Origin of the sequence: Marinomonas foliarum (genome assembly GCF_016906065.1) — a bacterium.
Lineage (GTDB): Bacteria > Pseudomonadota > Gammaproteobacteria > Pseudomonadales > Marinomonadaceae > Marinomonas > Marinomonas foliarum.
Window position 1 is genome coordinate 3,946,382 of record NZ_CP070273.1, and the last position, 48,408, is coordinate 3,994,789.

General features: G+C 41.7%; 48 protein-coding genes (1 of these 48 running past the window's edge). 27 read left to right on the forward strand and 21 right to left on the reverse strand.

The annotated features are described in order from the left end of the window. On the reverse strand, positions 1-1,640 hold the 5' portion of the coding sequence (locus JSY38_RS18240; protein ID WP_205114605.1) for a methyl-accepting chemotaxis protein. The gene continues 265 nt to the left of window position 1, outside the view; the window shows 1,640 of its 1,905 coding nt (coding positions 1-1,640); its start codon is at positions 1,638-1,640; its stop codon lies beyond the left edge, outside the window. A gap of 408 nt (positions 1,641-2,048) precedes the next feature. On the opposite strand from JSY38_RS18240, the gene JSY38_RS18245 reads away from it, so the two are divergent. Then, entirely contained in the window at positions 2,049-2,660 is a 612-nt protein-coding gene (locus JSY38_RS18245; protein WP_114412173.1) for a MarC family protein, read from the forward strand. 30 nt (positions 2,661-2,690) lie between these two features. Here JSY38_RS18245 and JSY38_RS18250 read toward each other — a convergent pair whose 3' ends face one another. Beyond that, on the reverse strand, positions 2,691-3,176 hold the full coding sequence (locus JSY38_RS18250; RefSeq protein ID WP_114412174.1) for a putative 4-hydroxy-4-methyl-2-oxoglutarate aldolase: 486 nt from the start codon (positions 3,174-3,176) through the stop codon (positions 2,691-2,693). A 101-nt stretch (positions 3,177-3,277) separates the two neighbouring features. Then, on the reverse strand, positions 3,278-3,793 hold the full coding sequence (locus JSY38_RS18255; RefSeq protein WP_205114606.1) for a hypothetical protein: 516 nt from the start codon (positions 3,791-3,793) through the stop codon (positions 3,278-3,280). Positions 3,794-3,830: 37 nt separating this feature from the next. Here JSY38_RS18255 and JSY38_RS18260 point away from each other — a divergent pair, with 37 nt between their 5' ends. Both JSY38_RS18260 and efpL read left to right on the forward strand, forming a co-directional pair. After that, complete coding sequence (locus JSY38_RS18260) at positions 3,831-4,985, forward strand: M14 family metallopeptidase (protein WP_114412176.1); 1,155 nt, start codon at positions 3,831-3,833, stop codon at positions 4,983-4,985. A gap of 150 nt (positions 4,986-5,135) precedes the next feature. Next, positions 5,136-5,708: an elongation factor P-like protein EfpL gene (gene efpL / locus JSY38_RS18265; RefSeq protein ID WP_114412177.1), complete on the forward strand. Its 573-nt coding sequence runs from the start codon at positions 5,136-5,138 to the stop codon at positions 5,706-5,708. An 88-nt stretch (positions 5,709-5,796) separates the two neighbouring features. On the opposite strand, the gene trmJ is transcribed toward efpL, so the two are convergent. The 3 genes from trmJ to JSY38_RS18280 are packed head-to-tail and all read right to left on the reverse strand — an operon-like array spanning position 5,797 to position 10,495. Then, positions 5,797-6,579: a tRNA (cytosine(32)/uridine(32)-2'-O)-methyltransferase TrmJ gene (trmJ, locus tag JSY38_RS18270; protein WP_114412178.1), complete on the reverse strand. Its 783-nt coding sequence runs from the start codon at positions 6,577-6,579 to the stop codon at positions 5,797-5,799. Positions 6,580-6,631: 52 nt separating this feature from the next. Continuing rightward, complete coding sequence (locus tag JSY38_RS18275; RefSeq protein WP_114412179.1) at positions 6,632-7,933, reverse strand: J domain-containing protein; 1,302 nt, start codon at positions 7,931-7,933, stop codon at positions 6,632-6,634. A gap of 54 nt (positions 7,934-7,987) precedes the next feature. Continuing rightward, a complete protein-coding gene (locus tag JSY38_RS18280) occupies positions 7,988-10,495 on the reverse strand; it encodes an EAL domain-containing protein (protein ID WP_205114607.1) in 2,508 nt (835 codons plus the stop codon). 153 nt (positions 10,496-10,648) lie between these two features. On the opposite strand from JSY38_RS18280, the gene moaC reads away from it, so the two are divergent. Genes moaC through JSY38_RS18295 form a run of 3 tightly spaced genes read left to right on the forward strand, consistent with a single transcriptional unit; the run spans position 10,649 to position 11,828 of the window. Continuing rightward, the gene (moaC, locus tag JSY38_RS18285; protein ID WP_114412181.1) at positions 10,649-11,131 is read left to right on the forward strand and encodes a cyclic pyranopterin monophosphate synthase MoaC; all 483 of its coding nucleotides are present in this window, start codon (positions 10,649-10,651) and stop codon (positions 11,129-11,131) included. Next, positions 11,124-11,378: a MoaD/ThiS family protein gene (locus tag JSY38_RS18290; RefSeq protein ID WP_114412182.1), complete on the forward strand. Its 255-nt coding sequence runs from the start codon at positions 11,124-11,126 to the stop codon at positions 11,376-11,378. The genes moaC and JSY38_RS18290 overlap by 8 nt, the downstream gene beginning before the upstream one ends. Then, positions 11,379-11,828, forward strand: a complete 450-nt coding sequence (locus tag JSY38_RS18295) for a molybdenum cofactor biosynthesis protein MoaE (protein ID WP_205114608.1) — start codon at positions 11,379-11,381, stop codon at positions 11,826-11,828. It begins immediately after the preceding gene. Between the two features lie 68 nt (positions 11,829-11,896). On the opposite strand, the gene JSY38_RS18300 is transcribed toward JSY38_RS18295, so the two are convergent. Continuing rightward, complete coding sequence (locus tag JSY38_RS18300; RefSeq protein WP_114412188.1) at positions 11,897-13,144, reverse strand: tyrosine-type recombinase/integrase; 1,248 nt, start codon at positions 13,142-13,144, stop codon at positions 11,897-11,899. A gap of 332 nt (positions 13,145-13,476) precedes the next feature. Between JSY38_RS18300 and JSY38_RS18305 the strand changes: the two genes are divergently transcribed. Both JSY38_RS18305 and JSY38_RS18310 read left to right on the forward strand, forming a co-directional pair. After that, positions 13,477-13,743 (forward strand): hypothetical protein, encoded by a 267-nt coding sequence (locus JSY38_RS18305; RefSeq protein ID WP_114412184.1) that lies wholly within the window; start codon positions 13,477-13,479, stop codon positions 13,741-13,743. A gap of 50 nt (positions 13,744-13,793) precedes the next feature. After that, positions 13,794-14,072, forward strand: coding sequence for a hypothetical protein (locus JSY38_RS18310; protein ID WP_114412185.1), 279 nt, complete (start codon positions 13,794-13,796; stop codon positions 14,070-14,072). Positions 14,073-14,132: 60 nt separating this feature from the next. Here JSY38_RS18310 and JSY38_RS18315 read toward each other — a convergent pair whose 3' ends face one another. Next, a complete protein-coding gene (locus tag JSY38_RS18315) occupies positions 14,133-15,551 on the reverse strand; it encodes a M48 family metallopeptidase (protein ID WP_205114609.1) in 1,419 nt (472 codons plus the stop codon). Between the two features lie 34 nt (positions 15,552-15,585). On the opposite strand from JSY38_RS18315, the gene JSY38_RS18320 reads away from it, so the two are divergent. Together JSY38_RS18320 and JSY38_RS18325 are read left to right on the forward strand one after the other, a co-directional pair. Continuing rightward, positions 15,586-15,831, forward strand: coding sequence for a sulfurtransferase TusA family protein (locus tag JSY38_RS18320; protein ID WP_205114610.1), 246 nt, complete (start codon positions 15,586-15,588; stop codon positions 15,829-15,831). A 12-nt stretch (positions 15,832-15,843) separates the two neighbouring features. Continuing rightward, a complete protein-coding gene (locus JSY38_RS18325; protein ID WP_205114611.1) occupies positions 15,844-16,905 on the forward strand; it encodes an AI-2E family transporter in 1,062 nt (353 codons plus the stop codon). Between the two features lie 86 nt (positions 16,906-16,991). Here JSY38_RS18325 and JSY38_RS18330 read toward each other — a convergent pair whose 3' ends face one another. After that, positions 16,992-18,617: an alpha-glucosidase gene (locus JSY38_RS18330; RefSeq protein WP_205114612.1), complete on the reverse strand. Its 1,626-nt coding sequence runs from the start codon at positions 18,615-18,617 to the stop codon at positions 16,992-16,994. Positions 18,618-18,809: 192 nt separating this feature from the next. Here JSY38_RS18330 and JSY38_RS18335 point away from each other — a divergent pair, with 192 nt between their 5' ends. Then, positions 18,810-19,961: an MFS transporter gene (locus JSY38_RS18335; protein WP_114413623.1), complete on the forward strand. Its 1,152-nt coding sequence runs from the start codon at positions 18,810-18,812 to the stop codon at positions 19,959-19,961. A gap of 5 nt (positions 19,962-19,966) precedes the next feature. On the opposite strand, the gene JSY38_RS18340 is transcribed toward JSY38_RS18335, so the two are convergent. Further along, positions 19,967-20,848, reverse strand: coding sequence for a LysR family transcriptional regulator (locus JSY38_RS18340; RefSeq protein WP_205114613.1), 882 nt, complete (start codon positions 20,846-20,848; stop codon positions 19,967-19,969). Between the two features lie 93 nt (positions 20,849-20,941). Between JSY38_RS18340 and leuC the strand changes: the two genes are divergently transcribed. The 4 genes from leuC to asd all read left to right on the forward strand — a co-directional run bounded on the left by leuC (position 20,942) and on the right by asd (position 25,351). Then, entirely contained in the window at positions 20,942-22,369 is a 1,428-nt protein-coding gene (leuC, locus tag JSY38_RS18345) for a 3-isopropylmalate dehydratase large subunit (RefSeq protein WP_114413625.1), read from the forward strand. 9 nt (positions 22,370-22,378) lie between these two features. Beyond that, entirely contained in the window at positions 22,379-23,029 is a 651-nt protein-coding gene (leuD, locus tag JSY38_RS18350) for a 3-isopropylmalate dehydratase small subunit (RefSeq protein ID WP_114413626.1), read from the forward strand. A gap of 45 nt (positions 23,030-23,074) precedes the next feature. After that, entirely contained in the window at positions 23,075-24,154 is a 1,080-nt protein-coding gene (gene leuB, locus JSY38_RS18355) for a 3-isopropylmalate dehydrogenase (RefSeq protein ID WP_114413627.1), read from the forward strand. Positions 24,155-24,232: 78 nt separating this feature from the next. Beyond that, entirely contained in the window at positions 24,233-25,351 is a 1,119-nt protein-coding gene (asd, locus tag JSY38_RS18360) for an aspartate-semialdehyde dehydrogenase (protein ID WP_205114615.1), read from the forward strand. A gap of 76 nt (positions 25,352-25,427) precedes the next feature. On the opposite strand, the gene JSY38_RS18365 is transcribed toward asd, so the two are convergent. Continuing rightward, entirely contained in the window at positions 25,428-26,183 is a 756-nt protein-coding gene (locus JSY38_RS18365; protein WP_205114617.1) for a DUF3307 domain-containing protein, read from the reverse strand. Next, positions 26,176-26,826 carry a hypothetical protein gene (locus tag JSY38_RS18370; RefSeq protein ID WP_114413630.1) on the reverse strand — a complete coding sequence of 217 codons (651 nt, stop codon included), beginning with the start codon at positions 26,824-26,826 and terminating at the stop codon, positions 26,176-26,178. Before JSY38_RS18370 ends, JSY38_RS18365 begins: the two co-directional genes overlap by 8 nt. 553 nt (positions 26,827-27,379) lie before the next feature. Between JSY38_RS18370 and hpf the strand changes: the two genes are divergently transcribed. After that, positions 27,380-27,772: a ribosome hibernation-promoting factor, HPF/YfiA family gene (gene hpf, locus JSY38_RS18375; RefSeq protein ID WP_110572353.1), complete on the forward strand. Its 393-nt coding sequence runs from the start codon at positions 27,380-27,382 to the stop codon at positions 27,770-27,772. A 155-nt stretch (positions 27,773-27,927) separates the two neighbouring features. On the opposite strand, the gene JSY38_RS18380 is transcribed toward hpf, so the two are convergent. Beyond that, on the reverse strand, positions 27,928-30,729 hold the full coding sequence (locus tag JSY38_RS18380) for a bifunctional aconitate hydratase 2/2-methylisocitrate dehydratase (RefSeq protein WP_205114619.1): 2,802 nt from the start codon (positions 30,727-30,729) through the stop codon (positions 27,928-27,930). A gap of 244 nt (positions 30,730-30,973) precedes the next feature. Continuing rightward, complete coding sequence (locus JSY38_RS18385) at positions 30,974-32,740, reverse strand: formylglycine-generating enzyme family protein (RefSeq protein WP_205114621.1); 1,767 nt, start codon at positions 32,738-32,740, stop codon at positions 30,974-30,976. Positions 32,741-32,828: 88 nt separating this feature from the next. Between JSY38_RS18385 and JSY38_RS18390 the strand changes: the two genes are divergently transcribed. Continuing rightward, the gene (locus JSY38_RS18390; protein ID WP_205114624.1) at positions 32,829-33,440 is read left to right on the forward strand and encodes a MiaE family protein; all 612 of its coding nucleotides are present in this window, start codon (positions 32,829-32,831) and stop codon (positions 33,438-33,440) included. A 136-nt stretch (positions 33,441-33,576) separates the two neighbouring features. Continuing rightward, a complete protein-coding gene (locus JSY38_RS18395; RefSeq protein WP_114413634.1) occupies positions 33,577-33,888 on the forward strand; it encodes a hypothetical protein in 312 nt (103 codons plus the stop codon). A 93-nt stretch (positions 33,889-33,981) separates the two neighbouring features. Here the strand turns inward: JSY38_RS18395 and JSY38_RS18400 are convergent, their stop codons facing one another. The 4 genes from JSY38_RS18400 to queC form a co-directional block, all read right to left on the reverse strand. Further along, complete coding sequence (locus JSY38_RS18400) at positions 33,982-34,758, reverse strand: UDP-2,3-diacylglucosamine diphosphatase (protein ID WP_205114625.1); 777 nt, start codon at positions 34,756-34,758, stop codon at positions 33,982-33,984. After that, positions 34,758-35,252 (reverse strand): peptidylprolyl isomerase, encoded by a 495-nt coding sequence (locus JSY38_RS18405; protein ID WP_114413636.1) that lies wholly within the window; start codon positions 35,250-35,252, stop codon positions 34,758-34,760. The genes JSY38_RS18400 and JSY38_RS18405 overlap by 1 nt, the downstream gene beginning before the upstream one ends. A gap of 49 nt (positions 35,253-35,301) precedes the next feature. Then, a complete protein-coding gene (gene queE, locus JSY38_RS18410; RefSeq protein ID WP_114413637.1) occupies positions 35,302-35,952 on the reverse strand; it encodes a 7-carboxy-7-deazaguanine synthase in 651 nt (216 codons plus the stop codon). Positions 35,953-36,109: 157 nt separating this feature from the next. After that, entirely contained in the window at positions 36,110-36,769 is a 660-nt protein-coding gene (queC, locus tag JSY38_RS18415) for a 7-cyano-7-deazaguanine synthase QueC (protein ID WP_114413643.1), read from the reverse strand. A gap of 224 nt (positions 36,770-36,993) precedes the next feature. On the opposite strand from queC, the gene JSY38_RS18420 reads away from it, so the two are divergent. The 5 genes from JSY38_RS18420 to cysS all read left to right on the forward strand — a co-directional run bounded on the left by JSY38_RS18420 (position 36,994) and on the right by cysS (position 42,206). Then, the gene (locus JSY38_RS18420; RefSeq protein WP_205114626.1) at positions 36,994-37,977 is read left to right on the forward strand and encodes a bifunctional helix-turn-helix transcriptional regulator/GNAT family N-acetyltransferase; all 984 of its coding nucleotides are present in this window, start codon (positions 36,994-36,996) and stop codon (positions 37,975-37,977) included. Beyond that, the gene (locus tag JSY38_RS18425) at positions 37,974-38,708 is read left to right on the forward strand and encodes an AzlC family ABC transporter permease (RefSeq protein WP_205114627.1); all 735 of its coding nucleotides are present in this window, start codon (positions 37,974-37,976) and stop codon (positions 38,706-38,708) included. The genes JSY38_RS18420 and JSY38_RS18425 overlap by 4 nt, the downstream gene beginning before the upstream one ends. Continuing rightward, a complete protein-coding gene (locus tag JSY38_RS18430; protein ID WP_114413640.1) occupies positions 38,705-39,034 on the forward strand; it encodes an AzlD domain-containing protein in 330 nt (109 codons plus the stop codon). The genes JSY38_RS18425 and JSY38_RS18430 overlap by 4 nt, the downstream gene beginning before the upstream one ends. Positions 39,035-39,145: 111 nt before the next feature. Continuing rightward, a complete protein-coding gene (locus tag JSY38_RS18435; protein WP_205114628.1) occupies positions 39,146-40,819 on the forward strand; it encodes a glutamine--tRNA ligase/YqeY domain fusion protein in 1,674 nt (557 codons plus the stop codon). A 4-nt stretch (positions 40,820-40,823) separates the two neighbouring features. Further along, on the forward strand, positions 40,824-42,206 hold the full coding sequence (gene cysS / locus JSY38_RS18440) for a cysteine--tRNA ligase (protein ID WP_205114629.1): 1,383 nt from the start codon (positions 40,824-40,826) through the stop codon (positions 42,204-42,206). Positions 42,207-42,286: 80 nt separating this feature from the next. Here the strand turns inward: cysS and JSY38_RS18445 are convergent, their stop codons facing one another. Continuing rightward, positions 42,287-42,721: a universal stress protein gene (locus JSY38_RS18445; RefSeq protein ID WP_114411952.1), complete on the reverse strand. Its 435-nt coding sequence runs from the start codon at positions 42,719-42,721 to the stop codon at positions 42,287-42,289. Between the two features lie 66 nt (positions 42,722-42,787). Between JSY38_RS18445 and JSY38_RS18450 the strand changes: the two genes are divergently transcribed. Further along, on the forward strand, positions 42,788-43,282 hold the full coding sequence (locus JSY38_RS18450; RefSeq protein WP_205114630.1) for a hypothetical protein: 495 nt from the start codon (positions 42,788-42,790) through the stop codon (positions 43,280-43,282). Positions 43,283-43,300: 18 nt separating this feature from the next. Here the strand turns inward: JSY38_RS18450 and JSY38_RS18455 are convergent, their stop codons facing one another. Then, the gene (locus tag JSY38_RS18455; RefSeq protein WP_114411954.1) at positions 43,301-44,059 is read right to left on the reverse strand and encodes a DNA topoisomerase I; all 759 of its coding nucleotides are present in this window, start codon (positions 44,057-44,059) and stop codon (positions 43,301-43,303) included. A gap of 189 nt (positions 44,060-44,248) precedes the next feature. On the opposite strand from JSY38_RS18455, the gene topA reads away from it, so the two are divergent. Genes topA through JSY38_RS18470 form a run of 3 tightly spaced genes read left to right on the forward strand, consistent with a single transcriptional unit; the run spans position 44,249 to position 47,615 of the window. Next, the gene (topA, locus tag JSY38_RS18460) at positions 44,249-46,879 is read left to right on the forward strand and encodes a type I DNA topoisomerase (RefSeq protein WP_205114632.1); all 2,631 of its coding nucleotides are present in this window, start codon (positions 44,249-44,251) and stop codon (positions 46,877-46,879) included. After that, the gene (locus tag JSY38_RS18465) at positions 46,876-47,346 is read left to right on the forward strand and encodes a DUF6586 family protein (RefSeq protein WP_114411956.1); all 471 of its coding nucleotides are present in this window, start codon (positions 46,876-46,878) and stop codon (positions 47,344-47,346) included. The genes topA and JSY38_RS18465 overlap by 4 nt, the downstream gene beginning before the upstream one ends. Positions 47,347-47,348: 2 nt before the next feature. Beyond that, a complete protein-coding gene (locus tag JSY38_RS18470) occupies positions 47,349-47,615 on the forward strand; it encodes a hypothetical protein (RefSeq protein WP_114411957.1) in 267 nt (88 codons plus the stop codon). A 100-nt stretch (positions 47,616-47,715) separates the two neighbouring features. On the opposite strand, the gene lexA is transcribed toward JSY38_RS18470, so the two are convergent. Continuing rightward, positions 47,716-48,339 (reverse strand): transcriptional repressor LexA, encoded by a 624-nt coding sequence (gene lexA, locus JSY38_RS18475; protein WP_114411958.1) that lies wholly within the window; start codon positions 48,337-48,339, stop codon positions 47,716-47,718. Between the last annotated feature and the right edge of the window lie 69 nt (positions 48,340-48,408).

A 48,408-nucleotide genomic window follows, 5' to 3' on the forward strand; every position in this document is an offset into this window, starting at 1 on the left:
GCATTGTTAATGGATAGGTTACGGCTGGTTTGAATTTTATCCAAGGACTCTTGTGCACCACTCTGTAGTAAGTGAATTAAGTCTTCAATTTCTTTGGCCGAGTCTTGAGTTCGACTTGCTAAACCACGTACTTCATCTGCTACCACGGCAAAGCCACGACCCGCCTCACCAGCACGAGCTGCTTCAATGGCAGCATTAAGTGCCAGAAGGTTTGTCTGCTCAGCCACGGCCTTTATTACTTCTAGTACGTTTCCTACATTATCAGAGCGCTCTTTCAGTGTTTCCATGGTCTGACTGGTATTGTTAAGCTCTGTTGCTAGGTTGCTGATCTGAGTGGCGGTTTCATTCACCATAGCACTCCCTTGGTTGACGATTTTGTCAGTGGTCGTCGTGGCAGAAGCTGCTGTTTCAGCATTGCGAGCGACTTCAGCAACCGTTGCAGACATTTCATTTATGGCTGTCGCTACTTGGTCTGTTTCATCTCGTTGGGACTGCATTCTACTTTGACTATTCTTGGTGATAATTTCCAGCTGCTCGCTTGTTGAGCTTAGGTTTAGCACACCGCCAACGACTTCTGAGATCAATTTGTTTAACGTAATACTCATCTTGCCAATGTCATTATATAGCTTGCCAAGTTCATCACGACGTTCAGTTGAGTAAGTGCGAGTCAAATCGCCTGAAGAAATAGCTTCTACCGCTAAGGTAACCTCATTCATTGGCGTGACAATCATGCGGCGGATGAACCACGCGAAAAATAATCCCATTACAATAGCAGCGATGGTGATCGATATAAGTAATATACGAACATGAGCTCCATCTTCAGCACTTTTAACTTGTTGTAACTCTTCTAAATCTTCAAGCTTATTGGTGATAGTTGCTGCTAGTGCGGCTAGTTCTTCAGAACCCTTATCTAGCTTCAAAGTCAGGGGAGGGTTCAGAGCAAGTAATGCTTGATATGTTTTAAACAGTTCAGCAATTTTTTGTTGGATAGCTTGCGACTGTCCTGTAAGTGAAAGTTGCTCCATTTCTGTGGCAATTTTTGGGATACGAACATTGATTATATCCTGTGGGATAGGTTGGCCTTGGCCGACACTTCTTGTAATGATTAACATAGTATCAGCGAGTTCATTTGACATACGTAAGGTGGTTGTAACTGCATTAGTATCGCTGGAATTGCTGAGGCTATCTATGAGCTGGTCGGCTTGGCTCTTAATTTCATTGCGAATACCAGCAGCTGTTTTACCCGTGTTGCCCCAGTCTTGGCGAAATGTGTGAACCTCTTCAAATGTGAGTGTATATTGATCTAAGGCACTAGAAGCCTGTTTGACAAGGGCTAAACTTCCCTCACCAGTATAAAGGTTAAAAGAATCTTGAAACTGCTTCGAGAGCTTTGTTTTAATTTTAATAACGTCTTGGTAAGCATCTTCGCTACCTTTATCAAGATATAATTTTCGCTGATCTCTAAGGTCTAGAACAATGCTATTGAGCTGGTTGGATAATTGCACCTTACGGGCTCGTTCTAGCAATGCGTCTACACCTACAAAGCCAGCTATTGCGACAATGAGTGTTAATAACAGAACTAGGCCAAAGCCACATACAAGTTTGAATCCGATAGAGATATTTTCGAAGGGGTTTTTCATGATATTTCCTTTCACATGATGCAAGTTTTTGAAGTGTCTATCCTGTTAGGGCTTCAGGGGGATATTTGCGCCGCAATAGTAATTTTTTTGGCGAGCTTTTGCGATTCAAATTAGTAGATATTTATGAAAAAAAAGTTACAAAAACACGTTGTTTTACTTTTGTTTTTTTATTTTTGAATAAACATAGGAAAATATAAACTTCATTAACTATCTTATGTATTAGATAGCTAAAAATTCACTATGAATCATAGGCAGTATTTGGGTTTAGAATAGGTTACATAACTTGGTTAAAGCTAATTTTAAAACCACCATATATGCACCACGAGTAAGCGAGATCAGCTATCGCCAAGATTACTAATACGGTAAACTACGCGCCCTCAATTTCCAGTAACACTAACCGAGTATCGAATGAGCACTGAATTTTCCATTTTATCTGCTACCTTATTGTTTTTGTTTGTTATTGACCCGTTCGGCAACATTCCTATTTTGTTATCAGTAATGAAGGGCGTTCCACAAAAACGTCAATACCAGATTGTGATACGCGATGGTTTAATCGGTTTAATTATTTTGGTGTGTTTCTTGTTTTTTGGTGCGGAATTTTTAGCTTTGTTGCACCTGGAAACTGAGTCTATTTCGATTGCAGGTGGTGTTGTGCTGTTTGTTATCGCTTTGAAGATGATTTTCCCATCGCCCTACACAAAAGATGTAGGTCCTGTTATGGAGCCTTTTATTGTTCCGATTTCTATTCCTATGTTGGCTGGTCCATCCACGTTAGCGACGTTATTAGTCATGGTGAAGAGTTACCCTAATGATCAGCAAGATTTGCTGATCTCAGTTGGTGCTGCATGGGCGATTTCTGTGATTATTTTAGCAATGGCGCCATTGCTGAACAGAATATTGAGAGAGAAAGGCTTGGCAGCGTTAGAGCGCTTGATGGGGATGTTACTGTTGATGATGTCGGTACAGATGCTTGTAAACGGTGTGCGTAGTTTGTTTACTCACACGCTAGCTTCGTTGTAGTTGAATTCATAAATTAACCATTAACCCTATCTATGGAAGGGTTAATGGTTGTTTGGATACAGCGATACCATTTAAGTCGCAATAGATATAATCCCCTTGGGCGATCGTCATGCCCGCAAAGCAAAGTGTTTTATCTAAATCGCCTATGCCGCGTTTTTCCGTTGGCATTGGATGAGCGCATAAAGCATGAATGCCGATGTTCAGTTGAGATTGGGCCGCTATGTCACGAATGGCTCCGTTTATCACAAATCCTTCCCAGCCATTATTGACTGCTTTTTCCGCCAACATATCACCAAGTAAGGCACGCCGTTTACTACCACCGCCATCAATAACCATAACTTTGCCTTTGCCATTTAGAGCGACTAGCTCTCTAACTCTACTGTTGTCTTCAAAACAGGATACGGTGACCACTTCGCCATAAAAGTGGGTACGTTTTCCGAAAGAGGTAAAAATAGGATCAGCGATTTGCAGTTTTTCTGGGTACAAGTCGCAGAGATCAGGAAGCAAGTCTTGCATGAGTTAATACCTACTTAAAATAAAAAAGGGTCTTTGACTCTAAGTAGGTAGGTGCTAGATATCCAGCAGTTTTGGTGGATGTTCAGTATTCAGTGATGTGATTAGTCCTCTATAACAGGAATGTCGCTTGGGTCGATTAGGCCATGTTCTACGGCTATTTGAAGCAGCTGAATGACCAGCTCATCTGGTGGTAATAAGTGTAAGGGGGTGGTTTGACCTTGCTCAGCGACGGCGTCGTTTAAGTCCACGTCGCGCTCTTCGAACCACGAGTGAATGCTTTGAACTTCAAAACTAGGTTCTAGTCCTTTTATCTCGTAAGTGGCTTCAACCAATAGATTAAGCGATTCTGGCTCCAGGGCGTAAATGACGTCGGTATCAAATTCATTGATCCATTCCGCTAAAATGTCACTGGCTTCGAAGCCGAATTCGTAGAGCTGTTGTTCATCAAGGTCTAGTGCGTTAGTCTCGATACGATGGTTTTCTAACCATTCATCGTCGGGGATCACTAGTACTTCTTTTACTTGCGCTTCGTGAGTGGACCAAGTGAAAAGTAGTGGAAAAGCTGGCTCGTCGGAAGAGTTGGCGACAGCCGTCATGAATATAGGTAAACTTGCCATAATTTAGAACCAATGTTTGATTGTTAAGGAAGAATAAATGACCAGCCGAATCAAGATCAGTAGTGCGTTTGATGGCGGTAACATCTCCGTTATAAATGCTTCGGAGCCGGACAATATTAGAGTAAAGATCCCTAATGATACAAACTCTAAATTTTTGCAGTGGTTTTATTTTCGTTTACAAGGCGGTATGGGTGAGCAATGTGTTATTCATTTTGAGAACGCCAGCGACGCTGCTTATCCGGATGGTTGGGTTGATTACCAAGCCGTTGCTTCTTACGATCGTGAGTATTGGTTCCGCGTTCCAACGGAATACGTAGACGGCAAATTGGTGATTACGCATCAGCCTGAACAAGACAGTGTGTATTACGCCTATTTCGCACCTTACAGCTATGAGCGTCATTTAGATATGATTGCTTGGGCGGCAAGTAATGAAGATTGTATTACCGATCATTTAGGTGAAACGGCAGAAGGTCGTGATATTACCTTGTTAGAGATCAGCAAAACCCAAGGGTTAGCAAAAAACATCTGGATTATTGCTCGTCAGCATCCTGGTGAAACCATGGCTGAATGGTTTGTTGAAGGTTTGCTTGAGCGTTTGTTTGATGAGTCACATCCGATCGCACGTGCTTTGTTGAAGCATTGTCGTTTTTATGTGGTGCCAAATATGAATCCAGATGGCGCTGTGCATGGTAATTTACGAGTGAATTCCAAAGGCGTTAATTTGAACCGTGAGTGGAAGAATCCTACTGCGGAATTCAGTCCTGAGGTGTTAGCGGTACAAAAGAAAATGGCTGAAACCGGTGTGGATTTGTTCTTAGACATTCATGGCGATGAAGCTTTGCCTGTGAATTTTGTCGACGGCTGCCAAGGCGTTCCGTCGTTTGATGCTCGCATGGAAGCAATGGAGACTTTGTTTAAAAACATTTTCACCGCAGTCAGTCCTGATTTCCAGACTGAAATTGGCTATACGCCAGATCAATTTGGTGAAGCAAACTTAACCGTGGCAACAAAATGGGTAGGTGAAACATACAATTGTTTATCTTTTACATTAGAGATGCCTTTTAAAGACAATAAAAACTTGCCTGATGATGATGTTGGCTGGTCTCCAGAGCGCGCTAAGATTCTTGGGGCTGACGTTTTGTATCCTATATATCAAGTGATCATGAGTTCTCATATGAAAGCCGACGACTGAGTGCTGTTGGCGACTTGAGGTTTTTGTCTTAAATAAAGGTTTATTATCTAGCGAATATTGCCAAACTGGATTAGGATCTGGTTTTCAAAATTGCAATAAATTTAATACCCTTTTTTATTTTTATAGAACGTAATTTTAGGACGAAGAAAAATGCCTAAGGCAAGTGAAATCAAAAAAAATATTGCTATTAGCTATGACAACAAAACCTACATAGTAAAAGATATCGAACGCTCTGTACCTCAGGGTCGTGCAGGTGGCAGCCTTTACCGTATGCGTATGTACGATGTGGTAACGGGTCGCAAATTGGACGAGACGTTTAAAGATTCCGATATGATCGACCTTGCTGATCTTATTCGCCGTCAAGCGATGTTTTCTTATTCGGATGGTGATGAATATGTTTTCATGGATAACGAAGACTACACACCTTATAGCTTGAATAAGAGTGCGATCGAAGAAGAGATTCTGTTTGTTAATGAAGATACTGTTGGTATACAGGTTGTGTTGGTTGACGATGTGCCTGTGATTATCGAATTGCCAACGAATGTTGAATTAGAAGTTATCGAAACCGATCCTTCTATCAAAGGTGCTTCTGCAACCTCACGTAACAAGCCCGCGAAATTGTCTACTGGTGCTGTGATTCAAGTGCCAGAACATATTTCTACTGGCGACCGTATTAAAGTTAACGTAGAAGAGCGTAAGTTTGCAGGTCGTGCTGAGAAATAAGACTTTCAGTGTATTTGTAAGATTATAAAAAAATGCAGCCAATTGGCTGCATTTTTTGTTTTAGGTAATCTCTAAAAAGGCTGTCTGCTTATTCTTTTTTAGCCGATTCTTTTAATGCATCTTTGGCTTTTTTCTCTGGATGATTGTTAGCTTCGGTTAATCCAGCTTCACGTTGAACGGCAGCCAAGACGCCTCGTAAAATACCGAGTTCCTGCTTCTCAGGGCGAGAACGATTAAAGAATCTATGCAACTTATCAAGTACCTTGCCTGGATGGCTTCGGATGATGAAGTTTATGCCGTAAAGAGTTTCTTCTAAATGTTCGTAGAAAAGATCCATGTCTTTTTTATGTGGGTATTCAGGTGTTTCTTTTTTATAGTTTTCTTTATTTTGGTTCGCCATCCAAATTTCATAAGCGACGATTTGTACCGCCTGTGAAATGTTTAAGACAGGGTATTCATCATTTGCATCTATATAAACTTGGCGGTGACATTGAGCGATTTCGTCATTTAGTAAGCCAGTTGTTTCGCGACCAAATACGATGGCTACGTTGTGATCAATCGCTTCAGGAATGACGCTTACGGCACATTCACGAGCGTTCATGATAGGCAGTTGAAAAGTACGATGGCGAGCGCTGGTGCCAATCACAAGACTACAATCAGCAATCGCTTCTTCTAGGGTCGGAACTATGGTGGCATTTTCCAGTAGATCAACAGCGCCAGCCGCGCGGCTGGTGGCTTCTTCTGATGGGTAATCATTTGGGTCAACCAAATAAAGGTTGGTTAGTCCCATATTCTTCATAGCTCGGGCTATGGCACCAACGTTGCCAGGATGGAAAGTGTTTATTAGTACAATTCGGATGTTACTTAGCATGGGTCGTGAAGTACTCAGGGTTATTTGTCATTTGGCTTTGTAAATAGTCAGATTATGGTTTTAGCGTGAGTGATTGCTCTGTGCTGGCAAAATCGACATTTTCTAAGATGACTTTGGTTGTATCATTAAATATGAATTGATTGCAGGCGTGATGATACAGGGAACCAGTCTCTAACACCAACCGGTAGTTGCCTCTTGGAATGTAATTCGCTGCATATGCTTGTTTTCCATATAAATAGATGGAAAAGGGTGCTTGTCCATCATATGACTCAAAGGTAAGCATGCTATGTTCAGGCAATTGGTTAAGTATGCGTAATCGGCTGTTGCCCTCTGCTTTACCAATTAACTCACCGTGTTGGGGTGCAATCCCTGGTTGGCCAAAACAGCCTGTTTGTTGGGCATGTTGCACATTACCATAGCCAATATTTTTGGTTTGCACCCATCCATTAACGCCTTGATAACGTACGGTTAACCAGTCGCCTTGAAGCTTTATCCCTAGCAGGTTTGCATTCGTTGGGATGGTTTGTAGGGCTGTGCTGGATGTATCAGGTTCAGCATAGAGTGTGGTGCTGGTAAGCGTATAACCAGGACCAACACGGAATTGAGGATACAAGCCGCTTACATAAGTCGCTGTCTGTGATGAGGATGCTGCTTTCTCTTCGGAAGATTGCCAGTAAAGTGTGGCATAAATCCCAGCAGCAAAGCAGGCGATATAGGTAGCTGCACGAAAAGCAGCTTTTGCCGCATCTAAACGAATAGGTTGGCTAACAGGAGCACTTTCTTGGGGTCTTGAATTGCTATAGTCGTCTTCATCGTCAACAAAGGAGTGATAAGGTGGTATGTCTGGTTTTTCATCACTCAGATTATCTGTGTAACTGTAGCCTTGTGAGGTAAAGTTTTTAGAGGCTTTGAAAGCTTCTTCATAAAGGGCCTTAACACGCTTTTCTTTAAGCGTGTTTCGCGCGGCTTTAATAGCGTCGTTACGAGTTTTCTCATGATGGGCATTGTTACGTTTCATTTCTTCGTATGCGCGCTGGCGTTCTTTGATAAAGGCTTCTTGTTCTTTGTCAGTGGCTTTGGAAAAACTGGAATAGCGATTTTTGGCCCCAGAGTTCTGAGTGTTCTCGCTAGTAAAGCTAAAAGGTTTCCAATCATTTACTAGGGCGCCTTGACGAATGGCGCTGATGACATTTTCGTAGGCCGCTTGAAGTCGTTGAAATAACTCGGTTGTGTCTGTATCTGGGTTTTTATCGGGATGATAGCGCCTTGCTAAACGTCTAAATGAAGCTTTTGCTTCCTGCTCACTGGCACTGGTGGGGATGTCCAGCAATTGGTAGTCGTCTTTTAGGCTCATGCGATTTTGGTTACTTACTGTTTTATATCTAGAGAAAAATAAGTGTATAACGCATTATGCACGATTTACGGGTTCTGACAAAGGCAGATCGTTTTCGACTAACAATGCTAGATACTTAACCGGAGGCATAGGACGGTATAAGTGGTATCCCTGTCCAATTTGGCAATGCCATTGACGTAACAATTTCAATATCTCCTCTGATTCAATACCTTCCGCTACGCTTGTTATTTCAAGTGCTTTGCTCAGGTCGATCATGTTTCGGCATAAGATTTGACTCTGTGGGTCATTAAGTAAGTTCATTACGAAAAATTGATCTATTTTTAATTCGTCGGTTTCTAGAGCGACTAAATTTTGCATTGAACTGTAGCCCACACCAAAGTCATCGATAGCAATTTTAAAGCCTGCTTTATGCAGTTGTTTAACATTTTTATGGACGGTCTCATTGTTATCAAACACACTCGTTTCAGTGATCTCTAAAGTGAATTTTTTTGCTGATAATTGATGTTTTATAACATTGTCTATAACTCTACGAGCAAAACCTTCTTGCAATAAATCAAGTGCTGAAATATTGATAGACAAGCACTGATTGACAAGTGCTTGTGGGTGTTCGTAAGCCCAAGAAAAAACTTTTTCGATTAACATATCTGTGAGTTTATATATTAAGCCAGTTTGCTCTGCGAGAGGGATAAATTCACCGGGTGATACTTGCCCTAGGTGTTCGTTATGCCAGCGTATGAGCACCTCACCACCAACAATGCCATGATTTGCTAAATTCACCTGCGGTTGGATATCGAAATACAATTTTTCATGTTCAATGTCGTTAGTCAGTAAAGTAATGAGATTGAGTTGATGGGCATGGTTGTTTTTGACATTGTCTGTAAAAGGCGCCCAATTCCCTGAAGAATAGGTGACAGATTGACTTGCCGTAAGAGCATTTTTATAGAGATTGTTTAAATTATTGCCCTGTGAAGGGTAAAGAACGCTCCCTATTTTGTATTGATGTCTAAAGTGGATTTTATCTATCTGTGTTGGGTTGTCTAAAATTTTCTGTAAGTCATGAATAAGCTGCTTTAGGCGACCTGGCTCTGTACTGATCAACACTAAATGGGCGGCAGTAAGCCGAATAAGGTTTTTTGTATTTTGGTTTGGTAAAGGGAACGACAAAAGTCCTTTTAAGTCAGCTAATTGGTGATGAATATTTCTAATAGCTTCACAAATGACTGAGTCTGCTTTTGTTGGCCCTAAAGCTTGGCTTAACGTTTGATAATTACTCATGTCAATCATGACAAGAGCGAGAGAAGGTGAATTTTTATCAAGCTCTTTGAGTTGCATGGGTAAGTGATCGAAATAATAGGTTCTGTTTGGCAGGCCCGTTGGTAAGTCTGTAATGGCTTGTAACAGCCGAGTTTGTTCAATGTGTTTTGCTTTATCAGCAAAGGCAAATGAAAAACCCAGAAGCTGCAGTATACAAGCGACAGGGAATATCGACTCGGTGATAAGATTAATGGGGAGTATTTTCCAAAAAATCAATGTGTTTAGCATGCTGCCAACAATCAAAAACAGCCAAGAGAACAGATAGAAACGAACAGCAGTAAATCCTTTTAAGTAAGCCTTAATCCCCCAATAAAAGCATACGATCAGCATAAACACTTCTATTGCAGCAAAAAACATCGCTGAGGCTTTTACCGAGATTAATTGAGTCATAATTAAAAAGGCGATAAAGATTCCGTCACCATATTTTCGCAATAGTGATTTCCGTGATGGAACCTGAACCTCTTGAAGAAATTGCATGGTAAACCGAAAGAGTATCCAAGCACCAATGCCAAAAACGACAAATAAATAGCTTATCAACCATTGGTTAAGCGCTTCAGAAAATATCCATCGGCTAAAACCGGTAATAATCGATAAGCCGATAAAGATAACGACGTTGAGTCCAAGGTAGTAAATAAATCCCGGCTGTCTTAACAAGATAAAAACAAAAACATTATGAGCGAGCAAAATCCCCAAACTACTAATAATAAATGTCCAAAACAACAGCTTTTGTTCTTTCACCTGTATAGCTTTTTCTCTATCAAATAACTTGAAAGGCGTTAGTAGTGGGCTGTTACCTTGCTTACGTACCAGTAAGGTTGTCGCTTCTTCAGAAGAAAGTGAGATGGGTATCCAGATTCCATGGTATGGCTGATTATCACTTTTCCACTCATCTAGTGCGCCTCTTTTCCATTGCTGCTGCAGTGTTTCTCCATGAAAAAGAAAAAAATCAAGATGTTCAATAACGTAATAATTCAAGTTAAGGTAAATGGTGGGTTGAGAGTCCGTTATGTCAGCTTTTGGAAAAGCAAGCTTATGCCAATAAGCTTGCTTGGAGAAAGCTTGAGATTGCTCGAAATTGCTTTTTTTAAAGTGGGTTGACGCTAATGCCTTCTGTGCTGAAAGTGGAGTTGTTTCTTTTAATGTTGGAATATTTTTATCAATTCTGTCCCCTTCATCAGAATAAGCTGAGAGAGGTATCCATAAATGTGTCGCTAGCAGGATAGATAATAAAAATCGCCTAGATATCATTCCACTTGATCCTATTTTACTAAAATGACGAAAATGTTAATTCTTTATATGGGCGTTTTTATTATGGCTTTGCCGTATCTTTTCTTGCAATCGTTGGGGGTTTCTTAAAATATAGGCGACATTTCAAATTTATGTACACTGTTTAGGATTTTTATGAGCGATAAACTTACCCATTTGGATCATCAAGGCCATGCTCACATGGTAGATGTATCGGACAAAGAGATTACTAAGCGTACGGCAACTGCTCAGGCTACTTTGGTTATGCAACCGACAACGCTAATAAAAGTGATTGAAGGTGGATTACCAAAAGGTGATGTTCTGGCAACGGCGCGTATTGCAGGCATTCAAGCGGCTAAAAAAACATCTGATTTGATTCCATTATGCCATCCATTGATGCTAACCAAAGTGACAGTGGACATTAATGTTCTTAGTGATTGCGAATTGGAGGTTTTATGTACTTGTTCGCTGTCTGGCAAAACGGGTGTGGAAATGGAAGCCTTGACGGGTGCCAGTGTCGCTGCATTGACGCTTTATGATATGTGTAAAGCTGTTGATAAAGGTATCGTTATTCAGAACGTGTCTTTGTTAGAAAAAAAAGGCGGTAAAAGCGGTGATTGGAGTAAAGGTAATGCCTAAGGTAAGAGTTGTTTTTTTTGCATCCCTAAAAGAAAGTATTGGTCTGAGTGAGTATATTGCAGAGGTCGCAATGCCCTTAAGCATTGGTGAGCTCAAGCATCAATTAGCAACAGAATTAGATAAAGGCCAGACATTACTTGCAAAAGGAATCCAATCTTCAATTGATTTCGAATTCGCTAGAGATGCGGATATTGTTTTCGACACTGTTAATGAGGTGGCTTTTTTCCCGCCGGTGACTGGAGGTTAGATGATTCTGGTACAAGAAGAAGATTTTGAGGTTGAGCTTTTATATAAGCGTTTAGTAAAAGCGAATAAAACGGGTGCTGTGGCTATGTTTGTTGGCTTAGTTCGTCAGTTTGCTGAGGGCCCCAATGAAGATTCTAGCTTTGAGCTTGAACATTACCCAGGAATGACGGAACACAACTTGCAGGTTATTGTTGATGATGCAAATGCTCGCTGGTCTCTTTTAGATGTGTGTGTAGTACATCGTGTTGGCCGCTTGCATGTTGATGATCAAATCGTTTTTGTCGGTGTAAGTGCAACCCATCGATCTGAGGCATTCCTAGCATGTGACTTTATTATGGATTATTTGAAAAGTAGAGCTGCTTTTTGGAAGAAAGAAACTCAAGGAATTCAAAGTCGTTGGGTAGAAGCCAACACCAAGGATGAAAAAAGCCTAGAGCGTTGGTCAAAATAGTTTAGCTTACATTTTAAAAAGGCGAACAGTATCCCTCTAAGGGATTATGTTCGCTTTTGGTGTTGTCACTAATGTGGGCGCAGCGCTTTTTTGCGGCCGCTGGCGTGACGCTCTCGGTATTCTGTATCAATATACTTATCGGTTGTTGCCATACTGGCATGCCCAGCGTCTTCTCTGACATGTTCTTTTGGTCGCGTTTTTACATCTTCAGATATTCCCGTATGACGTAACCAGTGAACTGTTGCTACGCGTAAGTCATCAGCATCTGCTCTCATCCCATCCTCACACATTCGCTCATAAGCTCTATCAAAGCAGAACTGTACTATGTTGCGAACTTGTCTAGAGCTCGTCATAGCGCCTTGGCCACGGTTCTTAGGTACTACTGGGGTATTTTCTGCAATAGTTGGTAACAAGGGTAAATCACGGAACTGTCTGTAGCGCTTTAAAGCATTGAGCATCTCATCTGATACAGCAACTAATCGTTCCTTGTTTCCTTTGGACAATACTTTAAACCACCAATGACCATCAGAATCTTTAATGAAATCCCCCATGACAGGTGCTGATCTTTCATCAGCAACCAGTTCGGATATTCGTAAATACATACCAAGTAGGGCATTCATGATAAAAAGAGTGCGTTCGTGTTGGCCGGGATCTTCCTCTGCTAGCATTTCTGCTGTTTCAATAACGTAATCCCACTGTAGGTTTGAAATTCTTCTAACTTGTTTTCGAGTAACTTCTTTTTTAACGAACTTACTTTTTTGACGAATCAGCGCAACAGGGTTTTGCTGGGCTGCATCTTCTTGCATTAGAAAACCATAATAAGACGACAGAATAGAGAAGGTTGCACGAATAGCCGCTTGCGATAGTGAGTGTTGCTTAGCCTGAGGTGATTCGCCATTTTTGAACTCTAGCTTGCTTACATGCGCAACAAAAGGTCGCCAGTCTTTGTTCGGCACTCTTACTCCCATGTGTAATTTAAAGCGCGCCACATTCTTTGTCCCAATCCAGTTTTCAGGGGGGGTGATACAAAAATGAATAAACTCTTCAATTTGGTCTCGCCTTAATTCGGTAGAAGGGCACTTGGCTATATTCCAAGACCAAAGTAGTAGGCGCTCTACTTCTCTGCGATAGGAGTTAAAAGTTGCCTGAGAGCCGTTGTAGCTATAAATAAAACATAAGGCGAGTTGGAGATCTCGTCGGTATTCCTGTTCAACAAGCTGGGGTGTGTTTTTTGATAGGTGCGCCGCAATACCTTCGAATTGAGTAAAGGGATTCGGCAAATGTTCCAAATTATCAATTAAAGCTAGAGGTATCATAATCATTCACATCTAAATAATAGTCTTAGGTTAGCAAATTTTTTGATATATCCCTATCGATTTGTCTTAGCAACGCAGTGTTCGCATCCTCCTAGCCCCGAGTTTTATCTATTTCTTCCTTATTTGACTGGTTTTTGATCTTATTTTTCTGATTTATACAGATTTTATGTGATTTTTAAAGAAAGTTGCGTGTATTGAGTCGTATTTGGAAAAAAGGTGGAAGAGGTCGGTTGCCCCTTTTTTATTTCTACGAAAGGACTATTATAAATTCATCGAAACGCAAAACGAATTAAATTCTAAATATAAACTTTTACTCTCATAAGGAGATTAATATGAAAACTTTTACTAAAACAACTTTGGCTCTATTAACTGCAGCTGTAATGACAACATCTGCATTTGCTAATGATACTGTAGAAGAACGTCTACAGAGTGCAAAAGGTAGTGTTGAAGCATTAGGTACTACATTAGAAAACATGGGTGCTAATGTTGATACTAGCGTTGATTTGAGTGGTGCATATACCTTTAGCCAAAAAGCTGCAGTATATAATGCTAAGCATGCTGAGCTACAAGAGCAGTTTAATACCCTTAACGCTCAATAATTAGTTAAACAGCATTACTCTTTATTAAAACTTATTTTAAGGAAATTATTATGAATAACGTAAATCGCACAATACTTGCTCTTGTTACTACTTCTGCGTTGGCAACATCAGCTTTTGCAGCAACTGAAACATCTAGCGAGCGTCTTCAAAGTGCACGAGGTAGTGTCGAAGCTCTTTCGGTAACACTTGAAAACATGGGTGCAGATGTTGATTCAAGCGTAAATTTGAATGGCGCTTACACCACAAATCAAAAAACATCTGTATACAAAGCTAAGCATGCAGAGCTTCAAGCACAGTTTGATGAGTTACACGCTCAATCAGCAGAATAATGCTGATATATGAATTAAAAAGCCAAACATCATGTTTGGCTTTTTTGTTTTTATCATAGATTAATTTTTACCTTCTATTAAATCTTCTTGTTTTTCAGCTTCAATAACCCGTTCGAAAAATGCCTCTGTTTTTAAAATTATGTTTTTATCATTTCCAGAAGTATCTCTTTTAGCTCGTTTGATTAAAAAGAGGGCTGCTTTTTCTTTTCCTTGGCTAAAATCCAAAAGCGCTTTGTAATGTAATGCCATCGGAATGTTATTTATTGATTTATAGTATTGAATATTAGCTCGCCAAATTAGTCTCTGTTCATAGAGATACCCCGAATGAATATTAGCTGGCTTTGACTGTGTGAGTTGCGAATTCAGCATAGAGAACAATATGTCATTAGGAGCTAAGGCCAATCTATTCTGAATGATTTCGAGCCCTGTTTCTTTTTTGTTTGCCTGTGTGTAGCTAAGCGCTTCAAGATAATCAGAAAACGCATTGGTTTTTTCTAATTTATTCAAAAATACAAGAGCGCGCTCTGGCGACTGTATCAAATATGAAAACAATGCTTTAGCAAAGTTTTGTGCATCAATATGTTGGATGTTTTGGTCGAGATAGGCATATGGATTATCTTCAATGCCCGCTCTATAAGCGAGTAGGCTGGCGCGAAAATATTCGAAATCGCTGCTTGTCATTTGGCTTAAGATGGTTTCTCTTGCGTCTGTATTGAAAGAGTCCGAAAGTCTTGTGTTTGGTGATGGGTGCGTGGAGAGGAATTCTAGTTTTGGACGACCTAGTGCTTTTTTAAAAAATGCTTGGAATAACTTAGACATACCTTCGGGTGCTAATCCAGCATTGTCTAAATATTCCTGTCCACGTCTATCTGCTTCTTGTTCTTGGTTACGGCTATAAGTTAAAGTATTTTCTGCTTGGTTAGCAATGCCTCCTAGCCACAGCGCTGTTGTAGCATCGGAGCCGGCTCCGGCTAAAGCCGCAGCAAGGCCTGCTCCTAACATTGCCAATGTTTTTTGTAACTCTTGCCCAGAGTTTTTTTGCTGACGCTCATAATGTCTTAACTCTAAGTGTGCAACTTCGTGGGCGAGAAGGCCAAGTAACATATCTTCGCTGGTTATCATTTCCATAATATCTGAATAGATAAAAAGGTGGTTTCCTGGGATAACGAAAGCGTTACTTTGAGAGCTATTTAATAGCGTCATTTCAATGGTGGTGTTGTACAAATTAGTTTGTGGCAGTAAGCGTGAAAGCGTATCTTTCAAGTAATTATAAGCTGGCGGAAAATCGATAAGTGCGCGGCTACCATTGAGCTTTCGAAACCAGTACTGTCCCAGAATATAAGAGGGATTTGATAACGTTCTTTCGTCTTTGCTTGCTTCCAAATCAGGGATGCTTGCCTGAGTCATGCTAGATAAAGTACTTGTAAAAACAATGGCTAAGATAGCAAAGCTTGTTGTAACGTTTTGAAATAGTCTCATAATACGGCTAATGCAATTGTTGGAAAATTAGAAAATGACGGACAATCTAGAGAATCAGTATGACGTAATCTTAGACGCAAGAGAAGATCGTTGTCCCATGCCTTTACTCAAAGCCAAGATGGCGCTAAGCAAAATGTCTAAGGGTGAATGTCTCTGTGTCACAACGTGTGATGCAGGCTCTTTGAAAGACATTCCTCAATACGTAGCTCTGGTTGGTTTTTCTTTACTGTCCACTTTAGAAGACAGTAATGTATATACCTTTGTGATTCAAAAAAATTGAAATGGATCTGATATGTTTAAAATTGTAGACACGCTAATTAAGCGATATTTCTCGAACGAAGAGGTAGTGGTCTTTCTACTTTTACTAATTTCTACCGTGTGTGTACTAGCTTTCTGGGGTGGGATTTTTGCACCTATTTTAATCGCGATTGTTTTAGCCTTCTTATTGCAGGGTGTTGTTGAGCGATTACAGCGAATCGGTCTTGGTCATATTAGCTCTGTATTTATTGTTTTTTTTACATTTTTAACTGCATGCAGTGTATTTATTGGTGTCATGGTGCCAATCGTTTGGCGTCAAGCGGTGCGATTGGTTCAGGATGCACCAAGAATGTTTACTGTTATTCGTAATGAGGTGCAGCAATTTGCAGAAGGACACAGTGAGTTAGTTAGTCAATCTGCGATAGATGAAATAACAAACTCTCTAGCTAATGAGTCTACGAATCTTGGCCAATGGCTTGTATCATTCTCTATCTCAAGTATTCCTTCTCTGTTTGCTGTGGTGATATATGTTGTTCTAGTGCCCTTGGTGATGTTTTTTCTCCTAAAGGACCAAGAACGAATCTCTAGTTATTTGACATCTTGGTTGCCGAAAGAAAGAAGAATGATGCGCAATATTGCTCATGAGATGAATGATCAAATAGCGAATTATATACGCGGTAAATTTATCGAGATGTTTGTTGTTGGTATTATCACTTACGTCGTTTTTTTGCTTTTTGGTTTGAAGTACGCTGAGTTATTGGCTTTGTTGGTCGGTTTGTCTGTCTTAATTCCTTATATCGGTGCGGCAGCAGTGACTATTCCTGTGGTATTGGTGGCTTTTTATCAATATGGCACACAGAGTGAATTTATCTATGTGGTTGTGGCCTACTTAATTGTTCAGGCGCTGGATGGCAATATATTGGTGCCACTGCTGTTTTCTGAGGCAGTAAATTTACATCCTCTAGCTATCATTGTAGCGGTACTATTTTTCGGTGGTATTTGGGGGTTCTGGGGGATCTTTTTTGCGATCCCGTTAGCGACCTTAGTGAAAGCAATTATCAATGCTTGGCCAAGCCAAGAGCAGCTGTCCTCTTAGTTTGTGTAAGTTCTGAATTTTAGTCCCGCTACTACATTGGTAGGCGAGACTTTTTTATGCCTACATATTTATTTTATGCTCAAGTATTAGCCATTTACAGAAGCCAGTAAAATGCTAAACGGAGGAAGTACTATCGTATTTCCATCAACATAGCCACTGTGTATAGCTTCTGGCAACGTGAGAGGCGATACATTGAGCTCGTCCGGAAAGATGATATCTTGGCCTGAAGTATTAATAGCCACGTAAATACGTTTGCCTTCGTAGCTACGGGTAAAGGTCAGGGTTGTTTCATCGTTGTATAAAAATTCGATATCGCCATGGCGCAGCTCTGGATGGCTTCGTCTTATATGTAGAAAATCACGATAGGCATGCAACACAGAGTGGCGATTACCTTCCTGCTCACTTACTGCCATTGCAAGTTGCGATTCAGAAATAGGTAGCCAAGGTTCATCGGATTGAGTAAACCCTCCTAAAGATTCATTCTTCCATGGAATAGGCGTTCTACAACCATCCCTGCCTTTAAACTCTGGCCAGAAATTAATGCCGAATGGGTCAACGAGTTGTTCAAAGGTCAAATCAGCCTCTGGTAGGCCGAGTTCTTCGCCTTGATATAGACAAACGCTGCCACGTAAGCTTAATAGCATCGCCATATAAATTTTGCTTTTGGCTACTGTGTCGTGGTTGTTACCCCAGCGAGTTACTACGCGTTCAACATCATGATTGCCAATTGACCAGCATGGCCAACCATCACCTAATCCTGCCTCTATTGTTTCCATGGTATTGCGAATGTGTGTCATAGAAGAATCATGAGTGAGTAGGTCGAATGAATAGCACATGTGTAGTTTGTCTTTGCCTTGGGTATAAGCAGCCATGGTTTCTAGGGCAAAATCACAGCCGACTTCGCCTACTGTGGTGGTGTCTGGGTATTGATCGAGCAAATGGCGTAAACGTTGTAAAAAGGCAATGTTTTCGGGTCTGGATTTGTCATACAGGTGAAGCTGATAAGCATATGGGTTATCGAGTCTAACCCCAATACTGCCTTCGACTACTTCTTCCTTTGGCGGGTTATTTCTAAGTTCTACGTCATGATAATAATAATTAGCAGTGTCTAATCGAAAACCGTCTACCCCTCGTTTTAGCCAAAATTCTACGGTTTCCAGTAAGGCGTTAACTACGGCAGGGTTGTGAAAGTTCAAATCTGGCTGACTGTCTAAAAAGTTGTGCAAATAATATTGTCGACGACGACTATCCCAGTGCCAGGCTGGGCCGCCAAAGACAGATAACCAATTGTTAGGAACTGTGCCATCTGGGTTGGCGTCAGCCCAGATATACCAGTCAGCTTTGTTATTATCGTGACTACTGCGTGATTCAACAAACCAAGGGTGTTGATCCGAACTATGGTTCAGTACTTGGTCAATCATGACTTTAATACCGTGATGATGTGCGGATGCTACCAGTTTATCAAAATCAGTCAAATTGCCGAAAATAGGGTCAACTCCACAGTAATCAGATACATCGTAACCAAAGTCTTTCATGGGAGAGGTAAAGAAAGGAGACAACCAAATAGCATCCACTCCGAGAGAGGCAATATAGCCCATTTTCGCCGTTATACCGGGAAGGTCTCCAATGCCGTCGTTATTGGAGTCAAAAAAACTACGGGGATAAACCTGATATATTACTGCGCCACGCCACCATTCTTGATTATTCATCATGATTGTTCTCTCTGAATATAGGGATGTTTTGGTCTAAGCGTTAACAGAATTTATTAGATTTATAGAGGATTGGTTCCATTCTCTGTCGTGCTTTTTTTCATTAATTCCAGCATACTCAAACATTATTAGTTATGCATAATTTTTTTATTGTCTTGGTTGATAATAATCTTATTTGTATCCCTTGGAGACATGATGTTTTCTGAAAAATCTCGCCCTGTGGCTTGGCCTTTATTCTTTTTTTACTTTTTCTTCTGTGCGGTTGTAGGCGTCATGATGCCTTATATTTCGATGTACTATAAATCGATAGGTTTAACCGCCTCTGAAATTGGTCGTTTGATGTCCACGTTTACTTTATCTGGTATTTTGGTTCCGCATTTTTGGGGATGGCTGACAGCGAAAGTTGGCTTGCCAAAGCGTACGCTGCAATTAGGTATTTTAGGCTGTTTCATTGCTGTGATTCCCTTTAATTGGAGTGATCAGTTTGAAACCTTATGGTTACTTACTTGTACTATGGCGCTGTTTTATTCCGCTCTTATACCAATGACTGACTCGTTAACTGTGAGAAGTATTCGCCAACTAGATGTTCCTTATACGCGTCTAAGAGCAGGTGGTTCGATTGGCTATGTTTTTGCAGTTACCAGTGCTGGTTTTTTAATTGGAAAATTTGGCACTGCTGTGGTGATTCCAACGATGTGTGTTTTTATGGCACTTGCCGTGGTCACTTCTTTCTTCTTAAAAGAACAGGCTTATGAGGTTCACCAGCAAAAATCGACGACGTCTTTTTTCTCTTTAGTGAAACACCCTGAGTCGATGCTGTTTTTTGTTTTGGCTTTTTTAGCCTTTATGTCCCATGCGCCTTTCAATGTGTTTTTTGCGGTGCACTTATCCAACTTTGGCTACAGCGGTGAGCATATAGGACTACTGATGGCATTGGGTGTCGTCATTGAGATTTTCTTGTTCTTATTCTTTGGCAATACCATTAAGCGCTTTGATGTGGTTCATGTGATTACGCTATGTTTTGTGTGCGGTATTGTTCGTTGGCTGCTAATTGGCTGGTTTGCCTCTGTCGCATGGGTACTTATTCTAACTCAGCTGTTGCATTGCGTAACCTTTGCTTTGTTTCACATGGTATCGATTGAACAAATACGACGCCTTTTTCCTGAACGTTTCGCTGGTCAAGGGCAAGCTATGTATAGCGCTTTTGCGATTGGCTTAGGTGGCGGACTTGGTATGGTAATTACAGGGTATCTGTGGGAGTGGCTAGGCGGTGCTTGGGTTTTCACCTTAGCGGCGTGCGTAAGCGCCTTAGCACTGACCATTCTGGTTATTAGTCAACGGCGTTAAAGTATTTACAAGCTGGTGCCATCGCTCTTTAGTAACTCAATAAAAGCGATGGCTGCACGGCTGAGCGTTCGTTGTTTGTGATGTATCACGCCAAGCTTTCTTTCGACGTTCAAATCTGGCAAGTTCAAGACGACCAACCTATCATCGACTAATGTCGATGGAAGCAGGGACCATCCCCAGCCAATGTTTACCAGCATTGCTAATGTTTCTAAATTATTGGTATTCATTCGTACTTGAGGTTTTAGTCCTTGTTTGCCAAAAGCTTGCTCGGCTATTTGTCTAGTGAAGGTGTTCTTATTAGGTAATACGCAAGCGTGCTGGGCTAATTCAATTAAGCTGACATTGTCATAATGCGCGAGAGGGTGGTCTTTACTAACCACACAAGTCAAGGGATCGGACCAAATAGGCAAAGATTCAATAAGCGGGTTTTCTTTATTGGACAACGTAATTATTCCCAGTTCAGCTCGTCCTTTTAAAACATCTTGGTAAGCTTCTTCTGATTGAACAAATTCAATTTCCAAATGTGCACTGGGAAAATCTTCTTGGAAACGTTTTAGTGATTTAGGTAAGCGATGTAAGCCAATATGATGACCAGTTGATATTCGTAATTCACCACTTACATCTTGCATCTGTAATGTCATGCTGCGTTTTATGTCTTGTAGGTCTTCCGCCATTTTTCGCGCTTTAGGCAGCAAGCGAATACCGGCTTCGGTTAATTGCACTTGTCGTCCAATACGATCAAAAAGTTTTACGCCAAGGCTGTTTTCAAGGGAGGCGACACGTTTACTAATGGCTGGTTGTGTAACGAAAAGTTGGTCACCCGCTTCTGAAAAAGAACCGGTTTCAGCAACTTTTATAAAAGTAAGTAACTCTGCAATATCTATCATTCCAAAAAATTATCCAAAACATGAAAAATATGAATTTGAGTAATTTAAGCCAAAGTTTTAGGATAGCGCAATAGATTTCTGAGGAGAGAACTTATGTCAGCGAAAACCCTTTATGACAAGTTGTGGGATAGCCACCTTGTTCAGCAACGAGATGACGGCAGCGCATTGATTTATATCGATTTGCAGTTGCTACATGAAGTGACATCACCACAAGCATTTGAAGGGCTTCGATTGGCAGGGCGCAAGCCTTGGCGTGTGTCTTCAAGTTTAGCAACGCCAGACCATAATGTACCTACGACTAAGAAAGAACGTATTTCTGGTGTAGATGGTATTGAAGATCCAGTTTCTAAAATCCAAGTAACGACTTTGGATGATAACTGTAACGAATTCGGTATTACTGAATTTAATATGAAAGACATTCGCCAAGGAATCGTGCATGTTGTTGGGCCAGAGCAGGGTGCGACGCTTCCAGGTATGACGGTTGTGTGTGGTGATTCCCATACATCGACTCATGGGGCTTTTGGTGCTTTGGCACATGGTATTGGGACCTCTGAAGTTGAGCATGTATTAGCTACTCAGTGTTTGGTGCAGAAGAAAAGCCGCAACATGTTGGTTCGTGTTGATGGTGAATTGTCACCATGGGTCTCTGCTAAAGACGTTGTCTTAGCGATTATCGGTGCAATTGGCACCGCTGGTGGTACAGGTTACGCCATAGAGTTTGGCGGAACAGGCATCCAATCTTTGTCTATGGAAGGCCGTATGACGGTCTGTAACATGGCCATTGAAGCAGGCGCACGTGTTGGTTTGATTGCAGTAGATGATACGACTATTGAATACGTTAAAGGTCGTCCTTATGCGCCAAAAGGCGAGCATTGGGATATGGCGGTAGAAGCATGGAAAGACCTTGTGTCTGACAAAGACGCGCAATTTGACGAAGTGGTTGTGATTAAATCGGAAGATATCAAACCACAAGTTACTTGGGGGACCTCGCCAGAAATGGTTATTGCTATTGATGAGCCGATTCCTCGTGCAGAAGACCAGAAAGACCCGGTGAAGAAAGAAGGTTATGCACGCGCTTGGAAATACATGGGCCTTGAAGGCAAAACCATGCTTTCTGATGTTGTGCTAGATCGAGTTTTTATTGGCTCTTGTACCAACTCACGCATTGAAGACTTACGTATTGCAGCGCAAGTGGTTAAAGGCCGTAAAGTCGCGTCAACTCTTAAGCAGGCAATCGTCGTTCCTGGTTCTGGCTTGGTAAAAGCGCAAGCTGAAAAAGAGGGCTTGCACGAGATTTTCGAAGCCGCTGGATTAGAATGGCGTGAGCCTGGTTGCTCTATGTGTTTGGCAATGAACGCTGACAAACTTGGTGCTGGGGAACATTGTGCGTCAACTTCAAATCGCAACTTTGAAGGTCGCCAAGGTTTTGGGGGTCGTACGCATTTGGTGAGCCCTGCTATGGCAGCGGCTGCTGCGATTGCTGGCCATTTTGTTGATGTTAATGAGTTTGTTAAACACTAGGAGAACAGTATGCGTCCTTTTACTAAACATACAGGTCTAGCCGCTCCTTTGGATTTGGCGAACGTTGATACTGATATGATCATCCCAAAGCAGTTCTTGAAATCCATCAAGCGTACTGGTTTTGGTAAAAATTTATTTGATGAACTGCGTTATGAAGACGAAGGTCAACCAGACCAAGAATGCGATGGTCGTCCTATTCGTCAGGATTTTGTGTTAAACCAAGATCGTTACAAAGGCGCGAGTGTTTTATTAGCGCGTCAGAACTTTGGTTGTGGCTCTAGTCGTGAACACGCGCCTTGGGCATTAGATGATTACGGTTTCCGCGCGATTATTGCACCAAGCTTTGCCGACATTTTCTATAACAACTGCTTCAAAAATGGCTTGTTGCCTATCGTTTTACAAGCAGAAGAAGTAGATCAATTGTTTGCAGAAGTCGCCTTGCGTGAAGGCGCAGAAATTATTGTCGATCTTGAAAACCAAACCGTAACCTCGCCTTCTGGTGCAGCATTCGAATTTAACGTGGACAATTTCCGTAAACATTGTTTGTTGAATGGTTTAGACGATATCGGCTTAACGTTACAGCAAGATGCTGCGATCCGTCGTTACGAAGAAAAACGCATGAATGATGCGCCGTGGCTTTTCTTGTCACGCGGTCAGTAGTTTTCAAAAAACATATTAGAAGACAGATTTTTTAAAGGGTTTAACATGACTAAGAATGTATTGGTTTTGCCGGGTGACGGTATAGGTCCAGAAATCGTAGCGCAAGCGGTGCGTGTTTTGGATGCAGTGAATGAACAGTTTTCATTGAATATTCAGCATGAGAGCGCTTTAGTCGGTGGTTCTGCTTATGATGAGACTGGTTCTCCATTGCCAGAAGCGACATTAGCTAAAGCTAAAACAGCAGACGCGATTTTGCTTGGTGCGGTTGGTGGTCCTAAGTGGGACAAGTTAGACATGTCAGTTCGCCCTGAAAAAGGCTTACTTGGCTTGCGCTCTAACCTAGAGTTATTTTCGAATCTTCGTCCTGCGATTCTATACCCACAGTTAGCTGATGCGTCTAGCTTGAAGCCAGAAATCGTTGCTGGCTTGGACATCCTAATTGTTCGCGAACTAACAGGCGGCATTTACTTTGGGCAGCCTCGTGGTATTCGCACGTTAGAAAATGGTGAGCGAGAAGGTTTTAACACTTATGTTTACAGCGAATCAGAGATTCGTCGTATTGGACGTTCTGCTTTTGAAGCGGCTCGCCAACGTGGTAAGCGTGTTTGCTCAATTGATAAGTCCAACGTGCTAGAAGTAACTGTGCTTTGGAAAGAAATCATGGAAGAAGTAGCGAAAGAGTATCCAGACGTCGAATTGACTCATATGCTAGTCGATAATGCTGCTATGCAGCTTGTTCGTGCACCAAAACAGTTTGATGTAATGGTTACTGGCAATATGTTTGGTGATATCCTTTCTGATGCTGCTGCCATGTTGACAGGTTCTATTGGTATGCTACCTTCTGCTTCACTAAATGCTGAAGGTCGCGGTATGTATGAGCCATGTCACGGTTCTGCTCCAGACATCGCAGGTAAAGGAATCGCTAACCCATTGGCGACAATTTTGTCAGTTGCTATGATGTTGCGTTATTCTTTAGACGCCAAAGATGCGGCGGATGCGATTGAAGCGGCAGTCAGCAAGGTTCTGGATCTAGGTCTTAGAACGGCAGATATTGCATCAGATGGATGCGAAACTGTTAGTACGCAAGCCATGGGCGATGCCGTTCTAGCAGCATTAAAAGCTTAATATCATAACGATATTGGGTATTCATTAGGGATACTGCTCTTGGTATGAGTGGCCCCACAAAAAAAGGTAACGTTAACCATGTCAAAACAAACTGTAGGTTTAGTCGGATGGCGCGGAATGGTCGGTTCCGTGTTGATGCAACGCATGATGGAAGAAAAAGACTTTGATCATATTGATCCAGTTTTCTTCACTACATCTCAAACGGGGCAGAAAGGTCCAGAAATTGGTAAAGATATTCCATTACTTCAAGATGCAAGCGATATTGAAGCATTGAAAAAGATGGATATTATTATTACCTGTCAAGGCGGGGATTACACCAAGGCTATTTACCCACAGTTGCGTAATGCTGGTTGGAAAGGTTACTGGATCGATGCGGCATCTTCTCTACGTATGGATAAAGATGCCATTATCGTACTTGACCCAGTTAACTTGGATGTTATTAAACAAGGTTTAACGAGTGGCGTTAAAACTTTTGTTGGTGGCAATTGTACTGTTAGCTTGATGCTATTGGCGCTAGGTGGGTTGTTTGAAAAAGGTCATATCGAATGGATGACTTCTATGACTTACCAAGCGGCGTCTGGTGGTGGTGCTCGTCACATGCGTGAGCTGATCAATCAGATGGGTATGTTGCAAGGTTCGGTTGCTAGTGAGCTTGCTGATCCAGCCAGTGCGATTCTTGAGATCGATCGTAAGGTTGCAGAAACAATGCGTTCTGGTACGCTTCCAACAGATCAGTTTGGTGTGCCTCTAGCGGGTTCTTTGATTCCTTATATCGATAGCCAGCTTGATAACGGACAGAGCCGTGAAGAGTGGAAAGCGCAAGCTGAAGCGAACAAGATCCTAGGTATCGACGGAAACCCAATTCCAGTTGATGGCCTGTGTGTTCGTATAGGTGCTATGCGCTGCCATAGTCAGGCATACACCATCAAACTGAACAAAGACATCCCAGTGGCGGATATTGAAGGCTTGCTTGCTGAGCACAACCAATGGGTTGATGTTGTACCAAACGATAAAGAAGCAACAATGCAGCGTTTAACGCCAACTGCAGCGACTGGCACACTTGGTATTCCAGTGGGTCGTATTCGTAAGTTGAACATGGGACCTGAATACATAAGTGCTTTCTCAGTGGGTGACCAATTGCTTTGGGGGGCTGCTGAGCCACTACGTCGCATGCTTCGTATCTTAATCGAAGACTAATGATAGTTTTTAGCTAGATTCTAAAAACCCGCTTTGAGCGGGTTTTTTTATGTGCAAGTAAAAGTATTGAAATAGGCTAGCTGATATCTAGGTTTAAACCTATTGTTACGAATACGCCTATCAGTGTTGTAATTACTACAGATACTAATGATCCAATTAGCACGTATTCCGCCATGCTTCGATCATTTGATTTATTTAGTTCACCAAATCTGAAGATTGACTTAGCCGCTAGCACAAAGCCGATGGCAGCATAGCTGCCCACTAGAGTGAAAGTTAGTATCAATATTCTCTCTAAGTAACCAATTAATTCGCCGCCAGCAACTAATCCGTTAACGCTTTCTTTCTCACCACCTGAAATCGGATATTTGCTTAAAATGCAGCTGATTGCGACTGAGGTAGGTTTGAGTATCAATAAGTAAGCAAAAGTGGTCATGATAGCTTCTGGTAACTGATCATGCTGTAGTAGTTCAGTAATGGCGATGCTGTCAGTGATGTAAAAAACTGTAGTGATCAATACTATTACATGCAATATTTGGTCAATGGCGAAGCGTGAAAAGGCGTCGCCTTTCGTTGTGCTGACTTTCCATAGATCGATAGCGAAATGAGTAATGGTAACAATCAAGATGATAATAGCGATGTTCATCCAGTCGATCTTTAGGGCTAACGCAGGGATGAGTAATGCCACGCCATGTAAAATCGAATGCAAATAGAGTTTTGGTGATCTGTGTTTTTTCTCTTTCTTTTCCTCTATCCAATGCTTTGGTTGGAGGTAAAAGTCACAAAGTGTATGGATCAGTAAAAATGAAATGAATAGGGTGCTAAAATCAGACATCTTTAAGCCCTGTTACTTGGTTTATAAATAGACTATTTAGTTCACTTATAAGCGGCCACCCTGATGCTTTAAGGGATTTGCTGGCTGTCGCTGTGGCAATGTCGAGTTTATCCGCAAGCTCGCTCACAGACAAACCTTCTTGATTGCGCAACATAGGTACTAATACGGCACATTGTCGCGATGTTAACTCGGTGAGCTGTCTATCTAAGTATTTGAAGAGTAGATCAAAGCGCTCTGTGAGTTTGGGGTGCTCTGAGTGAAAAATGAAACGGTCACTTTTCAGGGCTTTTAGTCCCCGACCAGATAAAACAAAAGCTTCTCCCATTGACTCTGATACCGAGGCGCGCAAGTCCGCGTTAGAGGCAATAGCAAAGCTAATACGGCTTTCAAACACTTTACCAAGGGCTTTAATGCCGATTCGATAAAGAATCGCATATTTGAGTGCATTTCTAATGTCATGCACGATTGTCTGAAATTCATCTCCGCGCTCAATACTATGGAGGTTAGAGGCGTTCCCTTCAGTGATCCACGCTTGAATATCTTTGACCCGCTGTAGTAGTTGTTCGAATTCATCAGAAGTAAGTTTTGTTGAGCTAACTACATCACCGCTTATCACGGCAATAGGTTTAACTGTCTGTTTCATGCGATGCCCTTCTAGTTGATTAGAGTAATTTAGCCGTTTATGACTAAAAAAACAAATTTAGCCGAAAATGGCTAATTTATGTTTTTTAGCTATTTGTGGCTAATTGTAAATCCGCTGCTTTATATCCAAATGAAAAAAGTAGGCTTCTAGCTTTTGTGGCAGTGATTAGTATTTTTTATAAGCTTATGTGGTATTTCACTTCTCAATCGCTTCTGGGCTGCTACACTCATTTAAATGAGGGTTGACATTCATCAAACCGTTGACGTTTTTCTTGATGAAACTAAAGCTTGCTATGGGTGTCAAAACTTATTACTTTATCTATATCGTATCGAAATAAATTTTCAGAAGAAGATTTATGGTATTGATATATATAGTATTTAAGGGGGTCGTGTAAGTTTTTTGATTGCTGTGTTTTGTTCATGATCTTGAACAAGTATTTACACTCTAAGCATTGAAATTAAGCGATAGTACCCATAGATTATAAGTAAGAGCAGAAGAGGAGGAATAAAACTTAAGTTAATAAAAAACTGACTAAAATAGAAGGAAATTCTCTATGTATACATTGAATATTAGTGGTCACCACGTCCAATCTGGTGAAGAAGTTCAAGAAGTAGTAAAAGAAAAAATGGATCACTTGGCACGTATCAATAATCAGATAACGACTATTAAAGTGATACTAAACACAGAGAAGCATGAGATTCATGAATTAATAGTAGAAGCCAGTGTTCATATTCCTGGTCATGACCTTTTTGCAACGGTTAAAACCGATAAACAGCTTAAGCCGGCACTTGACCTTCTGGTCGGTAAGTTAGAGAAACAACTAATTAAACACAAAGCGAAGCATGCGGGCCGACAACATCATATTAATGCTAAAGATGTAGAGAGTCCTGTAGAGCAGCAGTTACAAGCAGAGTTTGATGAACTGGTGGAGCGAGAAGTTATTTAGTTAATCAACCTTTCTAGGGGTAAGCCTCGCATAGCGGGGCTTTTTTGTTTTTGTAGATTGTTTTGTTCTTGTTGTGGTGTAACTAACATAAAAAATGCCGCTGTTACTAAACAGCGGCATTGGATCATGCTAACAATATGGTCGTATGGTGGAGCTTATACGTTATTTACTGGAATAAACTCTACTGGAGCCATTGTCATAGCATCTAGTGGTGGCGCAAAGTCTGTCAGTTTGATACCAACAACAGAGGCTTTGTATTCTTCCAATGTTGGGAATCTTCCCAAAATAGCAGAAAGTACAACGATTGGTGTAGAACCAAGTAAAGATTCGCCTTTCTTCTCTTTAGAGTCAGCTACAACACGACCTTGGAACAATCGAGTAGAGGTCGCAATAACCGTATCACCAGGTTCTGCCTTCTCTTGGTTACCCATACACAAGTTACACCCAGGGCGCTCCAAGTACATGATGTTTTCGTACTTAGTACGTGCTTCACCTTTTGGTTTAGCATCATCAAATTCGAATCCAGCGTACTTCTTCAAGATATCCCAGTCACCTTCCACTTTTAACTCATCAACAATGTTGTATGTTGGTGGAGCAACAACTAAAGGTGCTTTGAATGACACGCCGCCGTTTTGTTCTTCAAGATTGCGCAGCATTTGAGCGATGATTTGCATATCGCCTTTATGAACCATGCAAGAGCCAACAAAAGCAAGATCAACAGGCTTATCTTTGTAGAAAGACACCTGGCGAATAACGTCATGAGTGTAACGCTTAGATACGTCATCGTTGTTAACGTCTGGGTCGGCAATCATTGGTTCATTGATTTCGTCAAGGTCAACAACAACGTCTGCATAGTAGTTAGCATTGTTATCAGGCACTAGAGCAGGCTGATCCCCAGAAGTGATGCCAGCAATACGCTTGTCTGCAAGAGCAATTAAGCCATGAAGCGTTTTAGCTTCATTTTCCATGCCTTTATCAATCATGATTTGAATGCGTTTTTTCGCTAGTTCAAGAGATTTAATAAGCGTTTCATCTTGAGAAATACAGATGGACGCTTTTGCTTTCATCTCAGCAGTCCAGTCAGTAAAGGTAAACGCTTGGTCAGCCATCAATGTGCCGATGTGTACTTCGATGACACGACCTTGGAATACGTTTTCACCGCCAAACTGTTTAAGCATCTGAGCTTGTGTTGCGTGTACAACATCACGGAAATCCATGTAGCTCTTCATTTCGCCTTTAAAGGTTACTTTAACCGTTTCAGGGATTGGCATTGTTGCTTCACCTGTTGCTAATGCAAGAGCAACGGTTCCAGAGTCAGCGCCAAAAGCGACACCTTTAGACATGCGAGTATGTGAGTCACCACCAATGATAATCGCAGAATCATCAACCGTAATGTCATTCAATACTTTATGAATAACGTCGGTCATTGGAGGATAAACACCTTTTGGATCACGAGCAGTGATTAATCCAAATTTGTTCATGAATGACATCAATTTTGGAATGTTAGCTTGCGCTTTTGAATCCCAAACTGACGCAGTGTGACAACCTGATTGATATGCGCCATCAACACTTGGAGAAATAACAGTGGCTGCCATAGACTCTAGTTCTTGAGCAGTCATCAAACCAGTCGTATCTTGTGAGCCGACGATGTTTACTTTAACGCGAACATCAGACCCAGCGTGAAGGGCTTTTCTAGACTTAACACCTACAGCATTTTTGTTGAAGATTTTCTCAACAGCCGTTAGGCCCTGGTCATCGTTAGAGATTTCTTGTGCTGGAGCGTAGACAGTAGGCGTTGGAATCCCTAGGGTTTCAGCAGCAAAGGTTTGTAGTTTCTTACCGAATACCACAGCATAGGAGCTGCCAGCTTTCATGAACTCTACTTGCTGAGGCGTAAAGGCAGAAGAGATGTCTACTAGCTCTTTGTCGCCATTGTAGAGTTTTTTCTCTTTTGTATTGATAGTTAAAACTGTACCCGTTTCAACTGAGTAAGCTTGCTCAAGAATGGTATCGCCATTTTCATCAAGAACCGGCTTGCCATTAGCATCTACTTTCTTAACCCAGTTTTTCAGATCAAGACCAATACCGCCAGTAACACCTACCGTCGTCATAAAGATAGGGGAAATGCCGTTTGTGCCGGCAACAACTGGAGCGTAGTTCACGAATGGAATGTATGGGCTTGCTTGTTGGCCAGCCCAAAGCGCGACGTTATTTACGCCAGACATACGTGAAGAACCAACACCCATTGTGCCTTTCTCAGCGATAAGCATTACTTTTGCACTTGGGTGCTTAACTTGTAACTCTTTAATTTCTTGCTGAGCTTCAGGGGTAATCATGCATTGGCCGTGAAGTTCACGGTCAGAACGAGAGTGAGCTTGGTTACCAGGTGAAAGCAAATCTGTCGAGATATCACCTTCTGCGGCAATATAAGTGACAACTTCGATTTTTTCACTGATGTCAGGAAGCTTGGTGAAGAATTCAGCTTTAGCGTAGCTTTCAAGGATATCTTTAGTGAGAGGGTTGCCAGCTTTATAAGCTGATTCAAGACGTTCCATATCTGCTTCGTATAGGAATACTTGAGTTTTTAGTACCTCTGCAGCAGGCGCTGCAACAGCCAAATCATCAGACAAAGCAAGGTCGATTAATACTTCAACAGAAGGGCCGCCTTTCATGTGAGACAATAGCTCAAGAGCGAACTCAGGTGTGATTTCTTTCACACTTGATTCACCTAGGATGATCTCTTTTAGGAATTCTGCTTTGACAGCAGCTGCGCTGGTTGTACCTGGTAAGGTGTTGTAGATGAAAAAAGATAGTGAGCCTTCGCGATGCTCATGCCCAGCGTCTTTGATTTGAGCGATGATTTCAGCTAGTAGATCGCCGCCATCGATTGGTTTAGGATGCAATCCTTGGCTTTTACGATTCTCTATTTCTTGTAAGTACTCTAAATATAAGCTCATTTGCACCTCTGAATAATGATTGTCGAAAATGCCATGCCTAACAATATGCTTCTAGCATATGATTTCCCTTAGGTTTCATTTTCGACTTTATTGATCATAATGTTAGAAAACGCTGACTTACCTTCTACAGAAAATAAGTCATACAAAGTTTTTATCATTTTTTGATGCACTTATTTTATAGAAAAAAAGCGCCAAAGAGTTACTGTGGACCATAACAATTTCGAATAGGTGACATTTAGCGGAATTATTCTGATTTAGATAAATCATTTGATTGCTGAATAATCCTAACCACTCTGAACCCCCAATTACTGGCTTTTAACTCGGGCTCAGCTCGGTATCTGGTAGAACTACGGCCCACTCTTGGAATGTCAAACCAAGATCCGCCTCTAAGTACACGACTATCACATTGGTTTGCTAGCCAAACTTGGTTTTGGGTTGGGGCACCCTCATAAGTATCGTGATAACAATCTTCAATCCACTCTGCGACATTGCCATGCATGTCGAATAAGCCTAGTGGATTACTTGCTTGACTGCCAACCAGAGCTGTGGAAACACCGTCCCATTGGCTACCACAACTATCACAAACGCTATAGCCAGCTTTTACCGTGTCTCCGTACCAGAATGCCGTGTTTGAATCTGCTCTGGCCGAATATTCCCATTCAATTTCAGTAGGAAGGCGATACTCTGCATTTGTTTCGCTAGAAATCCATGCCGTGTAAGCTTTAGCATCGTACCAACTGACATTGATTACTGGTCGCTGTCCTCGCCCCCAGCCGTTATCAAGAGGGAGCGGCCTACCTGTCGCTTTGGCAAACTTGTCATATTGGTTAAAGGTGACTTCATACTTACTGATATAAAAGCCGCGAGGGATATCCACTTCGTGAGCGGGTTTTTCGTTGTCATCACCAAGGTGGCCCTGATCACCCATAATAAATGTAGCAGGTGGGACTTTTTCAATTTTTGGCGCTGTGCCACCAGAAGCGAGAGGCTCTTCTAAAACTTGAGGCAAGGCCTCAAATGATATTTTTTCCGGCTCTTCTGGTGGTTGGGTTTGCTGAGGTTGCGTTGCCACAATTGATTCTTCTGCTGGCGGCCTATTTGCCCAAAAAGCAAATGCAGCGATAACGCTTAAGGCAGCTATCGATCCGATTGTCAGTTTGATTGGTGATAGGGTTCGGACATAACGTTTAACCGCGCGTTTTGTAGCAGAACTGTCACTGGTTTCTTGCTTATAAAGGTTAGCTCGAATGATCCGAATGACTTCAGCTAATGATTTAGGACGATGTCGTTCATTTTCACGACACCATTCTACTAAGCGCCCCCAGGTAGCTTCGCTCAGGTTAGGGTGAGTGTCTGGAAGGCCTGTGGAGAAATCTTTATCGAGAATTGACTCTCCCAACAATGTTGCCATTAGAAGGCGCATAAAAGCATATTTATCAGCAGCTTCTGTCCTTTTCTGGTCTTTCTTAAGGTATTCTGGTGGGAAGAGGCGAGCATCCATTTCACTCTCTTCGATGCGCTTCATCCAATTATGAGAGCCAAAGCCTGTCATTATCCCAAGGCCATTCACAACATGGATCGCGCTTAGATCGAGATGGCCGTGGAATAAGCCGTTTTTATGAACTTGATCCAATGCCTTAGCAATGTTATCAAACAAACTAATCACCACATTGAGTGGTGCACCATCAGGGTATTTTCCTAAAAAGCTGTATAAATTCTCTCCGCCGCAAACTGCAGAGGTAGAGAACACCCACAAATTAGAATAAAAGGGTGGATAATTAGGGGTTATAGCCGGATGCTTTACGCTGGCGTATTTGCGGGCATTTTGTAGAAAATCTTCTACCTTGCCTTTACCTGATTGATAAAAACGCAATACAAAAGGGCGCCCACCCTGATCTGCAACCCAAGTGGTTTTGCGACTATCCACTGGGTAGTTTAGAACATACGGATCTAGTTCTACGCCAACATGTTGGCCAATTTTTAGTTTCTGAGGGTCATAAAAATCATTCATTACGAATTGGATATCCAAATCAAGACGTTGCTGCCTAAGTGGTTAATACAAGGTATAATCACTTTTTTTAACATAAAAAGGTAGAGTAATGTTATCAGCGTATCCGGAGCTTGTTGAATTTCTTCCATGTCAGTCGCCTGAGGCATGGGTAAATTGGGCACTTGAGAATCAAACTCTGCTACTTAATGATCACGCTCATTGTGAAAAAAAAGCCGCTTCAACGGCTATGAGTTTAATGTATCGTTACGTTGATCGCGATAATCTTCTGCATAAAATGTCACGTTTGGCTCGTGAAGAGCTATTGCACTTTGAGCAAGTTCATAAAATCATGCGAAAACGCGATGTTGCCTACGATCATTTGTCGGCCTCACGCTATGCAGATGGACTGCGTAAACATATTCGCACTCACGAACCTGCGCGTTTAGTTGATACCATGATTATTGGTGCTTTTGTAGAGGCCCGTTCCTGTGAACGATTTGCTGCCTTGGCACCACATTTAGATGAAGAGTTATCGAAGTTCTATATTTCTTTGCTTAAATCCGAAGCAAGGCACTTTCAGGATTACCTTGATCTTGCAAAAGAATATTCCAATGAACCGATTGATGATCGTGTGGCTTTTTTCCGCAATTTAGAAGAAAAGCTGATTACCGAACCTGATGAAGAGTTCCGCATGCACAGTGGTCCTCCAAGCGTAATCTAATTACAAAATGCCACAATCTTTGACGACTTCTTCTGGTTACTTTTGAGTAGGGTGCTACACTCATAGTGAGGTCTTTATGTGATGAGCGATTCTGCAAGGATCTCAAAATATTACTCTTGAAATTCTGGGGGATATAATGAGCATACATAAGAGCGAAACTCTACCAGATGTGACTTATTGGCTTGCTTTAGAAATTGCGAAGGTTGACCCTGTAGTGGACTTAGATGCTATGTATAAAGGGTCTTTAGAGCTGGATTTTTTATACCAACTGCTTACCTGTAAAGCTCAGCAATATTGGTGGCAGGAATATGGTATTCAATTGAGTCCTGTCATCGTGAATAACGCCTTTTTTCGCGCGATCGCTATGCTTCATAATCGCAATATTGAATTTACTCGTTCTCGCAATCGTGAAGAAACAGTCTGGGTTCGTGAGTTGTTGAATCGCTAGAGATTTATGCAAGATACGAAAAAAGCCAGCGTAGGCTGGCTTCTAATTCGATTTTTGGCTTGCTGCTGACATACAACTTTAGATGACAATCTCTTAATAAAGAGACTCTCTGTGTACTTCCTGTAAGCTAAATAATCCCTTTTGTTCAAAGTCTTCTACGAATGCTTTTGATTGAATGTATGTATTACCTTCAATACTTGCCAGCCAAATAAACTTGTCCCAATCACCTAGTACACAGCGCAGATACTGATCATCTTTATGGACATCAGGTCGGTGCGTGTGTCCATGAATCACCGTTTTGCAGTGATGTTTAGTTAAAGATTCAGCAACCGCTGATGGCGTGACATCCATGATAGACATGGATTTTTCCGATGCCATAGATTTACTGTCATTGCGAAGTTGAGCTGCGAGCGCGATACGCTGTTCAAGCGGCATAGCCAATATGTGTTCTTGCCATGCTTTAGAGCGTACTGTTTTTCTGAATGCTTGATATTCAGTATCTTCCAAACAATATTCGTCACCATGTGTAAGCAGCACAGTGCTATTTTCAAGAGAGAGCTCGGTTTGCTCTTGAATAAGCTCAGCGCCAACACGGTTAATCCAATCGCTACCAATCAAGAAATCTCGGTTGCCATGTAAAAAATACAAAGCTATACCTGACTGAGAAATGTCCGCCAAGGCATTTTCTATTTCGGTATTCCAATCAGCCTGAAAATCGTCTCCGATCCAGGCTTCGTAGAAGTCACCTAAAATGTAAAGCTCTGACTTTTCTTCGCGTGCAATAAGTGCTTTGCTCATTTGTACAAACGCCCGGATTAAATCCGGGCGTTTGTCACTAAGGTGCAAATCTGAAATGAAATAACGGATCATTATTTTACTAGTTCAGCACTTTCGATGATCACGTCTTCAGCAGGCACATCTTGATGGCCTGATTTCATTGTGGTTTTTACTTCTTTGATTTTGTTCACGATATCCATGCCCGCAGTCACTTTACCAAACACAGCGTAGCCCCAACCGTCTGGAGTTTTACTACGGTGGTTTAGGAAGCTGTTATCAGCAACGTTGATAAAGAACTGAGCGGATGCAGAATGTGGATCCATTGTGCGAGCCATCGCCAATGTACCGATTTCATTCTTAAGGCCGTTGTCTGCTTCGTTTTCAATGGCAGTACGAGATTCTTTTTGCGTCATGCCTGGCTCAAAACCACCGCCTTGAACCATGAAACCATTGATTACACGGTGAAAGATAACGCCGTCATAAAAACCAGATGTTACATAATCTTCAAAGTTTTTTGCTGATTTTGGGGCTTTTTCGTAATCTAACTCAACGTGAATGTCACCGTGGTTTGTATGTAAAATGATCATTTAAGATTCCTTATAAAGTTAACGCGGTAATATCAAAATGTATTTATGTTCAATCAATGTTGAGCATTTTATGTGTTTGTAAGCTAAGACGCCACCTTGGATGCGATAAACAATAGTGTAAAGTGGCTTGTTGGGTATCTATTAGTGGAATTTGATCCGCTGTTAAGTGACTTTGATCCATTGGTTGCAGATAAAAATGCTGAAAATCTAGGTTTTCAAACAACTCTGGGGAAAGGTGTGATTGCGGATACACCAGCTTAAGTTCATTGCCTTCGGAGACAATCAAGGGCTTTGCGGTTTTTGGACTCACGCAAATCCAGTCAATTCCTTGTGGTAATTCCATTGTTCCATTGGTTTCAATTGCAATGGTGTAGTCATGACGTTTCATTTCAGCAATGAGTTCGTTGTCCAGTTGAAGCGCAGGTTCACCACCGGTAAAAACAACGTATTTATGTCCTTGGCTTTCTGGCCAAAGAGCGTCGATATGAGATCGTAATTGTTGGGCGGTTTTGAACTTTCCGCCATTTTGGCCGTCTGTGCCGATAAAGTCAGTATCACAGAATTGACATTCGGACTTGGCTCGCGTTTTTTCAAGACCAGACCATAGGTTGCAGCCGGTAAAACGACAAAATAGAGCAGGGCGTCCAGCGTGGGCACCTTCGCCTTGTAATGAATAAAAGGCTTCTTTAATAGAATACATTTGGTTATACCTATTACATCTCGAAAAACAGTCGAGGTAAGGGTGATAACTTTAGTTGATAATTTAATGGCTACATCGGTCATTTGTGGAACAAAAGCCAACAAGCCTTAAAACAAGCACACTAAAATCAGGGGTAATTCTTTGTCTAACTTCTTGCTTAAGCTTCGTAATCCAGTGGGTCTTTTTTACCTTGCTCTGCAAAGGCTTCTAAGCGTTCACAACAGGCTCCACACTTACCACACGATTTTTCGCGACCGTTGTAACAAGTCCAAGTGTTGGCATAATCAAGCTTCATATCCAAACCGACTTTTAAAATCTCACCTTTTGAGGCATGTAAAAACGGTGTGACAATTTCAACCGATTGATAGTTGGCAATCTTAGACACAGCATTCATGGCTTCAACAAATTCTGGACGGCAATCTGGATAGATATGATGATCTCCAGAGTGCGCACCGTAATAGACTTTTCCAGCTTCTAATGAAACGGCGTACGCAATGGCCATGGAAAGTAAAACCATGTTGCGATTCGGTACTACAGTAGACTTCATATTGTCATCTTCGTAGTGGCCTTCGGGGATGTCAGCATCACTAGTAAGAGAAGAGTTCGCCATCAAGCTATTAATTGCTGTGATATCGACGACTTTGTGGGGGATATTTAAGGCTTGGCAAACCTTGGTAGCAACATCTAATTCTTTGCTGTGCTTTTGTCCGTAGTTAAAGGATAAAGCATAAACATCCAGTCCGTTTTCAATTGCTGTATTCAGAACGGTAAATGAATCCATTCCCCCTGAATACACAACGACGGCTTTTTCAGACATCATTTGGTTCCTCTAAATTAGCCTTAATAAAAGTGGTAACAGTGGCTCTATTAAGGCGAGGGTTGAAAAACGCGGAGTATAGCAGATAGCCAAACGTTCCAACTAGAAATCCAAGGTAAAACAAAGCTTGTAACGGTGAAAAATTTAAGATATTTTAATTTGCGTAACTGGTTACCTATTTTATGGTAGCTTTTGCTTATTCATAATTATGATTTGGAAGATCGATGGAGCAGTTTGGAGTATTGACGCTTGGAAGTCGGCTAAAGCGGTTAAGTGATCATTTGTTTATTCAAGTACAAGAAATTTATTCTCAATGTGAGATCCCTATTTCGGCAACATACTTTCCGATCCTTAGGTTGTTGCAGAAAACCGGAAGCTTATCTGTGATGGAAATTGCAGATAGGTTGCATCTAAGTCACCCAGCGGTGAGCAAGCAAACCACTAAGATGATCAAAGAAAGCCTCTTAGAAAAAACAGTTGATGATCAAGATCAGCGAAGGTCTTCCTTGCAGCTTTCTGAACTTGGCTTAAGCGCTATGCAGCGGGTAGAGCCGGTTCTACAAGAAATGAAAATTATCCTTGAAAAAATGACGACTTATTCGAGTGAAAACTTTATGGATGCTTTGTCAATTTTGGAATCAGAGGTGTTAAGTGGGAGTTTGGCGGATAAAGTGCTGGACCGTTTAGGGCCTATTGATATTGTCTTACTAGAGACTCAACACGAAAAAGCCTTTTATGATCTTAATATGGCGTGGCTAGAACGTTATTTTCCAAATCAAATTGACGATAAAGATCGAAAGATATTGAGTAACCCGCAGCAAGAAATTATTCAGAAAGGTGGCGTGGTTTGGGTGGCGGTTCGTAAAACGAAAACACTTGATTCTGTTGTTGGAACGATTGCTTTTGCCCCTTTGGAAAACGATTCTTTGAATCACAACAAAGGCGAAGTGTTTAAACTATCAGTTGCTGAGCACGCTCAAGGAGGTGGGGTGGCTCAAGCTCTGCTTTCTACAGCCATTGCATTTTCTCATCAACAAGGCTTTTCGTTGTTGTCGCTAGAAACAGCGTCATGCCTGAAATTGGCTAGGCGCCTTTATGATAAAAATGGTTTTGTTGAGAAAGAATTTCCCACTCCTTCTTTGTACGCAAGAGCAGATGTTTACATGGAAAAGTCATTAATATTGAAAACGGATCGAGATCCTTCATGAATACAATGCAACATATGCGTCGAGGAGCTGTAGCCTCCATACCTATGATTATTGGTGGCATTCCTTTTGGTTTGCTGTTTGGTTCATTAGCATCGAGTTATGGGTTGAGTCCCTGGTTTGCTGTTGCTATGTCGGCTTTTGTTTTCGCGGGCTCAGCGCAGTTTGTTGCGCTGGGTTTGATCGCCTTACATGCGCCTATATGGGTAATTGTTTCGACCACCTTTATTGTTAATCTTCGTCATCTTTTATACGCCGCGGATTTGGTGAAGTTTGTGAAGCATTTGCCAATGCCCATGCGTGTGATTATGGGGTTTGGTTTAACAGATGAAACCTATGCGGCGGTCCGTCCTATGTATGAAGTGGGCTCGGCGGATGAAAATAATGGACACAAAGTCTACCTCGGTTCGTTTCTCTCGTTTTATATCATGTGGAATGTGACAACCGTTTTAGGCGTTCTGTCCGGTGAACTAATACCAGGTATGAGTGACTGGGGGTTAGAGTTCGCAATGGTGGCGACCTTTATTGGCATCATTACGCCATATTTAAAACACAAGGCATTTTGGTTGTGTTTGTTAAGTGCAGGAGTGTCTTCGATTGTTCTATCTGGATTGCCTAATAACTTGGGACTTCTTGTATCTGCGGTAATTGGCGTGGCAATGGGATTTGTGAGTGATTCTTCTAATAAAACGATTTCAAAATCAGAAACCAGTATGCAAGAGGTGAGCAAATGAATTTGTGGCAAAGCGTTTTAATTATCATAGGTATGTTTGCTGTCACCTTTGGTGTGCGGTTTGCGCTGTTTGCTAGAGCAGATAAAGTCGTCATGCCCGCTTTTATTGAAAAAGCACTTAAATTTGTACCCGTTGCCGTTCTTACAGCCATTATTACTCCGATGACCCTAATGCCAAATCAACATATGGATTTGTCTCTGTCCAACCCTTGGTTGCTTGGTGCGTTTGCGGCCTTCGTTGTGGGTATTTGGCGTCAGCATCAATTACTAACGATTCTCGTAGGTGTTTTGGTTTTCTTTGTAGCGAAATATGGGTTTTCTTTATAAAAAAGAGAAAAGATTTTCTGCCCAATATCCCATGGAAACCTAAATACTATATACTTGCTGGTCAAAGTAACAATATTGTTAGATCAACACTTATCGGGACTTACATCAAACATGTCAGAAACGTCTAAACCAGGTAATTTCATTACCCAAATCATTGATAAAGATAACGAATCAGGCAAGCATGGCGGTAAGGTACTTACACGCTTCCCACCTGAGCCAAATGGCTACTTACACATTGGTCATGCTAAATCTATTTGCCTTAATTTTGGCTTAGCACAGCGTTACAACGGTCAATGTAATCTACGTTTCGATGACACTAACCCAGAGAAGGAAAGTGTTGAATACATTGAATCGATCAAGAAAGATGTTGAGTGGCTAGGGTTTGAGTGGAAAGATGAACCTAAGTTCGCTTCTGACTATTTTGATCAGTTGTTCGATTTTGCGGTACAGCTTATTCAAGCCGGTAAAGCGTATGTCTGTGAATTAAATGCTGAGCAAATGCGCGAATACCGTGGCACGTTAAAAGAGCCTGGTAAGAATAGTCCTTTCCGCGATCGAACCGTTGAAGAAAATATGGCCATTTTTATGGACATGAAAAACGGCAAGTACAAAGATGGTGAAGTTGTTTTACGTGCCAAAATTGATATGGCGAGCCCAAACATCAATATGCGTGATCCTATAATCTATCGCGTTCGTCACGTACATCACCACCAAACAGGTGACAAATGGTGTGTCTATCCAATGTATGACTTCACTCATTGCTTGTCTGATGCGTTGGAAAACATTACTCACTCTGTATGTACATTAGAATTCCAAGATCACCGTCCATTGTACGATTGGGTGTTGGATACACTAAAGACTGCTCATCCGCAGCAAATTGAGTTTGCTCGTTTGAACTTGAATTACACGGTGACCAGTAAACGTAAGCTAAAACAGCTAGTGGATGAAAAGCATGTCCATGGTTGGGATGATCCTCGTATGCCAACCATTTCCGGCTTGCGTCGTCGTGGTTATACCTCATTGTCTATCCGTAACTTTTGTGAGCGTATTGGTGTGACTAAGTCTGACAGTGTTGTGGATGTCGGTATGCTAGAGCACGCAATTCGTGAAGATTTGGATGCAAGTGCAAATCGCGCCATGGTTGTGCTAAATCCTATTAAGGTGACATTGACCAATTACCCAGTAGACAAAGAAGAGATATTCACTGTTGGTAACCATCCGAAGAATGAAGAGGCGGGTACGCGTGAAGTTCCGTTTAGCAAAGAGCTATACATTGACGCTGCGGATTTTGCTGAAGTGCCTCCTCGTAAGTGGAAGCGTTTGACGCTTGATGGTGCGGTTCGTTTACGTGGTGGTTACGTGATTACTTGCGATGAAGCGATTAAAAACGATGCCGGAGAAGTTGTCGAGCTACTTTGTCGTTATGATGAAAATACCCTTGGTGTTAACCCAGAAGGTTATAAGCCAAAAGGCGTTATACATTGGGTAAGTGCGAAACACGCGGTAGACGCAACAGTGAATCTTTATGATCGTTTGTTCGTAAATGAAGCGCCTGATGCAAACTATGAAGATAAAACTTTCTTGGACTTTATTAATCCAGAGTCTTTGACTGTATTAACCAATGCCAAAGTTGAGCCTTCCTTGGTGACATCTGACAAAGGTCAGGGCTTCCAGTTTGAGCGTGAAGGCTACTTCTGCCGCGACTTGAAAGAAGACGGAATGGTATTTAACCGTACTGTGACACTACGTGATTCTTGGGCGAAAATCGAAGCGAAAGGAAATTAAGCGCATGTTGAAGGTTTACAACACCCTAAGTGGGAAGAAAGAAATTTTCAAACCAATCGAAGAAGGCAAGGTAGGCATGTATGTCTGTGGTAACACGGTATACGACTTCTGTCACATTGGTCATGCGCGCGCGATGATTTCCTTTGATATTATTTCGCGTTTTATTCGTCACCTAGGTTACGAGCTTAACTACGTTCGTAACATTACCGATGTTGACGACAAGATCATTAAGCGCGCTGAGGAAAATAATGAATCAACTCAGTCTTTGACTGAGCGCATGATCGCAGCACAACGCGAAGACGAGTTACGTCTTGGTAATAAAATGCCGGACCGTGAACCAAAAGCCACTGAGTTCATGCAAGAAATTATCGATATGGTGCAAATCCTTATTGATAAAGGGTTTGCTTATCAGGGCACTTCCGGTGATGTTTATTACCGAGCAACTAAATTCAAAGATTATGGTAAATTAAACAACCGTAAGCTTGAAGATATGTTGGCTGGTGCGCGTATCGATGTTGAAGTGGCCAAAGAGCACCCTGCAGACTTTGTTTTGTGGAAGCAGGCAAAATCGGGTGAGGTTTCTTGGGCTTCTCCATGGGGTGATGGCCGACCTGGTTGGCACATTGAATGTTCTGCTATGTCGACGAATTGTCTTGGTAGTCATTTTGATATTCATGGTGGCGGTCCTGACCTTAAATTTCCACACCATGAAAACGAAATAGCTCAATCTGAAGCAGCAACCGGCAAGGATTATGTTAACTATTGGATGCACTGTGGTGCAGTTCGAGTTAACAATGAAAAGATGTCCAAATCCTTGGGTAATTTTTTTACGGTACGTGATGTATTGGCCAAGTTTAATCCTGAAGTGGTTCGCTACTTGATGGTTTCAAGCCAATATCGCAGTGCGATTGATTACTCCGATCAAAGCTTGTCAGAGGCTAAGGTTGCTCTAGAGCGCTTGTATACCGCTTTGCGTCAGCAGCCAGTTGCTGAGTCGTATGAGCCAACGGACTTCACTGAGCGCTTCGAAGAGGCGATGAAAGACGATTTCAACACAGCTGTTGCTGTTTCTGTTTTGTTTGAACTTGTGCGCGAGCTAAATAAAGCCAAAACAGAAGATGTGAATAAAGCTTCTGCGTTAGCTGCTGAATTACGATTCTTAGCCGAGTTGTTAGGTTTGCTTTATCAAGACCCTGAGTACTTTTTACAAAACAGTACTGTTTCTGAGGGGCTGGATGAATCTGCAATACAGGCCTTGATCGACGAAAGAACGCAGGCCCGTAAAGACAAAAACTTTGCACGTAGTGATGAGATTCGAGACGAATTAGCTAGCCAAGGCATTGAACTGCTTGATAGCCGTGAAGGAACAACCTGGACAAGAAGTTAATATACTCTGCGATGCAAACGAAAAAGGCGATGTTATAAAACATCGCCTTTTTTATTGTGTGACTAGTGAGCAGCTTTTGTTTAGTCTTTTACGACTTTAACCGCTAGTACGTCACATGGTGCGCCGTGAAGCACGCCATTTGCTGTAGATCCTAGTAGTAGGGCAAGACCATGGCGACCATGACTACCGACAACAATTAAATCGACTTTCTTTTCTTCTGCAATGCGGTGTATTTCACTTTCTATACCGCCTTGAGAAATGCAGCTCTCTTGAACGGGAACGTCCAACTGGGCTTCAAGAATGGCGATACGCTCTTTGGCTGTCTCTTGCAGTTGCGCCTGAATATCTGTGATATCTATTGGAACGTCACCACCATAGGCGTAATTGAGTGATTCAATGACGTGAAGTATGGTAAGTTCTGCGCCAGTAGCCTTACATAGTGCAACAGCCTTATTTGCTACCTTGATACTTTCATCGGTTAGATCAACAGCGAGTAGAATTCTGTTATACATCATAGAACACCTCCAAATTTAGATCGATTTACTAATTTTAGTTTAAAACTTAGAGAGACACTTAAAATTATGACTGCTCTTATCGTTATTTTTATTACATTGTCATTAATGGGTTCGGCACTGTGGATTATGCCTCCAAAAAAAGAGCGCCAGCGAATGAGTCTACGTATGCAGGCCCGAAAGCTTGGAATTACCGTCCAGCTTACATCAATTGACCTTCCTGACAAGTGGGACAAATCAAAAAATAGGCAAAAAACAGTAGCTTATTCACATTATCGCCTTAAGCCACTAGTTAGTTTGTCAGAAACTATTTGGATATTGCCTTTTGAGGTTTGGAAGTATCGCTCAATTACTGAGGGGTGGTGGACAAGTGAGGCTATTGATTTAGATCTAAAAACATTGGGGATTTTAGAGAAATATACTTCCATATTATCGGCCGTTAAAATAACTGCAGATGGTGTTTTTTGTTATTGGGATGAGAGGGGAGATGAGGCAGTCTTAAATGAGTTGTCTCAACTGATTACAGCATTGGAAGCTATAAGTAGTGTCGCTCATCAAAAATGACACTACTTTAAGTATTTATCACGTTGAACTGTCTTTCGGTGCTTCTAAGCCATGTAACAACTCAGACAATACCTCTTCTGGGTTGTCACTTGCTTGCATGGCAGCGATTTGAGGGGATAGTATTTCTTTCATTCTATCGGTAATGAAATTTTTAAGCGTGTTTTTTTCTGGACGCTCAGTCTCATCAGATTTGATATGAGATAAAATGACACCATAAAGAGTTTGGGCTACACGCATATCACCACTGTCAAAATTTTTGTTTGCTTGTACCATTTGACGATTAACTTGCACCCATAGATTAAGCCAGCGAAGGTACTCGTAACAGCCTTGGTAATGAGAATTGCTGATGCGGCCTTTACGACGTAAATACAGTAGCATTTTTGCTAGTTTTGTTAATCTTTCTTTATAGTTTGATTTTTCTTGGAAACTAAAAAGCTCTGGCTCTGGGTTAAATGTTAGAGGTTCGTTTTCACGGCCTTCTTCCGCAGTGGCTATGCGAATTTCAATTTTTTCGGGGTCATCTGTGTATTGCAGAAGTTCTCTAAGTGTGTCTAGATAGAAATCATATAGCACATCAGTGGCAATGGTATCCGTATTGATATCTTTTAAGCCACGGATATGTTGTTCTACACGATCAGCTCTGTTTGATAGTTGTAGTTGTTTCACGCGTCGCTGTGTTATCTCTTTTTCTTTTTGATGGGCACGCGAACCTATGACCACAGACAAAAGTACAATAATGATCAAAAATGCAATTGTTAATATTTGAAGGGTAGCCATGATTGTCCTTAAGCAATGAATTCAGTATGTTAAATAAGAAATACTAAGTTCAACAAGATTTAATGTGTGAAACAATACAGGGATCGCTTGTCATATAAAAGATGTTTACTTAATATCAGCGCCCCTAGAGATTAAACTTCGTGCAACGTGGATTTGCAGACCTACTTTATAAAAGGCTTACACAGTTCAATGGGAAAATCACTGGTTATCGTGGAATCGCCTGCTAAGGCGAAAACCATCAATAAATACTTGGGTAATGACTTTGTTGTCAAATCTAGTGTAGGGCACATTCGAGACTTACCTACAGGTACAACAGCTACCTCTACACCTCAAGAGCGTGCAAAGCAGGCCGCTTTGACGAGAAAAATGAGCCCAGAAGAAAAGCTCGCCTATAAAAGTAAAAAGTCTCGTACGCAATTGATTTCAAGAATGGGAGTTGACCCAGAAAGTAATTGGAAAGCTCACTACGAAATTTTGCCAGGCAAAGAAAAAGTTGTCGATGAATTAAAACGCTTAGCAAAAAATGCTGACACCATCTATCTCGCGACCGATTTGGATAGAGAGGGTGAGGCAATTGCATGGCACTTGCGTGAAGCAATTGGCGGTGATGATAGCCGTTATAAGCGAGTGGTCTTTAATGAGATTACTAAAAAGGCGATTAAGGCGGCGTTTGAAACGCCATCTGAACTAGATATGAATCGCGTGAATGCTCAACAGGCTCGTCGTTTCTTAGACCGAGTGGTTGGCTTTATGGTTTCGCCGTTACTTTGGTCTAAAGTAGCAAGAGGCTTGTCTGCAGGCCGGGTTCAATCCGTTGCAGTGCGTTTAATCGTTGAGCGTGAAAAAGAGATTCGTGCATTTGTTCCTGATGAATTTTGGGAATTGGATGCCATGCTGGCTACGCCTTCAAAAGACGTTATTAAGTTTGAAGCGGCAAAATATCAAAATAAAGAATATCGTCCTGTTAACAAGACTCAATCGGATGAGCATGTTGCTCGTTTAAATGATGCCAAATACCTCGTTAGCAGTCGAGAAGATAAACCAACCAGCAGTAAGCCGTCTGCACCGTTTATCACCTCTACGTTACAGCAGGCAGCAAGTACACGCTTGGGCTATGGTGTTAAGAAGACAATGATGCTTGCTCAGCGTCTGTATGAAGGTGGTTATATCACTTACATGCGTACAGACTCGACTAATTTAAGTGTCGATGCTGTAGAGGCTCTTAGAGGCTATATTTCTTCTACTTTTGGTGATGCTTATTTGCCAGCTGATCCTATTCGTTATAGCAGTAAAGAGGGTGCTCAAGAGGCTCATGAGGCAATTCGTCCTTCTGATGTCACTGTACGGGTTGATGACCTGCTTGGCATGGAAAAAGACGCGCATCGCTTGTACGACTTGATCCGTAGTCAGTTTATGGCTTGTCAAATGACACCAGCGGAATACACCTCTACTACGATCACAGTAACGACAGGTGAGTATGAGTTCAAAGCAAAAGGCCGCATTCTGCGTTTTGATGGTTACACTCGTGCTATGCAGACGGTTGCTAAAAAGGGTGAAGATAATATTTTGCCGGACGTAGGTCAGGGTGAATATCTTACGCTTAAAGAATTATTACCTGAACAACATTTTACTAAGCCTGTGGCGCGCTTTAGCGAAGCGAGCTTGGTTAAAGAGCTTGAAAAACGTGGTATTGGTCGACCTTCTACATATGCATCTATTATTTCTACGATTCAAGATCGTGGTTATGTGCGAGTTGAGAATCGTCGCTTCTATGCAGAAAAAATGGGCGACATCGTTACAGAACGCCTAGTTGATAGTTTTAATTCCTTGATGAACTTCAGCTTTACAGCGCAAATGGAAGAACAACTAGACAATATCGCAGAAGGTAATAAAGATTGGATAAAGACGCTTAATGCGTTTTATAAAGACTTTAGCTCTGTTCTTGCCAAAGCAGAATCGCCTGATGGCGGCATGATGCTAAATGAGCCAACTCCAACAGACATTGAATGCCCAACCTGTTCTCGTCCGATGCAAATTCGTACGGCGAGTACCGGCGTATTTATGTCTTGTTCTGGCTATGCGCTTCCACCCAAAGAGCGCTGTAAAGCAACGATTAACCTTGTTCGTGGTGACGAAGCTGTTGCTATTGATGATGAGGAAGGTGAATCTAAGGCATTGATAAATAAGCATCGCTGTAAGATTTGTGGATCGGCGATGGACAGCTACTTAATGGATGAAGGTCGTAAGTTACATGTTTGTGGTAACAACCCAGCTTGTTCTGGTTATGAAGTAGAAACCGGAACCTTTAAAATAAAAGGTTACGATGGTCCAACACTTGAATGTGACAAATGTAGCTCCGAAATGCAGCTTAAAACGGGTCGCTTTGGTAAATACTTTGGCTGTACAAACGAGGAGTGTAAAAACACTCGTAAGCTATTGAAAAGCGGTGAAGCTGCGCCACCGAAGATGGATCCTGTGCCAATGCCTGATCTTGCCTGTCAAAAAGTGGAAGACCACTATGTGCTCCGCGATGGTGCAACGGGTTTATTTCTTGCTGCTAGTCAGTTCCCTCGTAAGCGAGAAACAAGAGCGCCTTTGGTAAAAGAACTGCTTCCTTATATGGATCAAATTGACCCTAAATACCATTTCTTTGCTAAAGCGCCAGTAAAGGACTCAGAAGGTCGCCCATCCATTATTCGCTATAGCCGCAAGACAAAAGAGCAATATGTCATGACGGAAAACGAAGAGGGCAAACCAACTGGTTGGAAGGCTTTTTTTGTCGGCTCTAAATGGGTGATCGAGGAAGGTAAGAAAAAATGAGTGTCGCCAGTTTAGCGAGCCTTACTAACCAAAAATTAGATACAGCAAGACGCTTTATTCAACAAAGCCAGGAAAGCCAAGAAGCTTGGTTAAGTGTTGGACTTGAAAGCTCAGCAGTTTTCCAGTTAAGAAGCGCATTCAATGGCTTGTTGAAAGAAGTATCTTTAGCGTATTCGTTATCTGGCTCGCTGGATGTGGCAAAATTATTAGAGGAGTCTGATTCTAAGCAAATTGTTGTGCCAGTGTTATCTGAACTGGCTGATTTGTTAACGCGAAAAGATTCTTGGTATTTTCAGCTTGATCAAGCTTATTTGGCTCAATTTGAATGTAAAAGTTCGGCGTCGCCGCTGGTCCAGAGTGACAATTTGATCGGCCGAGGAAGCGATGCTGGTGCATCAGTGAGTTACTATCTGGCTAAGCTAGTTGAATTAGTGTTACGTTTTAGAGAAGAGTCATCAGAGTATTGAATATGAAAGAATCCTACCTAGAAATTGTTGAGCTTGATAACGGCGATATTGTGCTACGTCCAGCCTCTGAAGATGGTGAGGAAACCGTTCCGCTAGCAACATTAAAAATTTCCGATGACACACGCTCTTACCTCAAAGATCGGTACTTTGAATTGGCAAAGCATATGTTTCATGCTGGAATTGATTTTGTTTATTCTGATGAATCGAGCTTTGATGAAGATGCAGGTTACCTAGACGATGAAGAATTTCGCCCTAAAATTCTACATTAAGTCAGCATGAATGGTGTGAAGACCTCGCGCCAAATAAAAAAGCGAAGCCTTAAGCTTCGCTTTTTTATTGATTAGCAAGAGATTGACTCAGATTTTGTGCTTAAAGACCTTGACGGATGACACCGACAGATAATCCTTCAATGGCAAAATCTTCGCTTTCAAGATCAACGATAATATCGCTAAATTCTTCGTTCTCTGGGATGAGTCGGACGATACTGCCTTTTTGTTCGAAACGCTTTACCGTTACTTCGTCACCAATACGAGCGACGACGATTTGGCCATTACGAACAGCAGTAGTTTTATGTACGGCTAATAAATCGCCTTCCATAATGCCGATGTCTTTCATACTGGTTCCTGAGACAGAAAGGAAGTAGTCTGCTTGGGGGGAAAACATAGCCGCAGGTATATTCACGTGAGAAGCAATATTCTCCTGTGCCAAAATGGGGTAACCTGCAGCGACTTTGCCTATAACGGGTAGGCCAAGGTCATCGGCAGAGTCATTACTTGGCTCGGTGTCGATTAGGCGTATTCCGCGTGATGCGCCAGACAGCATCTCTATTGCGCCTTTTTTGCTCAAGGCTTTGAGATGCTCTTCCGCTGCATTGGGTGATTTAAACCCAAGTCGGCGCGCTATTTCTGCTCTGGTAGGTGGAAACCCCGTTTCGATAATAAACTCGCGAATGGTTTCTAGTACGTCAGATTGTCTTTTGGTTAATTTAATCATAGGGTATCTGGTTGTTTATACAGTTACTGTTATTATATACAGCATTCCTAACTATACTCAATGATATAA

Bases quoted from the DNA above. Each gene is read 5' to 3' on its own strand.
- JSY38_RS18245 (WP_114412173.1), top strand. From the start codon at position 2,049: ATGAGCACTGAATTTTCCATTTTATCTGCTACCTTATTGTTTTTGTTT.
- JSY38_RS18250 (WP_114412174.1), bottom strand. From the start codon at position 3,176: ATGCAAGACTTGCTTCCTGATCTCTGCGACTTGTACCCAGAAAAACTG.
- JSY38_RS18255 (WP_205114606.1), bottom strand. From the start codon at position 3,793: ATGGCAAGTTTACCTATATTCATGACGGCTGTCGCCAACTCTTCCGAC.
- JSY38_RS18260 (WP_114412176.1), top strand. From the start codon at position 3,831: ATGACCAGCCGAATCAAGATCAGTAGTGCGTTTGATGGCGGTAACATC.
- efpL (WP_114412177.1), top strand. From the start codon at position 5,136: ATGCCTAAGGCAAGTGAAATCAAAAAAAATATTGCTATTAGCTATGAC.
- trmJ (WP_114412178.1), bottom strand. From the start codon at position 6,579: ATGCTAAGTAACATCCGAATTGTACTAATAAACACTTTCCATCCTGGC.
- JSY38_RS18275 (WP_114412179.1), bottom strand. From the start codon at position 7,933: ATGAGCCTAAAAGACGACTACCAATTGCTGGACATCCCCACCAGTGCC.
- JSY38_RS18280 (WP_205114607.1), bottom strand. From the start codon at position 10,495: ATGATATCTAGGCGATTTTTATTATCTATCCTGCTAGCGACACATTTA.
- moaC (WP_114412181.1), top strand. From the start codon at position 10,649: ATGAGCGATAAACTTACCCATTTGGATCATCAAGGCCATGCTCACATG.
- JSY38_RS18290 (WP_114412182.1), top strand. From the start codon at position 11,124: ATGCCTAAGGTAAGAGTTGTTTTTTTTGCATCCCTAAAAGAAAGTATT.
- JSY38_RS18295 (WP_205114608.1), top strand. From the start codon at position 11,379: ATGATTCTGGTACAAGAAGAAGATTTTGAGGTTGAGCTTTTATATAAG.
- JSY38_RS18300 (WP_114412188.1), bottom strand. From the start codon at position 13,144: ATGATACCTCTAGCTTTAATTGATAATTTGGAACATTTGCCGAATCCC.
- JSY38_RS18305 (WP_114412184.1), top strand. From the start codon at position 13,477: ATGAAAACTTTTACTAAAACAACTTTGGCTCTATTAACTGCAGCTGTA.
- JSY38_RS18310 (WP_114412185.1), top strand. From the start codon at position 13,794: ATGAATAACGTAAATCGCACAATACTTGCTCTTGTTACTACTTCTGCG.
- JSY38_RS18315 (WP_205114609.1), bottom strand. From the start codon at position 15,551: ATGAGACTATTTCAAAACGTTACAACAAGCTTTGCTATCTTAGCCATT.
- JSY38_RS18320 (WP_205114610.1), top strand. From the start codon at position 15,586: ATGACGGACAATCTAGAGAATCAGTATGACGTAATCTTAGACGCAAGA.
- JSY38_RS18325 (WP_205114611.1), top strand. From the start codon at position 15,844: ATGTTTAAAATTGTAGACACGCTAATTAAGCGATATTTCTCGAACGAA.
- JSY38_RS18330 (WP_205114612.1), bottom strand. From the start codon at position 18,617: ATGATGAATAATCAAGAATGGTGGCGTGGCGCAGTAATATATCAGGTT.
- JSY38_RS18335 (WP_114413623.1), top strand. From the start codon at position 18,810: ATGTTTTCTGAAAAATCTCGCCCTGTGGCTTGGCCTTTATTCTTTTTT.
- JSY38_RS18340 (WP_205114613.1), bottom strand. From the start codon at position 20,848: ATGATAGATATTGCAGAGTTACTTACTTTTATAAAAGTTGCTGAAACC.
- leuC (WP_114413625.1), top strand. From the start codon at position 20,942: ATGTCAGCGAAAACCCTTTATGACAAGTTGTGGGATAGCCACCTTGTT.
- leuD (WP_114413626.1), top strand. From the start codon at position 22,379: ATGCGTCCTTTTACTAAACATACAGGTCTAGCCGCTCCTTTGGATTTG.
- leuB (WP_114413627.1), top strand. From the start codon at position 23,075: ATGACTAAGAATGTATTGGTTTTGCCGGGTGACGGTATAGGTCCAGAA.
- asd (WP_205114615.1), top strand. From the start codon at position 24,233: ATGTCAAAACAAACTGTAGGTTTAGTCGGATGGCGCGGAATGGTCGGT.
- JSY38_RS18365 (WP_205114617.1), bottom strand. From the start codon at position 26,183: ATGTCTGATTTTAGCACCCTATTCATTTCATTTTTACTGATCCATACA.
- JSY38_RS18370 (WP_114413630.1), bottom strand. From the start codon at position 26,826: ATGAAACAGACAGTTAAACCTATTGCCGTGATAAGCGGTGATGTAGTT.
- hpf (WP_110572353.1), top strand. From the start codon at position 27,380: ATGTATACATTGAATATTAGTGGTCACCACGTCCAATCTGGTGAAGAA.
- JSY38_RS18380 (WP_205114619.1), bottom strand. From the start codon at position 30,729: ATGAGCTTATATTTAGAGTACTTACAAGAAATAGAGAATCGTAAAAGC.
- JSY38_RS18385 (WP_205114621.1), bottom strand. From the start codon at position 32,740: ATGAATGATTTTTATGACCCTCAGAAACTAAAAATTGGCCAACATGTT.
- JSY38_RS18390 (WP_205114624.1), top strand. From the start codon at position 32,829: ATGTTATCAGCGTATCCGGAGCTTGTTGAATTTCTTCCATGTCAGTCG.
- JSY38_RS18395 (WP_114413634.1), top strand. From the start codon at position 33,577: ATGAGCATACATAAGAGCGAAACTCTACCAGATGTGACTTATTGGCTT.
- JSY38_RS18400 (WP_205114625.1), bottom strand. From the start codon at position 34,758: ATGATCCGTTATTTCATTTCAGATTTGCACCTTAGTGACAAACGCCCG.
- JSY38_RS18405 (WP_114413636.1), bottom strand. From the start codon at position 35,252: ATGATCATTTTACATACAAACCACGGTGACATTCACGTTGAGTTAGAT.
- queE (WP_114413637.1), bottom strand. From the start codon at position 35,952: ATGTATTCTATTAAAGAAGCCTTTTATTCATTACAAGGCGAAGGTGCC.
- queC (WP_114413643.1), bottom strand. From the start codon at position 36,769: ATGTCTGAAAAAGCCGTCGTTGTGTATTCAGGGGGAATGGATTCATTT.
- JSY38_RS18420 (WP_205114626.1), top strand. From the start codon at position 36,994: ATGGAGCAGTTTGGAGTATTGACGCTTGGAAGTCGGCTAAAGCGGTTA.
- JSY38_RS18425 (WP_205114627.1), top strand. From the start codon at position 37,974: ATGAATACAATGCAACATATGCGTCGAGGAGCTGTAGCCTCCATACCT.
- JSY38_RS18430 (WP_114413640.1), top strand. From the start codon at position 38,705: ATGAATTTGTGGCAAAGCGTTTTAATTATCATAGGTATGTTTGCTGTC.
- JSY38_RS18435 (WP_205114628.1), top strand. From the start codon at position 39,146: ATGTCAGAAACGTCTAAACCAGGTAATTTCATTACCCAAATCATTGAT.
- cysS (WP_205114629.1), top strand. From the start codon at position 40,824: ATGTTGAAGGTTTACAACACCCTAAGTGGGAAGAAAGAAATTTTCAAA.
- JSY38_RS18445 (WP_114411952.1), bottom strand. From the start codon at position 42,721: ATGATGTATAACAGAATTCTACTCGCTGTTGATCTAACCGATGAAAGT.
- JSY38_RS18450 (WP_205114630.1), top strand. From the start codon at position 42,788: ATGACTGCTCTTATCGTTATTTTTATTACATTGTCATTAATGGGTTCG.
- JSY38_RS18455 (WP_114411954.1), bottom strand. From the start codon at position 44,059: ATGGCTACCCTTCAAATATTAACAATTGCATTTTTGATCATTATTGTA.
- topA (WP_205114632.1), top strand. From the start codon at position 44,249: ATGGGAAAATCACTGGTTATCGTGGAATCGCCTGCTAAGGCGAAAACC.
- JSY38_RS18465 (WP_114411956.1), top strand. From the start codon at position 46,876: ATGAGTGTCGCCAGTTTAGCGAGCCTTACTAACCAAAAATTAGATACA.
- JSY38_RS18470 (WP_114411957.1), top strand. From the start codon at position 47,349: ATGAAAGAATCCTACCTAGAAATTGTTGAGCTTGATAACGGCGATATT.
- lexA (WP_114411958.1), bottom strand. From the start codon at position 48,339: ATGATTAAATTAACCAAAAGACAATCTGACGTACTAGAAACCATTCGC.